Below are 56,785 nucleotides of genomic sequence, written 5' to 3' on the forward strand. Positions count from 1 at the left end.
CAAGCTGCGCGCCAGCCAGATCAACGGCTGCGGCTACTGCGTGGACATGCACAGCCGCGACCTGAAGAAGGCCGGCGAGAGCGACGAACGCCTCTGGTCGGTGGCCGCCTGGCGGGACGCGACCGTCTACACGCCGGCCGAGCGGGCCGCGCTCGCGCTGGCGGAGGAGGCGACCAGGCTGGCCGACCGCGCGGGGGTCCCGGACGAGGTCTGGGAGGAGGCCGCGCGGCACTACAGCGAGAAGCAGCTGGGACTGCTCATCGTGGCGCTGGCCATGATCAACGCGTGGAACCGGATCGGTGTCACGGCCCGGCTCACACCCGGGGCATGACATTCGTAGAAATGCATTGAGAGACCCGGTGGTGGCCCGTTAGGTTGGCGCGCATGGCGGGTGCCCGTCATGCCGCTGCCGAGCGGCGCGGACAGGCGGGGACGCGCTTCCGAAGGGGGAGGCCATGAAACGCGTCAGAGTCCCGAAGTCGACGACCAAGCGGATCCCGAAGCCGGCCGTGGAGCTGGACCTGCGGACCCCGTCGGGCCGCACGCTCCCCTACTGACGTGCTCTCTTTACGCCGGATTTATCGGTCCTTCTGTAGATAACTAGATAACAAAGTCATCACGGGGGGCTTACGATGAAGAGGCTTGTGGTGGTGCCGCCACATATCGCCAGGCACAAGGTCCGCGAGATTCGTTCGGCCGACCGCCGCAAGCAGCCCGCCGACCCCAAGGTGATCGACCTGCGGGCCTACACCGGCCGCAACGTCATCCGTTTCCCGGGCGGTCCGACCCCCGCCGCCTGAGAACGCTCGAGAACGTCTGAGAACCACGCCGCCCGGCCCGGGGCCGAGCGGCGGGCTCAGAGGTCAGCGGTAGAGGCGCTCGGCGTAGGTCTCGCCGTAGTAGCTCTCGAGCTGTTCGAGGCTCTCCTCCACTTTCTGCACGTCCTTGACGAGCCTCGCGTGCGAGGGCAGCACCTCGGGCTCCCAGCTGTCCGGCTTCCACAGCGAGGAGCGCAGGAACGCCTTGGCGCAGTGGAAGAAGATCTGCTCGATCTCCACCACGAGCGCCAGGTGCGGGCGGTGGCCCTTCACGATCATCTCGTCGAAGAACGGGGCGTCGCGGATGAGCCTGGCCCGGCCGTTGATGCGCAGGGTCTCGTTGCGGCCGGGGATCAGGAAGAGGAGCCCGACGTGCGGGTTCGTGAGGACGTTGAGGAATCCGTCGGCTCTGCGGTTGCCCGGGCGGTCCGGGATGGCGATCGTGGTGTCGTCGATGACGTGGACGAACCCGGCCGGGTCGCCCTTGGGCGAGACGTCGCAGGTGCCCGCGTCGTCCGACGTGGCGATCAGGCAGAACGGGGAGGCCGCCAGCCACTCCCGGTCACGCTCGTGCAGCCGGACGCGCTCCTTGGTCGCCGCCCTCGGCATGACCTCTCCGAGCAATTCGCGTAGTTCCGCCTCGGACCCGATCTCCACCCAGCTCATCTGCTCTCCCTTCGATGGTTCACCCCATTTTGACAGGGAGCGCGCGGGTCACCAGCGGCGGGCGTGGGCCATCAGGCCCAGGTGCGCGTCGCGTTCCACGGCGAAGCGGACCGGGTCCATGCCCTGGCGCTCGGCCCGCAGGTGCAGCATGGTCAGCTCGGTCGCCGCCTGCTGGTAGTCGCTCATGGCCCGGCCGAGCCCGGCGCCCCTGGCCCACTTGCGGGCCGCCTTGCGGCCGGACAGTGTGCTGAGCATCCTGACGTCGGCCTCCGTGATCAGCCCGGTCTGCTGGTAACCGGGCAGGTAGGCGCCCATCCTGGCGACGAGCTGGCGGCGTTCGACGACGGTCACGGCGATCAGCAGGATGAGCGCCGCCATGATCACGAGGTACGCGGCGGCCACCCAGGCCAGGGAGCCCGTGGTGGCGGAGCCGTTCCAGAGGCCGTGCAGGAAGACCGCGCCCAGGTAGCCGAGCGGGATCGCGGCGAACCTGGCGGCGGTGCGCCTGGTCAGGGCGTAGGCGACGCCGAGGCCGATCATGGAGGTGTAGACGGGGTGGCCGAGCGGGTCGATGAGGCCCCTGATCACGAACAGTTGCAGCGCCCCGCCGGCCCCGTCCTCGTTGTACGCGAGCAGGTAGTAGCCGACGTTCTCCACGGCCGCGAAGCCCAGGCCGGCCATGGAGGCGTACACGATGCCGTCGGTCAGCCCGTCGATCTCCTGCCGCCTGCGCAGGAGCAGCAGCAGCGCCGAGCCCTTGAGCGCCTCCTCGATCACGGGGGCCAGCAGGACGGTGCCCACGTCGTCGACGACCGCCTCGCCGAACCCGGCCCTGGTGAACAGCGCCTCCCCCGCGTACGACAGCACGAGGCCCAGCACGATCGCCACCCCCGCGCCCCACGCGAAGGCGAACGCCAGGTTCAGCTTCGGCTCGGGCTCGAGCCTGTCGAGCGAGAGCACGGCGGCCAGCAGCACCGGCAGCGGCGCCACGCCCAGCAGCGCGGACAGCCCGAACCCCAAGGGCCCGCCCGACAGCAGCATGAAGGTCAGCACGATCAATGCCAGGGCACTGGACACGACCAGGCCGATCAAGAGTGCCTTGCTGGGACGCTGGACTGGCATGGGGGTGCCTCTCTTTCGCTGGTCCGACCACTATGCGCGGCCCGCATCTACAGACGCTTAACGGTCGCTTGATTCGCGGTAGTACGGATCCGCCACCACGCCTTCGCCGTCGGCGTAGGTGTACACCTCCTGACCTGAGACGAACACCCGCAGCGCCCGGCTCATGACGTCCAGCGGGTCCCCCGACCAGATCACGAGGTCGGCGTCGAGCCCGGGGCGGAGCGCGCCCACCCGGTCGTCGATGCCCATGATCCGGGCCGGGTTCAGCGTGATCGAGCGCAGCGCCTCGGCCGGGTCCAGGCCCTCCTTGACCGCCAGCGTGGCCTGGTGGACGAGGAAGTGGATCGGCACGACGGGATGGTCGGTGGTGATGGCCAGCCGCACCCCCGCCCGCGCCAGGATGCCCGGGTTGCTCAGCGAGCGCCGGCGCAGCTCGACCTTCGACCGGCTGGTGAAGAGCGGGCCGATGATGACGGGGATGTCCCTGGCGGCCAGGGTGTCGGCCAGCAGGTGGCCCTCGGTGCCGTGGTTGATGATCAGCCGGTAGCCGAACTCGTCGGCCAGCCTGAGCGCGGTGGAGATGTCGTCGGCCCGGTGCGTGTGCTGGCACCAGGGCAGCTCGCCGTCCAGCACGCGGACCAGGACCTCCAGCGTGCCGTCCCGGTCGAACGGCTTGCCCTCCTCGGCGGCCGCCGCCCGCTTGGCCTTGTAATCCTGCGCCTTCATGAACGCGTCCCGGATCACGGCGGCCACGCCCTGCCGGGTGGACGGCAGCTTCTTCTGGTCGCCGTACACACGCTTGGGGTTCTCGCCGAGCGCGCTCTTGACGCTGGCCGGCTCCCTGACCAGCATCTCGTCCACCGACCTGCCCCAGCACTTGATCGCGACCGTCTGGCCGCCGATCGGGTTGCCGGAGCCCGGCTTGATCACCGCGGTCGTCACGCCGCCGGACAGCGCGTCGCCGAAGGCCAGGTCGGCGGGGTTGATGGCGTCGAGGGCGCGCAGGCGGGCGCCGTTCGGGTCGGTCATCTCGTTGGTGTCCTGGCCGGCCCACCCCTCGGCCTCCTCGTACACGCCGAGGTGCCCGTGGGCCTCGACGAAGCCGGGCAGCACCCAGCCGCCGGCGGCGTCCACGACGGGGGTCCCCTCGGGCACGGCCACGTCCCGGCCGACGGCGGCGATCTTCCCATCCTGGACGAGTACGGTGCCGCCGTCGATGGGGTCGCCGTCGATCGGCACAACGTATCCGCTGGTAATAGCAAAATTCATGACTCGTAACCTACCGGTGGGCGGGTCGCCGAGCCCGTACGCACCGGGCCTCCAGGGCCAGGGCGGCGCGGCGATAGGCTGACATTTCAGGACTTGCACGAGGGAGAGGATGCATGTCGCAAACGTACGGGCCAGGGGCGGGCCCGGCCCCCCAGTCCCTCGGCGACGAGGAACTCTCGCAGCTGCTGGCCGGGCAGCGCTTCGGCGCGCTGGCGACGAACAAGAGCAGCGGCCACCCCCACCTGTCCACCGTCCTGTACACCTGGGACCCGGACCAGCGCGTGGTGCGGATCTCGACCATCGACGACCGGCTCAAGGTCCGCCAGCTCCACAAGGACCCCCGCTGCGCCCTCTACGCGGCCAGCGACGACTTCTGGTCCTACGCCGTCGCCGAGGGCGAGGCGGAGCTGTCACCCGTGAGCACCGAGCCGGGCGATGAGGTGGGCATGGAGCTCCTCGCCATGCAGCAGAACATGAACGACCCGTACGCCTTCCTGCGGCAGATGGTCGAGGACCGGCGGCTGGTGATCAGGATCCGCGTCTCGCGTTTGTACGGGACCGCGCTGCCCGTGTCGTCATGACGGCGCGGTGCCGGTTGTAGGCCACCGACGCGATCACGACGAGGACGAGCCCCAGGTCGATGCCCGCCGACCAGCGCATGGCAGCGACGTGGTGTCCGCCCTCCGCCGCCGCGAAGAAGACCGCGCCGATCAGAGCCACACCGCCCGCGCCCGCGAACTGCTGCGCCGTGCTGAGGATGCCCGACCCGATGCCGGCCTGGTAGGGGGCGACCTCCACCAGCGCCGCCCCGATGAGCTGCGGCAGGACCAGCCCGTTGCCCGAGCCGACGAGCATGAGCGCGGCCATGATGTACGGCAGGCCCAGCCCCGCCCCGACCACCATCAGGGTCAGTCCGAGCGCGATGATCACGCCGCCGATCATGACGACGATCAGCCCGTACCTTCTGACCAGTCCCGTCCCCAGGATCGACGTGACCGAGAACAGCACCCCCATCGGCGCGAACGCCAGCCCCGCCTGGAAGGCCGTCAGCCCCAGCCCGCCCTGCAGCAGCAGCGTCAGCGTGAACATGAACGAGGCGAAATACGCCATGAACGCGACGATCGAGCCCACGCCCGCCAGGTAGGAGTGGACCTTGAGCAGCGCCAGGTCCAGCACCGGCTGCCCGCCGCGCGCCCCGAGCACCTGCTGCCAGCGCCAGGTCAGCACGAACACGGGCACCGCGGCCCCCATGCTGACCCACGTCCAGGCGGGCCAGCCCAGGCTGTTGCCCAGGCCGAGCGGCACCAGCACCAGAGCCAGCCCGGCGGCCAGGCCCGCCGCGCCCGGCACGTCGAGCCTGGCCCGCCGGGCCGTCTCGACCTCGGGCAGCAGCCAGACGGCCAGCGGCACCACGATCAGGCCGACGGGCAGGTTGATCAGGAAGATGACCCGCCAGCCGAGCCCCAGCGCGTCGACGGTCAGCAGCAGGCCGCCGAGCACCTGGCCCGCGATCGAGCCCAGGCCGCCGGCGACGCCGTACCAGCCGAGAGCGTGCGCCCGCTCCGACGGCGAGTAGACCGCGGAGATCATGGCCAGCACCTGCGGCACCATCGCCGCGCCCGCCAGGCCCTGGAGCAGGCGGGCGGCCACGAGCTGGACCGGGTTCACGGCGGTCCCGCACAGCACGGACGCGATCGTGAACGCGACCACGCCCCAGATGAACAGCCGCCGGTATCCGTAGCGGTCTCCGAGCCGGCCTCCGGTGATCATGCCGGCCGCGTAGGTGAAGGCGTAGCCGCCCACGATCAGCTCCAGGGCGGCCGGGCCCGCGTGCAGGTCGCGTTCGATGGAGGGAGCGGCCACGTTGACCACGAAGAAGTCGAACTGGGCCATGAACCAGGCCGCCAGGATCACGGCCAGCATCCCACCATGCTTCACGATATTCAGGCTAGAACTCCATGATTCGCTCCCCCGGCACGGGGGTCGCGTGTCGAATGCTCATCGGTCGGGCACCGGGCGGCTACTCTGCCATCAACTACCAGTCATGAGATCTGGTCATCGTCGAGTCGACTGCCTCTCCCCACCCGAGGAGACCCATGTTCAGGCGACTCGCCGTCATGATCGCGATCTCGTCCACCCTCCTGACGACCCCTGCCGAGGCGGCCACAGCCGTCGTCAACGTCGCCCACCGGGGCGCCTCCGCGTACGCGCCCGAGAACACCGTCGCCGCCTTCGAACTGGCCGACAAGCAGCACGCCGACGTGTTCGAGCTCGACGTCCAGGAGACCAGGGACCACGAACTCGTCCTGATGCACGACACGACCCTGGCCCGCACCACCGACGTCGAGCGGGTCTTCCCCGATCTGGCGCCGTGGAGGGTCGGCGATCTCACGCTCGACCAGATCCGCCGGCTCGACGCCGGCTCGTGGTTCTCGGACGAGTACGAGGACGAGCGGGTGCCCACGCTCGGCGAGGCGCTGAGCGAGATGAGCGGCTCGGGGCTGGACCTGCTGCTGGAGATCAAGGCTCCGGAGCTCTATCCGGGCATCGAGGCCCGCGTGGCCGCCGAGCTGCGCCGCCATTCCGGCTGGCTCGCGCAGGGGCGGCTGGTGGTGCAGTCGTTCAGCTGGGCGTCGATGCGGGCCTTCCACCGCCTGCTGCCCGGCGTGCCGATCGGGCTGCTCGGGACGCCGTCCAGCGCCGACCTGCCGGGGCTGGCCAAGTTCGCCGACCAGATCAACCCGCCGTACACCTCGTTGTCGGCCTCGTACGTACGGCGCGTGCACGCCCTCGGCATGCAGGTGCTTGCCTGGACCGTGGACAACCCGGACACCATGCGGCGGATGCTGGACTACCAGGTGGACGGCATCATCACCAACAAACCGGACGTCCTGGACGAGCTACTGAGCGGCTGAGGCGGCGAGCACGGCCAGCCGGATCCGGTTCGGGGCGCCCGTCTTGCGCATCAGGCTCGCCACGTACGTCTTGACCTTCGAAACTCCCAGGTGAAGGCGCTCGGCGATCTCCCGGTTCGACAGCCCGGCGCCCACCATGGCCACCACATCCCGCTCGCGCGGGCTCAGCTCGGGGACCTCCGGGGTCGCCCGGGTCTGGGGCCCGCGCGCGTACGGCCTGCTCGACCAGCCGTCCCAGCACCGAGTGGCTGAACGGCGGCTCGCCGGCCACGGTCCCTGTGCAGCGCGGCGAGCAGTTCGCCGGGCGGCGAGTCCTTCACCAGGAACCCGAACGCGCCCGCGGACAGCGCCGGGTAGAGATGATCGTCGTCGTCGAACGTAGTCAGCACCACGACGCGGCTGGACGGGCGGGCCGCCATGATGCGCTCGGTCGCGGTGATGCCGTCCACCCCGGGCATGCGCAGGTCCATCAGGATCACGTCGGGCACCGACTCATCGGCCAGCCTGACCGCCTCGCGCCCGTCCCCGGCCTCGCCGACCACCTCGATCTCGGGGTCGGACTCGCAGAGCATGCGCAGGCCGACGCGGACGAGCTTCTGATCGTCGGCGAGCAGCACCCGGATCACGCCGGCACCGGCACATCATCGGCCCGGTCTCGCCGATCGCGGGCTCCCCGACCTCGTCGGCCCCAGGCTCCCCGATCCCGTCGGCCCCGGGCTCGCCGATCGTGGGCAGCTCGGCGTACAGTCGCCAGCCGGACCCCGACGGCGCCGGCCCGGCCTCGAGCCGGCCTCCGAGCAGCTCCACCCGCTCGACCATGCCGATCAGCCCGTGCCCGCGTCCCGCCTCGACCGGGGGCCGGCGCGGGGAGCCGCCGTCATCCACGATCTCCAGCAGGGCCGTCTCCGCCTCCACCCGTACCCGCATCCGCACCTCGGCTCTCTCCCCCGCGTGCCTGGCCGCGTTCGCCAGCCCCACCTGGGCCAGCCGCAGCACGGTCAGCCCGCACACCGAGTCCAGCCCGGTCACCGCCTGATCGATCTCCGACACCACCGTGAGCCCCGTCTGCCGTGCCCGGGCCGCGGCCTCCTCCAGCGCCCGCGGCAGGTCCACGCGATCGACCAGCGAGAAGAACGGCCCGCGTCCACACCCCAGCGCCCCGCCGAGACGACGGACCGCGTCCACATCCGGCGCCCCGCTGAGACGACGGGGCGGAGGCGAGCCGTATCCGCTCGCCTCCGCCCCGTCAATCGATCTCGTGACTAGCTGCAGCCGCTGGTGGAGCCGCAGCCCTCACAGACGTAGCAGCTCCCGGCCGGCCGCATCTTGGTGCCGCAGGTCATGCAGAGCGGCGCGTCGGCCGTGAAGCGCTGGTGGCTTTCCAGCGTCAGCTCCTTGACCACCGGCGACTGCTCGGTGGCCTCCACCTTCGGCTTCTCCTCGATGGGCGCCGACTGGGCCAGCGCCTCGCGGTCCACCGTCTCCTGCAGCGCCGCCGGGTCCTCACCGCGCTGCTGCGCGGCGCGCTCGGCCGCCGAGAAGATGCCCAGGGCCGCCCGCTCGTCGTAGGGGAGGTGGTCGAGGGCCAGGCGGCGGAAGATGTAGTCCATCACCGACGTCGCCATCCGGATGTCCGGGTCGTCCGTCATCCCGGCCGGCTCGAACCGCATGTTGACGAACTTGCTCATGTACGTCTCGAGCGGCACGCCGTACTGCAGGCCGATGGAGATCGCGACGGAGAAGGCGTCCATGACGCCCGCCAGCGTCGAGCCCTGCTTGGACATCTTGAGGAAGACCTCGCCGAGCCCGTCGTCAGGATAGGACGAGGCGGTCATGTAGCCCTTGGCACCGCCCACCGTGAAGCGGGTGGTCATGCTCGGCCGCTGGTTGGGCATGCGCCGCCGGGTCGGCCGGTTGACCTCGATGACCTTGACCTCGGGCTCCTCCTTGGCGGCCTCTTCCTTCTTGGCGCCGTTGCCGGCGGACAGCGGCTGGCCGACCTTGCAGTTGTCGCGGTAGACGGCCAGGGCCTTGAGCCCCAGCTTCCAGCCCTCCTGGTAGACCTGCTCGATGTCGTCGATCGTGGCCGACTCGGGCAGGTTGACCGTCTTGGAGATGGCCCCCGACAGGAACGGCTGGGTGGCCGCCATCATGCGCACGTGGCCCATCGGCGCGATCGCCCGCTCGCCCATCGCGCAGTCGAACACCTCGTAGTGCTCCTGGCGCAGGCCGGGCGCGTCGACGACGTGGCTGTGCTCGCCGATGTACTCGACGATGGCCTCGATCTGCTCCTGCTGGTAGCCGAGCTGCTTGAGCGCCCGCGGGATCGTCTGGTTGACGATCTGCATGGACCCGCCGCCGACGAGCTTCTTGAACTTGACCAGTGCCAGGTCCGGCTCGATGCCGGTGGTGTCGCAGTCCATCATCAGGCCGATGGTGCCCGTGGGGGCCAGCAGGCTTGCCTGGGCGTTGCGGTAGCCGTTCTTCTCGCCGAGCTTGAGGCACTCCGACCACTGGCGGGACGCCTCGGAGTGGATCTTCGCGTCCATGGAGCCGACGGTGCGCAGGTCGTCGTTGGCCGCCGCGTGCTTGCGCATGACGCGCTTGTGCGGCTCCGCGTTCCTGGCGTATCCGTCGTACGGGCCGACCACCGCGGCCAGCTCGGCGCTGCGGCGGTAGGACACGCCGGTCATCAGCGACGTGATCGCCCCCGCCACGGCGCGGCCGCCGTCGGAGTCGTAGGCGTGGCCCGTCGCCATGAGCAGCGCGCCGAGGTTGGCATAGCCGATGCCGAGCTGGCGGTACGCCCGCGAGGTCTCGCCGATCTTCTCGGTCGGGAAGTCCGCGAACGTGATCGAGATGTCCATCGCGGTGATGATCAGCTCGGTCAGCTTGACGAAGTTGGGGACGTCGAAGGTGTTGTCATCCTTCAGGAACTTCAGCAGGTTGATGCTGGCGAGGTTGCAGGAGGAGTTGTCCAGGTGGACGTACTCGGAGCACGGGTTGCTGGCCGTGATCCGCCCCGTCTCGGGGGTGGTGTGCCAGTCGTTGATCGTGTCGTCGTACTGCACACCCGGGTCGGCGCACTCCCAGGCGGCCTTGGCCATCTTGCGGAACAGCTCCCGGGCGTCGACCGTCTCGATGACCTCGCCGGTCAGGCGGGCGCGCAGGCCGAACTTCTCGCCCTTGTCCACCGCGCGCATGAACTCGTCGGAGACGCGCACGGAGTTGTTGGCGTTCTGGTACTGGACGGAGACGATGTCCTTGCCGCCCAGGTCCATGTCGAAACCGGCGTCACGCAGCGCGCGGACCTTGTCCTCTTCGCGCGCCTTGGTCTCGATGAACTCCTCGATGTCGGGGTGGTCGACGTCGAGCACGACCATCTTGGCCGCCCGGCGGGTGGCGCCGCCGGACTTGATCGTCCCCGCGGACGCGTCGGCGCCGCGCATGAAGCTCACCGGGCCGCTGGCCGTGCCGCCGCTCGACAGCAGCTCCTTCGAGGAGCGGATGCGGGACAGGTTGACACCCGAGCCCGAGCCGCCCTTGAAGATCACGCCCTCTTCCTTGTACCACTCGAGGATCGACTCCATCTGGTCGTCCACCGAGAGGATGAAACAGGCGCTCACCTGCTGGGGCGACTTGGTGCCCACGTTGAACCAGACCGGCGAGTTGAACGCGAACACCTGGTGCGCCAGCGCGTGCTTGAGCTCGTGATCGAAGATCTCGGCGTCCTCGTCACTGGCGAAGTAGCCGTGCTCGATCCCGGTGCGGGTGTAGACGCCGACGACCCGGTCGATCAGCTGCTTCAGGCTCCACTCGCGCTGCGGCGTGCCCACGGCGCCGCGGAAGTACTTGGTCGTCACGATGTTGGCCGCGTTGACCGACCAGAACTCGGGAAACTCGACGCCCCGCTGTTCAAAATTGACCGAGCCGTCGCGCCAGTTCGTCATGACGACGTCACGGCGCTCCCACTGGATCTCGTCATACGGGTGCACGCCCGGCTTGGTGAAGATCCGCTTCATCTTCAGTCCCTTACGCGGACGCTTACCCCCGCGCGCGACTGAACCGCTGGCCGTCTCCGTCATGACTCCCCCTTCTCCGCCTTCAACTGTGAGATCTCGGCCTCGAAGTCCGCCAGGCTCTCGAAACCGCGATATACCGATGCGAACCGCAGGTAGGCCACCTCGTCGAGGTCCCGCAACGGGCCCAGGATGGCCAGCCCCACCTCGTTGGAGGGGATCTCGGCCGCACCCTTGGCCCTGATGGCCTCCTCCACCCGTTGCCCGAGCTGCGCCAGCGAATCCTCGCCCACCGGTCTGCCCTGACACGCCCGCCGCACGCCCGCGACGACCTTGTCCCTCGAGAACGGCTCCGTCACTCCGCTGCGCTTGCTCACCATCAGCAGTACGGTCTCCTGCGTGGTGAACCTGCGCCCGCACTCGGGACAGGTGCGGCGTCGCCTGATGGCCGCGCCGTCATCCGTGGAGCGGCTGTCGATGACCCTCGTGTCAGGGTGGCGACAGAACGGACAGTGCACGCTTTTCGCCTCCTAGACCTGCGGCCACCACACGCCGCGGAACCGCCGTCACGGGACGCTCGCGCACGCCCCACGGCTGGCCGTGGAGCGGTACATAAAACACAAGGTGTGGTGAACTACATCGGTGTAACTACTAGATGTTGTGGTCCAACCGTAGAAGCGCGCGACCATGAACGCAAGTTGAGCAAGCCCATCGAACCGAAGTCGCTGATCAGCCCGCCGACACCACCGGGACTCCGGCGTGTCGCTCGTCGAGGTGATCTTTGTGCTGCTGGAGGCGTCACATGAGCTACTTACACACCCATTCGTGAACAAACCTCACAACGATACCCAACCCCACACCTCCCCCTACGGCCGCCCGAGCGGCCTCGCCAGCGGAGCGACCTCACACCCCGGGCGAACTCGCCGACGGAGCGAACTCACAGCCCCTGGGCGGACTCGCCGGCGGAGCAAACTCACAGCCCCAGGCGAACTCGGCGGCGGAACGAACTCACAGCCCGGGGGACTCGCGGGTCGAGCGGACCCGCGACCCCGGCACGCTCACGAGCCGAGCGGCCTGGCACCCAAATGGACTGGCGCGGTCCGAGCGTCCTGGCGACCCGAACGGACTCACAACCCGGACGCACTCCCGGGCGGACGGCGGACCAGGCTGACTGACAGCCCAAGCGGACCGGCAGCCCAAGCGCACTCACGGGCCGAGCGCAGACGCGGGCCGAGCGCAGACGCGGGCCGAGCGCAGACGCGGGCCGAGCGCAGACGCGGGCCGAGCGCAGACGCGGGCCGAGCAGGCTGGCAGCCCGAATAGGCCGGCGGGCCAAGCGGACTCGCTGGCCATGCGGGGTCGCTGGCCGAGCAAGCTCACAGCCCAGGCGGGCTCGCGGTCCGGGCGGTCAGCGTAAGGCGGCGGTGTTGCTGGGGACGTACAGGCGGGTGCCGGGGCGAATGAGGGAGTCGGACAGGCCGTTCAAGCGCTTGATCTCCTGCACCACAGGGCCGGGATCGTCCCCCTGAGAGAGCGCCTCCCCGATGGCCCAGAGCGTGTCGCCCTCGCGCACCTCCACCCACGGCAACCCCGCATGGCTGGTCACGACGACCTGCACCGCCGCCTGCCCCACCGCACGCGTACCGAGCCAGAACCCGCCGAGCGACAGCAACGCCATGGCGGCCACCAGCACGACCCGCCCGCGCCGGGTCAGCCGCAGCGGCGGAGCAGACCGCCGACGCACCCGCGCCAACGCCCTCCGCTCGCGCCACCTCGCCACCCGGCGCCCCCACCGCCGGGATCCCCAGTGCCCTGCACCACGCCGAGAGCGGCCACCCCGGACGACGCCTCCCCGCGCAGCCCGGTCACCCCCGCGAGCACCTATGGCTGCGCCCCGAACGCCCCTCCCGACACCCTGGACACCACCACCCCGGACACCGCGAACACCTCCCCCAGCGCCCACGGAACCCCGAGTGTCTCCCCGCGCAACCTGCGCGGGACCCCGAGCACCGCGAGCATCTCCCCGGGGACTCCGGACACCATCCTTGGAACCCCGATTGCCTTCCCCAGCACCCGGAGAACCACCCAAGGGACCGCGAACATCTCCCCCAGCGACCCGAGAACCATCCAGGGGACCGCGAACGCCTTCCCCAGCGGCCTGGGCGGCACGCCGAACGCCGCGAGCGCCCTTTCCAGCACTTCGGTCATCACCCCTGGGACCGAAGACCCTTCCCTCAGCGCTCCGGGCACCCTTCCTAGAGCCGAGGAGCCTTCCGACGGCGTTCCGGACACCACCCCCGGAACCACGGACCTTTCCCACAGCCCTCCGGGCGGGACCCCGGGGACCGCGAACGCCTTCCCCAGTGCTCCGGGCCAGGCCCCGGACACCGCGAACGCCTTCCCCGGAGCCCCGGACACCACCCCCGGGACCGAGAACCTCTCCTCCAGCCCCCCGGGCAGGGTCCCGCGCACTGCGCGCGTCTTCCCCCGCGACCTGCGCGGGGCGTCGAGTACCGCGTATGTCTTCCTCCGCGACCTGCGCGGAGCGTCGAGTGCCGCGTGCGTCTTGCTCGGCGGCCTGGATGCCGCCCCGCGGACCAGCGCCCGCGATGCCGCCCCCTGCTCCTTTCGTTCCAGACCCTCCTGGGCCGCGCGCACGCGACCGCGCGGCGCCCGCAGGGGCGCGTGCGCCCCGATCGTTCACCCTCGTCCCCTGCCCAGCGTCGGCGCCCCCGCCCGAGCGCCCCTGGCCTCTGTCCGCGCCGGATCTCCGGCCGGCCACTGTCTCGTCGCCCTCGTCCGCACGGGCTCCTCCCCTGCCCGGCGGTACGGTGGCGTCCGTGTCGGCGCCCGGACGCGGCGGCGGCACCAATCGCAAATGGGGCCTTCCACCATGAGTCGTGCGGGGCCCCAACCTCTTCCCCGAATTCCCGCGGGAACCGGCCTCAGTCCGCGTATTGTCTCCCCGTCGATCGTTAGCCTGCGTTGCGTCGGCGATGAGTGTGAGTCGTTTGGCGTCTTGGCTGGTCGTGTCGGTATTTGTGGGCGTTCGCATGGTTGACCTCCTGCCGTGCGGCCCGAGGAAAAGGCCAAATAAAGATCAGCAAATCGAACACGGTGTCGATCGAACTCCCGTACGATGTTGTACACCACGCTGGCGACAATTTCGAGGAAGACTCGAACAATTGTTTGAAGATGATCTTCAACAGCGATACGGTCGCTGTGTGCGACATTGGGACCACAGACCGGGAGGTGCGCCGGTGAGGCGGGCCGCCAGGCGAGGAGGAAGAGCATGAGCGAGCAGGATGGCGCAAACGGGGTCAGCGACCTCGCGGTGCGCCGGCGCGACTCTCTGGGCCTTACGCCCAGGCAGCGCAAGATCCTTGAAGTCATTCGTGACTCGGTGCAGCAGCGCGGCTATCCGCCCTCCATGCGCGAGATCGGCGAGGCGGTGCAGCTGACCAGCACGTCGAGCGTGTCGCACCAGTTGACGGCGCTTCAGCGCAAGGGTTACCTGCGTCGCGACCCGCACCGGCCGCGCGCGCTCGAAGTGCGCCTCCCGGGCGAGCCCGTGCTGTGGGTGGACCCTGACGCGACTGACGAAGAGCCCACGATCAACCGCCCGACGGCGGCCTATGTCCCGCTCGTCGGCCGCATCGCCGCCGGTGGTCCGATCCTGGCCGAGGAGAGCGTGGAAGACGTCTTCGCGCTGCCCAAGCAGCTCGTCGGCGAGGGCACGCTGTTCCTCCTGCAGGTCACCGGTGACTCGATGATCGAGGCCGCCATCGCCGACGGCGACTGGGTGGTCGTCCGCCAGCAGCCGGTGGCGGAGAGCGGCGACATCGTGGCCGCCATGATCGAGGGCGAGGCCACCGTCAAGACCTTCAAGCGCAAGGACGGCCATGTCTGGCTCGTCCCCCACAACCCCAACTACGAGCCCATCCCCGGCGACGAGGCCAGCGTCCTGGGCAAGGTCGTGGCGGTCCTGCGCCGGCTCTAGCAGCGGTCAGGGCTCGAAAGGGTCTCGGGCGCGCGTCATACCGCTCGCGCCGCGTTCCGGCGCGCGCCGAAACACGCCTCTGCATGGGCTACGTACGTACGGTTCCACCTCGCCCCAGGGCCGAAGGCCCGTCACCGATCGACCCAGCGGGGAACGCCATAGCCGCCGGAACCAAGCCGTCCGGAGGTCGCCAGGTAGGCCTATGCCGTCGATCGTGGCACGTCACGGCCACCCAACCTGGCTATCGGCCTCGGCACCCCACCGTATCGCCACCTGGCCGCCGGACGTTGGTCGCCAATGCTGGCACCACACCTGGTCTCGACGTCGCGCCTTCCGTCACCTGGCCATCGGCCATCGTTACCGACATTGGCGACCGAACTCGGTCTCGGTACCGCGTCGCCCCCCACCTTCGCCGCACCCGCAGGGCTCGGGAGACGCCACCTCCATGACCGCCTGACGAAGAAGCCCGGGCGGTCACAAGCCACCCGCACCCGCTTCCAGCAACACCCGACGAGGACACACCACGCCGAAAGGCCGTTGGAGCAGCCTCTCGTGCGAGTACAGGAAGCCGGCTCACTCCAGCACGAAGCTCGCACTGCCCTTGAAGGCGCTCGACCCGTCGTTCTGCTCGACCCACGCCAACCCGGCCCGATGTCGCACGAAATAGCCGGGGAAGTTCACCGACTCCAGCGAGACCGTCCCGGAACCCGACAGCCCAGTCCGCCGGACGAAGCTGGCGTCCGCGTCGAAAAGGCTCGTCCCGTCCCGCCGTTCCACCCACGCCTCGAAGTTCCGATGCCGCAGGTAGTACCCAGGGAAGTTGGTCGACTCGAGCGAGACCGTCCCTGCCCCCGACAACCCCGTGACCAGCCGGAACTGGGAGTCGGCCAGCGGCGAGACGTTGGCCTCCAGCCTCACCCGGTAGTCCCAGTGCCGCAGCGCCTGCCCCGGCGTGTCGTACGACGTCAGCCGCGCCGGCGTCGCCCCGTCGAGAACCGGGATGCCGAAGTCCGGGGTCCCGTCCGCCCGCCAGTACACCTTCTGCACCCGGGTACGCCGGTTCGGGTCGTTCAGCGGGTCGCCTGAGATGTCGCGGTAGTTCCGGTCGTGGTAGACGAGGAGGTCGCTCTGCCCGTCCTCGGAGGTCGTGAAGGAGTTGTGGCCCGGCCCGTACTGGCCGGTCGCGGCGCTGCTGGCGAAGACCGGGCTCTGGCTCTTGGTCCACGAGGACGCCTGCAGCGGGTCGGCCGAGGCGGAGGCGGTCAGCAGGCCGAGGCAGTAGTTGGCGTCGGTGGCGCTGGCGGAGTACGTGAGGAAGAGCCGCCCGTTGCGCTGCAGCACCGAAGGGCCCTCGGCCACCTTGTAGCCGCGCGTCTCCCAGGCCAGCGTCGGCACGGTCAGCCGGGTCGTGGCGCCGGTGATCGTCCAGGGGTTGGCGCCCATGCGCGCGATGTACAGGTTGGAGTTGGTGGCGATGCCCGGTTCCTGCTGCGCCCACAGCAGGTAGCGCACGCCGTTCGCGACGAACGTGGTGGCGTCCAGGGAGAAGGTGTCCCAGGGCGTGGCGATGTGGCCGCGTTCGGCCCAGGAGCCGGTCAGCGGGTTGGCGGCGGAGCTCTCCAGCACGTACATGCGGATCCGCCAGACGTCGTCGGCGCGCCCGGCCGCGAAGTACACGTACCACTTGCCGTTGATGAAGTGGATCTCCGGCGCCCAGATGTGCGCGCCCATCTCGCCGGTGGCGTGCTTGCGCCAGATGACGGTCTCCGGCGCGCTCGCCAGCCCCTGGATGGTGGTGGCGCGGCGCAGCACGATGCGGTCGTACTCGGGGACGGTGGCGGTGAAGTAGTAGTAGCCGTCGGTGTGGCGGAAGATGTGCGGGTCGGCGCGCTGGGCGGCCAGCGGGTTGGTGTACTGCACGGCGGGCGAAGCGTGCGCGGGGCCAGGGGACAGCAGGTCGGCGATCACGATGAGCAGCGTAACCACGGCGATCGCGGCGGATCTCGCGGGCATGGCTCGTCCTCCCGTTCCAGGCTCAGGCCAGCGGTGACGTGACCGTGAACGAGGCGTCGGAGGCGAACACCGACGTCGACTCCCGCAGGTCCAGCCGCATCTCGTAGTTGTAGTGGCGCAGGTAGCGGCCCGGCAGGTTGTACGACTCGAACGAGGTGGTCCCGCCGCCCGCCAGCCCCGCCCGCCCGCAGAACGTGGCGTCACTCCGGAAGATCGCCGAGCCGTCGTCGCGCTGCAGGGTCAGCCTCAGGTTGTAGTGCCGCAGGTAGTAGCCGGGCTGTCCGGCCGACTGGAACGAGTAGCAGCCGGAGTGGGCGAGCCCGGCGGTGACGGTGAAGGTGGCGGACTGGCGGTCGGCCAGCGAACTGGAGGTGGACAGCGGGTCGACGTAGGCGAGCTGGTCGCGGTGGCGTACGTACCGGTCGGGGAAGTTGGCCGAGCGCAGGGACCGGTTGCCGGTGGGCACGGCGGTCGCGTCGCCGGAGTCCTCGCGCAGCACGGTGAAGTGCCTGGCCGTCCCGGACAGGCCGGGCAGTTCCACCTTGGCCCCGAACGACGCCAGGTTCGAGCTGTCGGCGTAGTAGTAGCGCCCGCCCGTGTAGTTGTCGAAGTAGATCCGCCACCTGCCGTCGGGCAGCCGCGTCAGCGCCGGGCCCTCCAGGCCGGAGCCCCAGCCCGCCCAGTTCCCGGTGCCGGTGAACGTCCACGGCCCGGTGAGCGAGGTCGCGGTGGCGTGCTCGATGTACTTGGTCGTCTCGTTTTTCAGGAAATTGTGGTACGTGGAGCCGGCCTTGACGACGAAGCTGTCGATGTAGTTCGCCGGGATGCCCAGCGGCACCGGGGCGCTCCACGACGACAGCGCGCTGTTGGTGGCGGTGATCCGGTACGGCCTGAACTGCCCCGCCGTGCCCGTCGTGGACGCCGAGAAGATCACGTGCACGCTGCCGTCGGAGTCCTTGAACCACTCCGGCGCCCAGGTGCTGCCGGTGGCGCCGTTCAGCCCGACGGTGACGTTACGCAGGAACGTCCAGGACACGGCGTCGGCGCTGCGGGCGAAGCCGATGGTGTCGCCGGTCCAGTTCGTGGTGTGAACGAGGTAGTAGTAGCCGTCGGTGTGCCGCATCACGCTCGGGTCGCGGATTAGGCCGGACGGCGGCGTGTAGGCGTTCGCCCTGATGAGGTGGTAGTTGGTGGCGTTCGCCGAGTCGTAGACGTACATGTTCGACTGACTGCTGTTGGTGAACGCGGTCATCAGGTAGTGCGGCGCGGGTCCGACGGCGTGGGCGGGCGGCGCGAGCGCGACGGCCGCGACGACGGCGAGCAGGGCCACGAGTGCCCGGCGAACGCTTCGGGATGTGCGCATCCAGCGGCCCTCCGCGGTGTTAGCGTTAACAGCGCACCGCGCATGGGAGCGGTGCGGTGATTGGCGTTCGCGCGTATTCGTATCCCGGGGGCGGAACGGCGTCAATGCCCGGCGACCCGAGTTGCAGCCCGCGTGCAGCACCGTCCCGAGCCGCTGTGCCGAGCCGGTCCGGGGCTTCTATCGGGCGGTGTACAGCTCGTGCGCGGCCTTGATCGCCTGGTCGGCGAAGGCGAGCACGTCGCGACGTCGTTCGAACGGCGAGCCGTACAGAGACTTCCGGGGGGTGCCGAAGTGCTCGCTCAGCCCGCTGACCGCGCCGGAGAGCGTCGGCAGCGCGGCCTCGTCCTCCTCGCGCAGGCGCAGCGCCTCGTTCACCACCCGGTGCCAGCGCTCCGGGAACACCGCCAACGCGTACTGTCCGGCCCCAGACTTGGAGGTGATCTCGCCGGTCGCCAGCGTGTAGTGCAGCCGGGCGACGCCAGTGACGACCCAGACCGTGTTGTAGCCGCCGAGGCAGGCCAGCCCCCAGGGCGAGGCCAGGTGGGAGGCCCTGCTCACCAGGCGGCGCCAGTATCGGTCGAGGTTCCCGTCGGTCCAGGCCGCGAGGGCGGCTGGATCGTGCCAGATATCGAGCTCGTCCGGCTTGGGGCCGCGGCAGGTCAGGCCGTTCTGGGCCAGAGTGTGCCACGTGACCGGGTTGAGGCCGCCCCGGGGGTTGATCTTCCCCGTGTGCGCCCGGGGACGCGTCCCCAGCTCCGCGGGGTCGCGGCTGAGGTCGTCCCACGTGAGGTAGCAGCCCTCGAACGGGTACGCGCCCAACCGGGCATGAATGCGCTCCACCACCTCGAACGGCGCATCCGAGGCCGTCACCGCGACGAAGTCCACGTCACTCGCGCCGGGCCGGTAGTCGCCCAGCGCCGCCGAGCCCTCCAGATAGAGACCCTCCACGAGCCCGGGAGCCTCCGCGTCGGCCACCGACAGGTAGGTCTCGACAATGGCATCGACCTTGGGGTTAGACATCATCGCCGTCCAGCCTCCCATAAGCGGCCTCGCCACCTCATCACAATCGATAATCCTAGAATTACCGCGTGAATGAGGCATATACCCCTGAAGACCTCAAGACATCCCACGACGGCATCAAGTGGTCAGAAGTCGCACCGGGCGTCATCCCTGCCTGGGTGGCCGACATGGACCTGTCCACTGCTCCCGAGGTGGTCGAGGCGCTGCGGCGGCGGGCCGCCGGAGACCTGGGCTACCCGACCTGGCTCGAACAGCCCTCAGCCGGGCCGCTGGCCGAGGCGTTCGCCGAGCGCATGGCGAACCGGTACGGCTGGCAGGCCGATCCCTCGCTCGTGCGCTCGTTCAACGACCTCAACCAGGCCCTCCAGGTCCTCCTCCAAGTCTGGACCCGGCCGGGCGACGGGGTCGCGGTGCACACCCCGGCCTACCATCCGTTCCTGGAGACGCTGAAGGTCATGGAACGGCCTCTTCATCCGATCCAGCTCGAGCCCGACGGGGACTCGTGGCACTTCGAGGTGCCCGACCTGTCGGGCTGCCGGGTGCTCCTGCTCGTCAACCCGCACAACCCGACCGGCCGCTCGTTCACCCGCGAGGAGCTAACGGAGCTGGCCGACCACGTCGAACGCCATGACCTGCTGGTCATCGCGGACGAGATCCACGCGGACCTCACCTTCGAGCCGCACCGGCACATCCCGTTCGCCACGATCCTCCCCGAACGCACCGTCACGCTCACGTCGGCCACGAAGGCCTTCAACCTGGGCGGCATCCGCTGCTCGGTGGCCCACCTGGGACACGCGGGCGTCCGCAAGGCCCTGGAGGCGCAGCCACCCTTCGTGTACGGCTCGGCGAACCTCTTCGGCGTGGAGGCCACGGTGGCGGCGTGGCGGCACGGGGACGCCTGGCTGGACTCGACCCGCGCCCTGCTGGACCGCAACCGCCACACGATCGCTTCCCGGCTGCCGGCATCCGTGGGCTATCGGGTTCCGGAGGCGACCTACCTGGCGTGGCTGAACGTGGGGCGGCCGGGCATGGCGGAGGTGTACGAGCGGGAGGCCAGGGTGCGCCTGGTCGACGGCGCGGTCTTCGGGCCTGGCGGGGAGCACTACGTCCGCCTGAACTTCGCCACCACGGAGGCGATCCTGGCCGAGATCCTCGACCGCCTGAACCAGGTGCCCTGACCCTGGGGGCGTGGCGGGACCCCACGGCACTCCCGCCACGCCGGGCCCTTGCCACAGCACGCGGCCAGGGCCCACACACCGGACAACGGAGGGCGCCCAGGCGCCGGGGGCGCGGCGCACGGAGGTGGCCCGGCACGCGTCGCGCAGGGCAGCGGGACGGCGCGGGCAGGGGGCGCACGGTGGCGCGGCACGTGTCGCGCGGGGTAGGGACACTGGGCGAGGGCGGCGCGGAGCGGCCTGGGCGGCCAGCGGCTCGGGGTGCTGGGCGTCGGAGGTGCGCGACTCGGCGAGGCGTGGCGGCGCTGCAAGGCGGGGCGGCCACCGGCGGCCGAGGTGCGGTGGGGCGGTGCGGTGGAGGTGCGCGGCGCGGTGGAGGTGCGGGCGCAATGAGTCCGGAGGGCGGCACGTGCGGCCCGACGCCGGAAGGTGGGCAGGGCTGTGACCTGAACGCCTCAAGTCGGCATGGACATAGGGCGCAGGGGGTGGCCCCGGCGGCGAGGCGGGCGGCCAAGTGCCGGTCGGGGTGGCGGATGGGTGGGTGGGCAGGGGCCCCGACGGCGAGGCGGGCGGCCAGGTGCCGGTCGGGGCGGTGGGTGAGGAGGGGAGTGGGCCGGTTACTGCAGCGGCGGGAGGTCCGGAGGCGTGGCGGGTGGGTGTTCTTCGAGGGCGGCCAGCGCCAGCTCGATCGCCTTCTCGAGCTGCGGATCCCGCCCCGCCACCCGGTCCTGCGGTGTGATCACCACCTCGATGTCCGGCTCAACCCCGTAGTTCTCCACGCCCCAGCCCTGCCCTTCGAGCCAGAACGAGTACCGGGGCTGCGTGACCCGCGTCCCGTCCACCAGCGTGTACCGGGAGTCGATGCCGATCACCCCGCCCCACGTCCGCGTCCCCACCAGTGGGCCGATGCCGCGGATCTTGATTCCGGCGCTGACGATGTCCCCGTCCGAGCCCGCGAACTCGTCCGTGATCGCCACGATGGGCCCCCGGGGCGAGTCCTCCGGGTAGCGCATCGGCTCGTAGCCGCGTGCCCGCGCCCACCCCGTGACCTTGCGGGACAGCTTCTCCAGCACGAGCTCCGACAGGTGCCCGCCGCCGTTCTCGCGCACGTCCACGACCAGCCCGTCGAAGGCCATCTCGGTACGCAGGTCGCGGTGGAACTGCGCCCACCCCGTCGCCACCATGTCGGGCACGTGGAGGTATCCGAGCCTGCCGCCGGAGGCCTCCCGGACGTGGGCGCGCCGGCTCTCCACCCAGTCGTGGTAGCGCAGCCGGGTGTCGTCCGCGATCGGGCTGACCACGACGCGGCGGGTGTCCCCACCGGCGGCGGGCCGTACGGTCAGCTCGGTGGGCCGGCCGGCGGTGCCCGCCAGGAGGGCCAGCGGACCGCGTACCGGATCCACGGGGCGCCCGCCCACCGCGACGATCGCGTCGCCGGGACGGACGGCCACCCCGGGCGCGAGCAGCGGGGAGCGCGCGTCGTGGTCGGAGGACTCGCCGGGCAGGATGCGTACGACCCGCCACACGCCGTCGTCGTCCCTGGCGAGGTCAGCGCCCAGCAGTCCCTGGCGGCGGCGCGGGTCGACGCCGGCGCCGTTGGCGCTCGCGTACGCGTGGGAGGTGCCCAGCTCGCCCTGCGTCTCCCAGAGCAGGTCGATCAGCTCGGAGTGGGCGCCGATGCGCTCCACCAGAGGCTCGTAGCGATCGAGCACGCCCTGCCAGTCGACGCCGTTCATGTCCTCGCGCCAGAAGTGGTCGCGCATGAGGCGGCCGGCCTCGCGGAAGCCCTGCCGCCACTCGGCGATCGGGTCGATCTCCACGGCGATCCGGTCGAGGTCGATGGAGACCACCTCGTCACCCTCGGTGGCGGCGCGGGTCTGCAGGCCGTTCTTGCCGTTGGTGACGAGCCGGCCGCCGTCGCCGCTGACCTCGAACGACCGCACCTCCTTGCCCAGCTCGGCCTTGGCGCGCTTCTTGAGGTCGTAGCGTTCGAGCACGACCTCGGTGACCGACTCGGTGCCGTCGCCGAGCTGCCCTGCGAGGGGGTGGCGCAGCCAGAGCAGGGCGTCCTTGGCGGTACGCAGGTTGCTGTATCGGCCCGCGGGCACCGGCACCGGCACCACGCGCGAGGAGAGCCCGTCGGGATCGACCTCGGTACGCGGCGCGTCGTCGTCCTTCTTGTCGTCCTTGGCGGGTTTGTCGTCCTCGCCGTTGAACCCGCGACCCTGCAGGGAGGGGTCGAACGGCGACGGCGTGGTGGCCTGCAGGGGCACGATGTACGGCTTGCACCCGCCATGGAATGACATGTCGAAGACGTGCGCGTCGTACACCGGGTCGAAGGTCCGCACCGACAGGAACGCCAGATGCTTCCCGTCCTTGGTGAACACCGGGTCGAAGTCGGAGAACCGCATCGACGTCACGTCGATCACCGACGTCCCGTCGACCCGCCCCATCTTGATCTGCGACAGCGGCTCGTGGTGCGGGTGCACCCAGGCCAGCCATCCCGAGTCGGGCGAGAACGTGAGCCCGCTGACGTCTCCCTGCGTGGTCCGGTCGAGCTGCCGGATATTTCCGGACTCGACGTCGACGACCAGCAGCCGCCCGTCATGCGTGGCGACCGCCACGTGCTTGCCGTCGGGCGAGACCGTCAGTTCGAGCACCCGTCCGAGCTCCCCGGCGGCCAGCGTCCTGATCTCGCCGCCCGGCGTGCCGATCTCCAGCCCGTCCTCGCCGCTGGCGTCCGACACCCAGACGGCCCGGCCGTCCGCGTCGAGCACCCGCGGCAGCCGTACCCGGACGCCTGGCTGCGCCCGCAGCACGCCCGCGGGCCCGTCGCGGTGGGTCACCCAGTGGGCGGTGCCGCGGATCTCCACGGCGCTGGCCCGCCCGCCCGCGTCCGGCGAGAACGCGCCGACCCGCAGCGGCGCGGGGCGCTTGGCCCGCCCCGGCCGCGGCCCGCCCAGGGTGACGTCCAGCCGGTACGGCTCCGCGTCCAGGCTCTCCAGCAGCCACAGATCGCCGGCGTGGCTGTAGATGATCCGCTCCCCGTCACCGGCGGCGTGGCGGGCGTAGAACTCCTGGTGATCGCTGTGCCGCCGCAGGTCAGACCCGTCGGGCAGGGCGGAATAGACGTTGCCGACGCCGTCGATGTCGGCCAGGAAGACGAGCCGGTCCCCCACCCAGTTGACCGCCCAGTACTGCGCGGTGCTGTCGCCAAACAGGCGGACGAACTCCCCGTCGCCCTGGGCGTCGACCCAGATCTTGCCGGCCGTGCCGCCCCGGTACCGCTTCCACTGCGACGGCTCGCGCCACATCGCCGACACGGTGGCCACCCGCGCGCCGCTGACGGCCACATCGCTGACCCACCCGTACGGCAGGCGCGTGGCGGGGCTCCCGTCGAGCGGCACCGCGTACGCCCAGTTCCGGCCCCGCTCGCTCTGCCCGGCCGCGGTGATCGCCAGTACGTCGCCCTCGCCCGTCCAGCCGCGCACGCCGGTCGTGGCGCTACCCCAGTAGGTCAGCCGCTCGCCCTCGGGGCCGTCGATCGCGGCCGCGAACACCTCCGGCGCGCCCTCCTTGCCGCTCGTCCACGCGATGCGCGTGCCGTCGGGCGAGAATCTCGGGTGCGACGCCGACACGCGGTCGGCGGTGAACCGCCACGCCCGGCCCCCGGACAGGGGAGCCAGCCAGACATCGTCGTCAGCGACGAAGGTGACCATGTCACCGTGGATATGCGGGTATCTGAGGTATGCGCCATTTGTCACACGTGCACATTAATGCCAGATGCCAAGGTCAGCCCAAGAATTCTCCCCCGAACGGCCCCACCACGTCCCGCGAACTGTCAAGTAGGGGATGTGCGTGAAATGCCGGGAAGAGGGGGACCTATGAAGTTTTGCGCCCGCCCACACCAGCTCCCACCCCGCCTCTCCGCCGCGGCGGTCATCCTCAACTCCGGGCTCAGCAAGGTCCACGCCGACGAGCAGACCGCCGCAGGCCTGCACGGCATGGCCGCGAACACCTACCCGTTCCTGCGTGACATGGACCCGGTGGCCTTCACCAAGCTGCTCTCCAGGAGCGAGATCGCGCTCGGAACCGCGCTGCTCGTGCCGTTCGTGCCGTCGCTGCTGGCGGGGGCCGCTCTGACCGGGTTCGCGGCGGGGCTGTTCGGCCTGTATCTCCGGACGCCGGGGATGCGGCAGGAGGGCAGCCTGCGCCCGTCCGAGCAGGGCATCGGGCTGGTCAAGGACATCTGGCTGCTCGGCATCGGCATAGGGCTGGTGCTCGATGAACTCCAGGACGCCGACTAAGACCGACAAACCCGGGTACGCGGCACCATATGGTACAAATCGGCTACACCTTGATGTCCGAACAGACCCCCGCGCGGGAGCTGGTCGATTACGCCGCGGTGGCCGAGCGGATCGGCTTCGACTACGCGGTCATCTCCGATCACTACTTCCCGTGGATCGAGGAGATGGGGCACTCGCCGTACTGCTGGTCGGTGCTCGGCGCGGCGGCCCAGGTCACCCGGCGCCTGCCGCTCATGACGTACGTGACCTGCCCCATCATGCGCTACCACCCGGCCGTGGTGGCCCAGAAAGCGGCCACCATGGGCGTGCTGAGCGAGGGCAGGTTCACGCTGGGCCTCGGGTCGGGCGAGAACCTCAACGAGCACGTCATCGGCGAGGGCTGGCCGCCCGTCGACACCCGGCACCGGATGTTCGCCGAGGCGATCCAGATCATCAAGCTGCTGTTCGGCGGTGACTACGTCACGTACCAGGGCGAGTTCTACGACGTCGACTCGGCCAAGCTCTACGACCTGCCGGAGCGGCCGGTCCCGCTCGCCATCGCCGCCTCGGGCGGCCAGTCCGCCGAGATCGCGGCCGAGTACGGCGACGTGCTCGTGGTCAACGAGCCGCTGCCGGACGTGGTCAGGCAGTTCAACGCCGCGGGCGGGCAGGGCAGGCCCGTGTACGGGCAGCTGCCCATCGCGTACGACACCGATCCCGAGGCCGCCCGGCAGCGGGCACACCACCTGTGGCGCTGGGCGGCCGCCGGTGGCTGGAAGGTCATGGCCGAGCTGCCCGGTCCGGTGAACTTCGCCGCCGCGACCGGCACCGTACGGCCCGAGGACGTGGCCCAGAGCGTGCCGTGCGGGAACGACGTGGACGCGGTCGTGCGGGGCGTCAGGCAGTTCGCCGACGCCGGGTACACCCACGTCGCGCTCGTCCAGATCGGGCACGACCAGCAGCAGCCGTTCTTCGACTGGGCGGAGAAGGAGCTGCTGCCGGCCCTGCGCGACCTATGACCCCGGTTACGGGACGATGTTGACCAGCTTGGGGGCCCGGACGATCACCTTGCGGGGCGAGTTGGTCAGGTAGGGGGCGACCTTCTCTGAGGCCAGCGCCAGCCGGCGCAGCTCGTCCTCGGTGATGTCCGGCGAGACCTCCAGCCGGTCGCGCACCTTGCCCGCCACCTGCACCACGCAGGTGACCGACTCCTGCACCAGCAGCTCGGGCTCGGCCACCGGCCACCCGGCGAAGGCCACGGCACCCGTGCGGCCCAGCCGCTCCCAGCCCTCCTCGGAGGTGTACGGGGCCACCAGCGACAGCATGATCGCCAGCGTCTCCGCGGCCTCGCGCACCGCCGGGTCACCGGTGCCGGGGCCGGAATCGATGGCCTTGCGCGTGGCCGAGGTCAGCTCCATCATGCGCGCCACCGCGACGTTGAAGCGGTAGGACTCGATCAGCTTGGTGACCTCGTCGATCGTGCGGTGGGTGACCTTGCGCAGCTCCACGTCGCCGCCCTCGAAGGCCACGCCGGGCGCGCTGTCCACCTCGGACATGACGCGCAGCGCGCGGGCCAGGAACTTCAGCGACGCGGCCGGCGAGACGTCGGCCCAGTCGATGTCGTCCTCGGGCGGCCCGGCGAAGACCATGGTCAGGCGTACGGCGTCGACGCCGAAGTCGTCGATCTGCTTGCCCAGGTCGACGCCGTTGCCCAGCGACTTCGACATGGCCTTGCCGCCGTTGATCACCTGGCCCTGGTTCAGCATGCGCCGGAACGGCTCGGTGAAGTCGACCATGCCCATGTCGTGCAGGACCTTGGTGAAGAACCGCGAGTACAGCAGGTGCAGGACCGCATGCTCGATGCCGCCGACGTACTGGTCGATCGGGCCCCACTTGCGCACCTGCTCGACGTCGAACGGGCCGTCGGTGTAGCCGGGCGAGCAGTAACGCAGGTAGTACCACGACGAGTCGACGAACGTGTCCATCGTGTCGGTGTCGCGCTTGGCCGCGCCGCCGCACTTGGGGCACTCGACGTTGACCCACTCGGTGGCGCTGGCCAGCGGGGAGACCCCCTTGGGGGCCAGCGCCTCGCCGCGCATGTCGGGCAGCGTGACCGGCAGCTGCTCGTCGGGGACGGGCACCTCGCCGCAGTCGCCGCAGTGGATGATCGGGATCGGCGTGCCCCAGAACCGCTGGCGGGACAGCAGCCAGTCGCGCAGCCGGTAGTTGACCGCGCCCGTGCCCCTGCCCTCGCGCTCCAGGACCTCGATGATCTTGGAGATGGCCTCGGCCTTGGTCAGGCCGTCCAGCGGTCCGGAGTTGACCAGCGTGCCCTCGCCCGGCGTGGCCTCGCCGGTCTCGCCCGGGTCGGCCAGGCCGGTGTGCACGACGACCTTCACCGGCAGCTCGAACTTCAGCGCGAAGTCCAGGTCGCGCTGGTCGTGGGCGGGCACGGCCATGATGGCGCCGTGGCCGTAGTCGGACAGCACGTAGTCGGCCGCCCAGACCGGGATGCGCTCGCCGTTGACCGGGTTGATCGCGTAGCGGCCCAGGAAGACGCCGGTCTTCTCCTTGCCGGTGGACAGCCGCTCGATGTCGCTCAGCTTGGCGACCTCGGCGCGGTAGGCCTCGAACTCGGCGCGGTGCTCGTCGGTGACGATCTCGTCGGCCAGCTTGGCGTCCACGGCGACCACGAAGAACGTGGCGCCGAACAGCGTGTCGGGCCGCGTGGTGTAGACGTGGACCGGCTCCTCGCGGCCCTCGATCTCGAACAGCACGTCGGCGCCCTCGGAGCGGCCGATCCAGTTGCGCTGCATGGTCAGCAGCCGCTCGGACCAGCCCTCCTGCAGCTGGTCCATGTCGTCCAGCAGGCGCTGCGCGTAGTCAGTGATCTTGAAGTACCACTGCGTCAGCTCGCGGCGCACGACGTCGGCGCCGCAGCGCTCGCACTTGCCGGCCACGACCTGCTCATTGGCCAGCACGGTCTGGTCGTTGGGGCACCAGTTGACCAGGCCGCCCTTGCGGTAGGCCAGTCCGCGCTCGAAGAACCGGTTGAACAGCCACTGGTTCCACCGGTAGTAGTCGGGGTCGCTGGTGTGCAGGCGGCGCGACCAGTCGAAGGACAGCGCGTAGCGCTTGAACGAGGTGACCTGCGTCTCGATGTTGGCGTAGGTCCACTCGGCCGGGTGGGCGTTCCGCTTGATCGCGGCGTTCTCCGCCGGCAGGCCGAAGGAGTCCCACCCGATCGGGTGCAGGACGTTGTAACCCTTCTGGTACCAGTAACGAGCGACCACGTCGCCCAGCCCGAAGGCTTCGGCGTGGCCCATGTGCAGGTCGCCGGACGGGTAGGGGAACATGTCGAGCATGTAGCGCCGCTCGCGCGGGTCGGCGGGGTCTTCGCTCGCCCGGTAGGGTTCCTGCTCCTCCCATCGCTGCTGCCACTTGGCCTGCAGCGCCTGCGGATCGTACTCACTCACGGCTACTGTCCTTCTGGATTGATTCGGACCCCATAAGAAAACCCCCCGTGCACACAACGAGGGGTAGCCGCGACGGCGAGAATCTTCAGGGCCGTCGCGGCCCGCTAAGAAGCAGGGTCGCGGAACGCATGTGTCAAGCCTAGCGCACGTCTTCGGCTGAATGCAGATACTCGATCGAGGTCCGCAGGCACAATGGACCCTTCAGGTCCAGCGAGACCTGATGGTGATGTATCCGTTGTGACCTCATTCGTCCCCTATGAATACCCTTGTCACCGTGGTGTACCCAGCTGAGCCCGAGCGACCGGAGGTAGGCCTGCCCATGCAGGACCCGCCGACGGATCCGCATGGCTTCGCTCGTTTCGCTGCGGAACCGCCTGTATCTCCTGGAAAATCCCATGAGATCATGCCTGGTACGTCAAATCCGGATATAACGGGCTATCCGGACAGATCTTCTGGAGGGCCGGCAGCAATGGCAACGGAGAATTCCGGACCACACCTGCCACCGTCCTGGCCAGACGCACCGCGCCGCGACGCGCCCGGCTCCCCCGCAACGGAGGTCCCCATGTCCTGGCCCGAGGCCCCGAGGTCCGCTCAGCAGGATCCGGCGTGGCCCGAGCCGCCGCGCAAGGACGACTCCTGGCCGGAGCCGCCGCGCCGTTCGCGCCCCGAGCCCGCCCGTCCCGAGGCTTCGGGCCCGCAGTCGTGGCCGGACCTGCCGCCCCAGGGCGCCACCGGTCCCTCCTGGCCGGCCCCGCCGGCCCGCGACGCCACCGGCCCCTCCTGGCCCGAGCCCTCCCCGCAGGGCGCCGCCGGCGCTTCCTCCTGGCCGGACGTGCCGCCCCCGAGCGCGGCGGGCCCGTCCTCCTGGCCTGACTCGCCCCCGCAGAGCGCCGGACCGACCTCCTGGCCGGAAGCATCCCCGCAGAACGTGCCGACCGCCTGGCCCGACTCCTCGCCGCAGAACGGACCCTCCTCCTGGTCCGACTCCCCGCCGCAGAACGGCCCGTCCTCGTGGCCGGGTGCCGCACCGCAGGGCGGGCCGTCGTCCTGGCCGGATGCCGCGCCGCAGGGCGGGCGGTCCACCTCGCCTGACCTTCCGCTCCCGGGCGGGCGGTCCACCTCGCCCGATCTTCCGCTCCCGGGCGGGCCGCCCCCCTCGTGGCAGGACGGGCCTCAGCAGAACAGCGCCGGGCCGACCTCCTGGCCCGACGCGCCGGCGCGGGGCGGCTCGGAGTTCGGCTTGCGGGGCGAGGACCGCCCGGTGCCGGACCCGATCCCGGCGTGGGAGCAGCCGCCGCCCCCGTCCGCCGACTCCTGGTCGAACCTCTCCTCCCCCGCCCCCTGGCCCCCCGCGGAGCGGGACAAGGCCGGCTCCCCGGAGCAGGCGACGGCGATGTACCAGGTCGACGACCTTCCGCAGGGCGCGCACGCGCCGCCCCGACAGCCGCACCCCTCCGAAGAGCGGACGATGACGTACGCCCAGCACACGGAGAACCTGCTCAACGACCGCGCCGTCCCCTCCCCTCCCGACATGGACTCATCGAACATCAGCGCCACGCCCCCCGCCGAGGACACCGACGCCCCGCGCCCCGGCTCGAACCTGAGCCGCGACCCCTCGGACCCCGACCGCCCGTTCGTGACCGCAGGTCAGATCAGCGGCTCCCGCACACCGCCGCCGGAGCGCCAGCAGGAGCTCTGGAACACCGTCTTCGGCGACAACTACCAGGCCATGGGTGACCAGGACGTCCTGGAGGAGGAGAGCCAGGGCAAGCCCATCTGGATCTACGCGCTCGGCGGCTCCGTGGCGATCGCGCTGGTGGCGGCGCTGCTGTGGGCGTTCCTCGCCGGCCCGCTGGCCAGCGACGACCCGGCGGCCTCCAACGCCGTGGCCGAGAAGCCCACGACCTCGCAGAAGCCGAGCGCCACGAGGTCCTCGACCTCGATCGGCGCGCTGCCGAAGTACCCGGGCAAGGCCGCCCCGGTCCTCGGCAGGGTGCCCGACGCCGCCGCCGGGATCTCGCTCCCGCGCCTGGGCGGCACCTGGCGGCTGGACACGCGCACCACTGTCAAGGCGACGTACAACTACGACACCCGCCAGTTCGTCCCGATCACGCAGGACAAGAGCGCGCAGCTCATGTCGGGCCCGCTGCCGCAGAAGCTGGCCTCGTACTACGAGAAGGACAACCTGGAGCCGGTCATCAAGCAGGTGGTGCTGGACGCGCGCAAGCGCTTCTTCCCCACCGGCAACAAGGTCCGCAAGATCGCCCAGCAGCCGATCAAGGTGGGCGACAACACGGGACGGTTGATCGCGTACTCGCTGACGTCGGACACGGAGAGGGCCACGATCGTGACGATGGCCGTCAACACCGGCGGCAACCTCCCGGCCATCGTCTACATGTCGATCCCGGCGGAGAGCAAGCAGCTCCTGCCCGACGTCCGCACGGTCATGAACCAGCTGAGGATCGGCGCCCAGGGCTGATCAGAAGTCGCACTCCATGTGCTTGATCCCGTTGATGAACATGGAGTGCAGCCGGTCGGGCCGGCCGCCCTCGATGCGCGGTACGCGGCGCAGCAGCTCGCGGAACATCACCGTGATCTCCCGCCTGGCCAGGTGCGCGCCCAGGCAGAAGTGGGGCCCGGGCCCGCCGAAGCCGACGTGCGGGTTGGGCTGCCGGGTGATGTCGAAGCGGTGCGGGTCGGCGAACACGCTCTCGTCCCTGTTCGCCGACCAGTAGAACAGGACCGCCTTCTCGCCCTTGCGGTAGAGGTGCCCGTTCATCTCGTGGTCCCTGGTGACCTTGCGGCGCATGAAGTTCACCGGGGAGGCCAGCCGGACGATCTCCTCCACGGCTCCGGGCGCGTGCCCGTCGATGTCCTCCAGCCAGAGCGCGCGCTGGTCGGGGTTGTTGGTGAGCAGGCGCAGGCCGTACGAGATGGCGTTCCTGGTGGTCTCGTTGCCCGCCACCACCAGCAGGATGAAGAACGACCCCAGCTCCTGCATCGTCAGCCGCTCGCCGTCGATGTTGGCGTTGACCAGGGACGACGTCAGGTCGTCCGTGGGGTTCTCGGCGCGCTGGGCGGCGAGGTCCTGCACGAGCTGCTGGAGCTCCATGCCGGCGGTGAGCAGGCGCTCGGCGAGCTGGTCGAGGTCGGCGCCGCCGTATTCGGGGTCGAAGCCGCCGAGGATGACGTTCGAGTGCTCGAAGACGAACTGGTAGTCCCGCGCGGGGATGCCCATCATGTCGCAGATGATCTTCAGAGGGAGGCGCGCGGCGACCTCGGTGACGAAGTCGCAGCCCGGCCCCTTCGCCAGCAGGTCGTCCACGATGCCGACGGCCGCCGCCTCCACGTCCGACTCGAACTGCTTGATCATCTTGGGCGTGAACGCGCGTGAGACGATCCTGCGCAGCCTGGCGTGGCGCGGGTCGTCCATGTTGATCATCGAGCCGAAGTACTCGGCGAACTCGGCGGGCATGTCGGGGATGTTCGTCGCGCCGCCGTCGCCGGAGCAGAAGACCTCGGGGTTGCGGCTGGCCTCGAGGATGTCGGCGTGCTTGACCAGGGCGTGGTAGCCGGGGCCCTTGGGCGCGAAGTCGATCTCCATCTCCTGGAAGAAGGCGGGGGTCTCCAGCGCGCGCAGCCGCTCGAACGCCTCCTCGCGCTCGCTCATGGGCCTGGCCCAGAAGTCGCGATCCGACAGATCGAAGTCAAGGACGCTCATAAGGCCATCTTTTGTGAAAGCAACCACTTACGTCAATCCGTGCTTGTGGCCACGGCGCTCCTCGCGAAAACCCGTGGCTCCCCGTGGCGGGCGGGCTCTAGGGTGGCGCGCATGACGTTCTTCTTCCACCTCCGGTAGCGATCCGCCGGCGGGTCGCGGACGATCCCACCGCCGGCGATGCGGGACGGCTGAGCGAGCGCCGTCCCGGGTCGCGACGTGGGAGAAGGACACGTGCATACCTTTGCCGTGGCCAGGGCGGTGCATGGCATCGAGCCCCTGGTGGCCACGGAGATCAGACGTTCCCGGCTGGGTGTGGTGCGCGGGGTGCGCCATCGCGAGGTGTGGTTCGAGGCCGCGCCGGGGGCCGACCTGCTGGGCCTGCGGACCGCGGACGACGTGCTGCTCGCCGCCGCCGTGGTGGACGGGATCGGCCACGGCCGCTCCGCGCTGCGCCGGCTGGCCCTCGCGGCCCGTTCCGTGAATGCGGGAGGGCTGGGGTGTCCGGGCAGCGGGGTGGAGGTGTCGGCGTCGTTCGTCGGGCGGCGCAACTACACCCGGTTCGAGATCGAGGACGCGGTCGGGGCCGAGCTGGCGCGGCCGCTGCGGCTGCCGTACCACTCCAGGAGGGACGGGGCGCGGCCGCCGCGGGACGCGATGTCGTGGCGGGTCACGATCGAGGGCGACCGGGCGCTCATCGCGCTGCGGCTGGCGGACCGGCCGCTGCACCGGCGGGCGTACAAGACGGACTCGATCCGGGGCACGCTGCACCCGCCGGTGGCCGCCGCCATGGCGGCGCTGGCCCGCCTCGGGGAGGCGGGGACGGTGCTCGACCCGTGCTGCGGCGCGGGCACGACGCTCATCGAGGCCCACGCGCTGGCCTCGGGGGCGCGTCTGCTGGGCTTCGACCACGACCCGGCCGCCCTCCGCGCGGCGACCGCCAACGCGCGGGCCGGAAGCGGAGGCGGGGCGACCGCCGACGCGCGGGTCGGAGGCGGAGGCGGGGCGGCGTTCGGGTGGGGCGTGGCGGACGGCGGGCGGATCCCGGTCGCCGACGGGAGCGTGGACCGGGTGCTGGTGAACCCGCCCTGGGGGCGTCAGGTGCCGCCCCGCGGGCTGCTCGCTCGGGACCTCGGCCCGTTGTGGCGGGAGGTCCGGCGGGTGCTGGCCGGCGACGGGCTCGCCGTGGCGCTGGTGCACGACGGGGTCCCGCGCGGGTTCGTGCTGGAGGAGGCGGTCCGAGTCAGCCTCTCGGGGCAGCATCCGGTGATCGCGGTCCTCAGGAAGGAGGCGGGCCGCGTCAGGAGGTGAACCCCCGCGGGCGGACCTGGGTCATCTCGGCCGTGGACGGCGAGCCGAGCCAGTCGAGAACGAGCCGGTTGACCTCGGCCGGGCGCTCCAGGTGAAGGAAGTGCCCGGCGCCCGCCACCAGCTCGGCCCGCGACCCCGGGGGCAGGTGGCTCATCGCGTTCTTGGCCAGCTCGGCGCTCAGGCATCCGTCCTGGGCGCCGTGCAGGTACAGGACGGGGGCGGTGATCCCGCCTTCCAGGGCCGGGTAGCGGCCGGAGGGAGGCGTGGTGCCGAGCATGGCCCGGTAGTAGCCGAGGGCCGCGCTCAGGTTGGCGGGCTCGCCGATGCTGCGCCGTACGAACTCCAGGTCCTCGCGCGCGTCGTAGCCGGGCGACCAGTCGCGCCAGAGGTTCTCGAGGAAGCCGGGGCTCGCGGCGGCCACCTCGCCCACGGCCGTCTGGAAGAGGAAGACGTAGAACGACCGCTTGAGCTGCTCGTACTCCAGGAACCCGGCTCCGAGCGAGCCGGGCGGCGGCACCGCGAGCGTGACGGCGCGCCGGAAACGTCCTGCCAGGTGGTACACGGGGAAGGCGCCCCAGTCGTGCCCGATGACGACCGCGTCCTCGTCGCCCCCGAGTTCCTCGTGCAGCGCGCGGATGTCGGCGACCAGCGCGGCGTCCTCGTACGCGCCGTCGGCGGGCACCTCGGTGGGCGCGTACCCCCGCATGAACGGCGCGACCGCGCGGTAGCCGCGCTGGGCCAGCGCGGGCATCAGGTGCCGCCAGGTGTGCGCGGAGTCGGGGAAGCCGTGCAGGCACAGCGCCAGCGGCCCCTCACCCAACGACAGATACGCGAACTCCACTCCGTTGGCGTGGATAGTCCTGATCTCCATGACTGCGAAACCTAGCATTCGGCCCGCCTCAGGAGTACCACTACTCGAAGGGGCCTGTCTCACAGAGGAGAACTCATGCGGCGGGGATGGGTGCTCGCGCTCGCGTCATTGACCATCGTGCTCGTCGTGGTGGACCTGACCGCCGTGACGATCGCGTTGCCCGACATCCGCTCCAGCCTGGGGGCGAGCCTGCCCGAGGTGCAGTGGGTGGTGGACGCGTACGCGCTCACGCTGGCCGCAATCCTGTTACCCGCCGGGGTCCTGGCCGACCGCTACGGCCGGCGCCGGCTGCTGACCGTCGGGGTGTCGGTCTTCACGCTGGCCTCGCTGGCCTGCGCCCTGGCGCCGACGGCGCCCCTGCTCGACCTGGCCAGGGGCGTGCAGGGCCTGGGCGCGTCGGCGCTGTACGGGACCACGACGCCGCTGATCGCCTCCGTCTACCCCGAGGGGCCGGAGCGGGGCAAGGCGCTCGGGATCTTCAGCGCGGTCTCCGGCCTGGCCATGACCCTGGGCCCGGTCGTGGGCGGGGCGCTGACGGGGGCGTTCGGCTGGCGGGCGATCTTCCTGATCAACCTGCCGATCGGCGCGTTCGTGCTGGTGGCGCTGCGGCAGCGGGTGGCGGAGTCGCGCGGCAGGGGCCACCTCGACCCCGCGGGGATCGTGCTGGTCGCGGCGGCGCTGTTCGCGATCATCCCGGCGCTCATCCACGACCTCCCGTGGCTGCTGGTGGTGGGGCTGGCGCTGCTGGCGGCGTTCGTGGTCGTGGAACGGCGCTCGGCCGAGCCGATGATCGACTTCGGGCTCTTCAGGAACGGGGTGTTCGCGGTCGGCTCGGGAACGACGCTGCTCATGCTGGCCGCGCTGCTGGGCGCGTTCACCTACCTCACCCTGTACGTGCAGGGCGAGCTGCACACCAGCCCCGTCGAGGCGGGCACGCGTTTCCTGGCCTTCAGCGCGGCGGCCGTCATCGGGCCCGTCGCGATCGGCCGGGTGCTGCACCGGTGGCCGATGGGCGTGCTCATCGCCGCCGGCCCGGCGCTGATCGCGGTCGCGCTGCTGGTCATGAGCATCCCCGCGGCCGACCCGTGGACGCCGATCATGTTCGGGCTGTTCCTGGGCGGCCTGGGCCTGGGCGCCGGGAACGTCGTCGCCAACCAGGTGGGCCTGACCGCGCCGATGGACCGCGTCGGGATGGCCACCGGCGTCGTGAACACGGTCAAGCAGGTCGGCACGGCGGTGGGCGTGGCGGTGCTGGCGGCGCCGTACCGGGCGGGGGTCGCCTCGATGCTGCTGGTGGCGGCCGGGCTGGCGCTGGCCGGCGCGCTGCTGCCGGTGGCGCTGCTCCGGCGCGCCGGTCAGAAGGTGTAGCTCATGTGCTTGATGCCGTTGATGAAGTTGGACAGCAGGTGGTCGGGCTCGCCCACGGCCTTGATGTGCGGCACGCGGGTGAACAGCTCGCGGAACATCACGGTCATCTCCCTGCGCGCCAGGTGCGCGCCCAGGCAGTAGTGCGGCCCGGGCCCGCCGAAGCCGACGTGCGGGTTGGGGTCGCGGGTGATGTCGAAGGTGTCAGGGTCGGAGAAGACAGCCTCGTCTCGGTTGGCGGAGTTGTAGAAGAGCAGCACCTTGTCGCCCTTCTTGTACCGCATGCCGTTCATCTCGTGGTCCTGCGTCAGCGTGCGGCGGAACTGGATCACCGGCGTGGCGTAGCGGATGATCTCGTCGCAGGCGGTGACGATGTGGCCGTCGAAGTTGTTCAGCAGGATCGCGCGCTGGTGGGGGTGCTCGGTGAAGAGCTTGAGGCCGTGCGCGATGGCGTTGCGGGTGGTCTCGCTGCCCGCCACCACGAGCAGGATGAAGAACGACCCGAGCTGCTGCGGGCTGAGCCGCTCCTCGCCGTTGACCAGCAGGCTGACCAGGTCGCCCGTGGGGCGCTTGCGCCGCTCGTCGCCCAGGCGGGCGGCCAGCCGGTTGAGGGAGTAGCCGGCGCGCAGCAGCTTGGCCAGGCCCTTGGCGACGTTGCGGCGGGTGAGGTCGGTGCCGACACCGGTGTATTCGGGGTCGGCGTTGCCCAGGATGACGTTGGTCTGCTGCAGCACCATGTCATGGAACTCGACCGGGATCCCCATCATGTCGCAGATGACCCGTACGGGGAGCTTGGCGGCCACCTGCGCGACGAAGTCGTCCGGCCCCTGCTCGATCGCCTCGTCCACGATCTCGGCGGCGGCCCTGGCCAGGTCCTCCTCCATCTTGGCCAGGATGCGCGGCGTGAAGGCCCTGGAGACGATCCGTCGTAACTGCGCGTGCTTCGGGTCGTCCATGTTGATCATGGAGCCGAAGTACACGCTCAGCCAGCGCGGCATGTCGGGGATGCTGTTGGAGCAGGGCTCGCTGCTGAACACGGCCGCGTTCCTGCTGGCCTCGGTCACGTCGGCGTGGCGTACGAGGGCGTAGAAGCCGGGGCCGCCGCCGATGAACGGCACGATCTGCTCCCGCATGAAGACCGGGCGGTCCAGCTGTCTCAGCCTGCGGAAGGCCTCATTGCGCTCGGACTGCGGCAGCCCCCAGAACGGGATCTGCGACAGGTCCAGGTCAGCGGACAGTGTCATATCACACAAGCCTTCTGCAAGTGCCCACTTACGTCAAGGGGCTCTTACCGGTGCTTCCCGATCAGATCGGCTGCCTTTTCGCCGATCATGATAGCCGGGGCATGGGTGTGACCGCGGTTCAACGTCGGCATTACTGACGCGTCGACGACCCTGAGCCCGTCGACTCCGCGTACGCGCAGGGAGGGGTCGACCACGGAGGCGTCGTCCGTCCCCATGCGGCAGGTGCCGACCGGGTGGTAGAGCGTCTCGCCGCGCTCGCGCACCCACTGCGCGAGCTCCTCGTCGCTCTCCGGTGCCCAGTACGGCGCCATCGGCCCGCCCGCCCACGGCTTCATCGCGGCCGTGGCGAAGATCTGCTTGGCCGTCTTCAGCCCCGCGACCAGGCGTTTGACGTCGGCCTCCGCGCTCAGGTAGGCGGGGTCGATGACCACGTCCCGGCCGTTGAGCCCGATCCTGCCACGGCTCTCCGGCTGCAGCAGCACGACCCCGACCGTGAGCCCGTGGCCGGTCGGCGGGGCGAGGCCGTGGTCGACGAACGGCACGGGCGCGAAGATCAGCTCGATGTCGGGAGCCGGCTCCTCGGCCGAGGTCCTGATGAACGCGACCGCCTCGCCCACGTTCGTGGTGAGCATGCCGGAGCGCAGCACGATGTAACGCAGCAGGTTGCTGATCGACTCGGCCTTGGTCAGCGTCACCGGCTGCTTGCACTCGACGAACACGCCGCTCGAAAGGTGGTCCTGGAGGTTCTTGCCGACCTCGGGCAGCTCGTGCACGACCGTGACCCCGGCGTCGCGCAGTTCGTCGGGCGCGCCCACGCCGGAGCGCATCAGCAAATAGGGGGACCCGATCGCGCCCGCGGACAGGATGACCTCGGCCTTGGCCCTGACCTGGGCGCCGCCGCTGTGCTCGATGCCGATCGCGCGCCGACCGTCGAACACCACCCGGTCCACGGTGGCCCCGGTGATCACGTGGAGGTTGGGCCGGCCCTTGGCCGGGCGCAGGTAGGCGTCGGCCGAGCTCCACCTGCGGCCCCGGTTCTGGGTGACGGGGGTGGGACAGTAGCCCTCGTTGGAGGGACCGTTCAGCTCCTTGAGCCGGGTGAGCCCGAGCTCGTCGCACGCCTTGAGGAACGCGGCGGTGGTGACGTTGGGGCTGCGCAACTCGGAGATGTAGAGGGGCCCGGAGGTGCCGTAGACGCCGCCGTCGTTGCTGCCGACGCGGTGCTCGGCCCTGGTGAAGTACGGCAGGACCTCGCCGTAGGACCAGCCGGGGATGCCCCACTGGTCGTAGTCGTTCCGGCAGCCGCGCACCCACATCTGGGCGTTGAGCGAGGACGAGCCGCCGATCACGCGACCCCGGGGCCAGTAGAGCTCGCGGCCCGACATCTCGCTCTGCTTGGCCGTGGTGTAGTTCCAGTCGTAGTCGGTCTTGAACAGCTTGGCGAAGCCCGCGGGCATGCGGATCTCCAGCTTGTCGTCCTGGCCGCCCGCCTCGACCAGCGCGACCGTCACGCCGGGGTCGGCCGAGAGCCTGTTGGCCAGCACGCACCCGGCGGATCCCGCCCCGACGATCACGTAGTCGTACTCCATGGCTCCTCCAAGTAACTTGGTACTTGCTTACTCCAGGCCGGGCGACACGTCCATACGCAGTTGTGACCTCCGTTACCTACGATGGGCCGCGTTCAGCGGCCCATCGCAGGGGGCAAACGAAGTTTGCCCCTACCGGTCGGTATGGGGTCCTGCGAGGATGGCGCCCAAGCCCCGGCTTTGAGGAGGAAGGCGTCATGCTCAACCTGTCGACCGTCCTGGAGGACAGCGCCAGGAACACCCCTGACGGCACCGCCATCGTCTTCGGCGACATGCGACTGCCGTACTCCATGATCGACACCATTGCCAACCAGGTCGCGAACCTCCTGGTCGCCCGCGGTGTCGGCAAGGGGGACAAGGTGGCGCTGGCGTGCCCCAACCTGCCGTATTTCCCGTTCGTCTACTTCGGCATCCTGAAGGTCGGCGCCACGGTGGTGCCGCTCAACGTGCTGCTGCAGTCGCGGGAGATCACCTACCATCTCGGCGACAGCGACGCCAAGGCCTTCTTCTGCTTCGAGGGCACCCCCGAGCTGCCGCTGGGCGAGCGCGGCAAGGCCGGTTTCGAGGCCGCGGAGGGCTGCGAGCACTTCTTCGTGCTGCCCGCGACCCCGCTCGCGACCGAGTCCGAGTACGGCGAGTCGATCTGGGCGGCCCTGGGCGGCATGGCGGGCGAGTTCGAGACCGTGCAGACGGCGCCGGACGACACCGCGGTGATCCTCTACACCTCGGGCACCACGGGCCAGCCCAAGGGCGCCGAGCTCAGCCACCAGAACATGCTGCTGAACGCCATGGTCTCCGACAAGATGTTCCCCCGCTCCGACGAGGGCGACACGTACCTGGCGGTCCTGCCGCTGTTCCACTCCTTCGGCCAGACCGTGGTCATGAACACCGGCTTCCTGCGCGGCGCCACCGTCGTGCTGCTGCCGCGCTTCGACCCGGGCGACGCGCTGGCGCTCATGTCCAAGGAGGGCGTCACGTTCTTCGCCGGGGTGCCGACGATGTACTGGGGCATGCTCACCAAGATCCACGCGGACGGCGCGGAGGTGCCCCGCTCCCTGCGCGTCGCCGTCGCGGGCGGCGCATCCTCGCCGGTGGAGGTGCTCAAGGACTTCGAGCGCACCTTCGGGATCGGCATCCTGGAGGGGTACGGCCTGTCGGAGACGTCCCCGGTCTCCAGCTTCAACCAGCTCGGCCGCCCCACCAAGCCCGGCACCATCGGCACCCCGATCTGGGGCGTGGAGATGAAGCTGGTCGACGGCGACTGGAAGACCGTCGAGGGCGAGGGCCCCGGCGAGATCGCCATCCGCGGCCACAACATCATGAAGGGCTACTACGGCCGCCCGGAGGCGACGGCCGAGGTGATGAAGGACGGCTGGTTCCGAACGGGCGACATCGCGACCCGTGACGCGGACGGCTACTATTCCATTATCGACCGGGCCAAGGACATGATCATCCGTGGCGGCTTCAACGTCTATCCGCGGGAGCTCGAAGAGGTCCTGATGACCCACGAGGCCGTGTCGCTGGCCGCCGTGGTGGGGGTCGCGCACGAGTCCCACGGCGAGGAGATCAAGGCGTACGTCATCCCCGCGCCCGGCTCGGCGATCACCGAGGACGAGCTGATCGCCTGGGCCAAGGACAACATGGCGGCCTACAAGTATCCCCGGATCGTCGAGTTCCGCGACTCCCTGCCGATGACGGCCACGGGCAAGATCCTCAAGCGCGAGCTGCGGTAACCGGTCGAGTCCTTTCCCTCAGGCGCGGGCACTCTGCCCGCGCCTTTCTTTTGGAGGTCTCGTGGCGGACGGATACGTCGTCATCACCGGAGGGCCGGGCGCCGGGAAGAGCACCCTGGTCGAGCACCTGGCGTCGCTGGGGTTCCGGGTGCAGCCGGAGGCCGGGCGGGCGATCATCCGGGACCAGGTGGCGATCTCGGGGCCGGCGCTGCCCTGGCTGGACCCGGGGCTGTTCGCCGAGCTGATGCTGTCGTGGGACCTGCGGTCCTACCACGCCGCCGCCCCGGAGACGGGGCCCGTGGTCTTCGATCGGGGGCTGGTCGACACGATCGGATACCTGCGCATGCTGGGGCGTACGGTGCCGCGGCACCTGGACAACGCGGCGCGGACGTACCGCTACCACCGGCGCGTGTTCGCCGCGCCGCCGTGGCCGGAGATCTACGAGCACGACAGCGAGCGGAAGCAGAGCCTCGGGGAGGCCGAGCGGACGTACGACGCGGTCGTTGGGGCCTACGCGGACTACGGCTACTCGGTGATCACGCTGCCCCGGGCGCCGGTCGAGGAGCGGGCCGCGTTCCTCATCCGCGCGGCCGGCTCGAGGGCTGATCATTTCCACTCGCTCTGATATTATTTGCACTAGCTAAGCCTCTGCTCTCATTCAGATATCGACTCAAGGAAGAGGAGTTGGGCTTGTCAACCGACCCGGGCGCCGTCTTCCGGCGCTACCTGAGCGCGATGGTGCTCAACAGCCTGGCCGCCGCCGAGGCCGCCGGGCTCAACGCCACCGACTACTACGCGCTCAACCTGCTCGACCTCACCGGGCCGCTCACCTCCGGCGAACTGGCCGCCCAGACAGGGCTGACCACCGGCGCCACGACGCGGCTCATCGACCGCCTGGAGCAGGGCGGGTACGTGCGCCGCGCGCCGGACCCCGCGGACCGGCGCAAGGTGATGGTCGAGTCGACCGGCCGGCCGGAACGGCTCGACGAGGTGCTGGCGGGGACCAGGACCCGGCTGGCCGAGCTGCTGCGGGGATATCCGGAGGCGGAGCGGGCCACGTTGTTCGGCTACTTCGAGCGGGCCGCGACGGCGTACCGGTCGGCCACCGACGAGCTCATCGCGGCGAGGAACGCATGACCCCACGCCTGGCCATCTTCGACCTGGACAACACGCTGATCGACCGGCTGGACGCCTTCAAGCTGTGGGCCGCCGAGTTCGCCGCCGAGCGAGGGCTCGGCGAGGGGGCGGTGGCGTGGATGGTGGAGGCGGACGCGGACGGGTCCGTACCCATGGACGTCTTCTTCGGGCTGGTACGCGAGCGGTTCGGGCTGGCCGAGCCGGCCGATGAGCTGTGGGCGGCGTACCGGGCCCGGCTGCCGCACCTGGTCCACTGCCCCGGCGAGGTGCTCGACGGGCTCGATCGGCTGCGGGCGGCCGGATGGGTCATGGGCATAGCGACGAACGGGATGGCCGACAACCAGACCGGCAAGATCGAGCGCACGGGGCTCGCGACCCGCGTGGACGGCTGGGCGATCTCCGGGGCGGAGGGCGTGCGGAAGCCCGACGTGCGGCTGTTCGAGATCGCGGCCCGCAGGTGCGGCGCGTCGCTGGAATCGGGCGGCTGGGCCATCGGCGACGACCCCGAGAAGGACATCGCGGGCGGCCGCCGGGCGGGGCTGCGGACGATCTGGATCGACCGGGGAGTCACCGGCGGGGCCTTGGCCGATCACACGGTGACCGACGCGCTCTCCGCCATCGAGCTGCTAATCCAGCTGAATTGAACCGCCCGGATCGGTAGCGTGGCCGGATGCAGGACAGGCCGGATTCGTTCGACGAGGGGCTGCTGCTGCCCGCGCTCGGCGCGTGGGGCATCGGGGCACGCACGCTGGACTACGCGCCGGTCGGCTTCGGCGACTACCACTGGATCGCGGACGGGCGCTGGTTCATCACGGTCGCGGACGTACGGCGGCGCGGCTTCGACGGGCTCCGGCTGGCCATGGACACGGCCGCGGCGCTGCGGGCGGAGGCGGGGCTCGACTTCGTGGTGGCGCCGCTGCGCACCACCGACGGCGCGACGCTCCTGCGGCTCGACCGCCACCGGTGGGCGATGAGCGTCTTCCCCTACACCGACGGCCGCGCCGGCGAGTTCGGCGAGGAGCAGCCGGCTGATGACCGCGCCGCGATCATCGACCTGCTCGCCGCCCTCCATGCCACGCCACCGCCCCTGTCCACTCCGCCGCGCCCCCTGGAGCTCTCGGGCCGGGCCGGGCTGGAGCAGGCGCTCCAGGACACGCGCCTGCCCTGGCTGGGCGGCCCGTACGCGGAGCCCGCCAGAGAGGTGATCGCCGACCACGCCGACGTGCTGCGCCGCAGGCTCGCGGACTTCGACCGGAAGGCGGCCGGCACCGGCGAGCCCGTCGTGACGCACGGCGAGCCGCACCCGGGCAACCTGCTGCGTTCCGGCGGGCGGTGGCTGCTGGTCGACTGGGACACGGTGGGGCTGGCCGCGCCGGAACGCGACCTGTGGCTGGTCGCCAGGGACGCCGACGACCTGACCCGCTACGCCGACGCCACCGGCCGCACGCCGGACCCGGCGGCGCTGGAGCTCTACCGGCTGCGGTGGGCCCTCGACGACGTGGCGGAGTTCGTGGAGTGGTTCCGCTCGCCGCACGGGCGCACGCCGGACGCCGAAGAAAGCTGGGACGCCCTCACGGGCACCCTCAAATCCCTGGCGTCCTAGCGTGACGGCCGGCCGGTCCACCACGCACGACATCGAGATCCGCGACGACATCGTGATCAAGCGATACCGCTCGTGGGACCGTGGCGAACACCGCCGCGAATGGGCCGCGCTCAACGTGCTCGCCGAGCACGCCCCCGGCCTCGCGCCCACTCCCGTGCGCGCCGACCTCGACGGATCCCCGCCCACCGTGGTCATGAGCCGCCTGCCCGGCACCCCGCTCCGCGGCCTCCCCACCGGCCCCGAGCAGGTCCGCGCCCTCGCCACCGCCCTCACGCACCTCCACCACGCCATCCCCGGGGCGAACGCCGCCACCGCCCGCGTCCACATCATCGACTGGGAGGACTCCGGGCTCGCCGACCGCGCCTTCGAACTCGCCGAGGTCGCCGAGCACATTTCCCACGTCGACGGCGACCTGGACAGCGACCTGCTCCTGGCCCACCTCGACCTGACGCCGGCGGAGGCGGCCCGCGTACACGAATTCCGGCGGCTGCTCGCGCTCGGCTGGCTCCTCATGCTCGGCCCCGGCGGCCCCGCCACCCGCCGCAATCCCCCCGGCGCCCTCGACCGCCAGGCCGGACGCGTGCTCGCCCTGCTGGATTCGTGAATCTTACTCTTGCTTCCATGCATACTGTAGTCATAAGGTCACCCTTAGCAACGACGTTCGCCAAAGGAGATCACGTGGGCAGGCACGCCAAGCCCCATAGTCCCAAGGACGAGCTACCAGAGCCCCAAGAGGACTCCCCCGAGGACGAGATCCGCACCAGTCGCGGGAAACACGCCAAAGACCGGCAGCCGTCGCAGTAGACGCGCCGCTCCCCATCAGGGGACGGTGCGTCATTGAACTTGCATAACCTGCAAGCTACCTTGCAGTTCATGAAACAACCGCCACCCGTCCTGCTCCCGTTGCTGCGCTCCCCCTTCCAGGGCGAGCTGCTGGCCTGGTTGTTCCTGCACCCGGGCGAGGAGTATTCACAGGTCGAGCTGGCCACGAGGTTCAAGGTCTCGCCCTCGACCGTGACCCGGGAGATCGATCGGCTGGCCGCGGCGGGTCTGGTGGTCACTCGGAAAGCAGGCAACATGCGGATGGTCAGCGCCGACACGAACGTGGTCGTGGCCCGCCCGCTGACCGAGCTGCTCGCGCTGACCTATGGCCCGGTGGCCGTGCTCGGCGAGCAACTGTCCGGCGTCGCCGGCATCGAGGAGGCCTGCATTTACGGCTCCTGGGCGGCACGCTACTCCGGCGAGCCGGGCAGGGTGCCGAACGACGTGGACGTCCTGGTCATCGGCACCGCGGACGAGGACGAGCTTTACGATGCCGCCAGGGCCGCGGAGCGGCAGCTCGGCCGCGAGGTGAACATCCGCCGGCTGAGTCGCGAGGATTGGGACTCCTCGGAGGGGGATCCTTTTCTGGAGACGGTCAAGGCCCGGCCGCTCGTACGCCTCACGATCGACAAGGGTGAGGACCGATGAGGTGGGAACAAGGGCGGGCCGCGATCGAGGGCATGCTGGCCCGCGGCGAGCTCGAGAAGGTCGCGGCGAGCCGTTCGCAGGCCGAGGAGCTGCTCGACCAGGCCGGGAAGCACGTGGCGACGGCCCGCCTGGCATTGGAGCAGGATTCGATCGGGGCCTACCAGCTGCTGTACGACGCGGCCCGCAAGGCGCTCTGCGCCGTCCTGGAGAATCAGGGCCTCAGGGCCAGTAGCCGGGGCGGTCATATCGCGGTGTACGAAGCGGTCGTGGCGCAACTCGATCCGCCACTGGGCAAGAGCCTGCGGCCGTTCGACCGGATGCGCCGACGACGGAACGAGGCCGAGTACCCGCGGCCGGGTGCTCCGCGTTTCAGCGCGGACGACGTTCGCGTCGACATACCGAAGGTCGAGGCGATCATCGCAATCGCGGCAACGGTGCTCGACGAGATGCAACCTTTCTGACAGGAGCTCGTTGGTCAACCGTCCAGGAGGAAGGCCAGCGTGTCAGGGGCGAAGCGCTTGTCGGTGAATGTGGCGTTGTGGCTTCGACCCGGATAGACGGCGAGCCGGGCCTCGGGGATGCCTTCGACCGTCTCCCGGGCCAGGTCCAGCGGGTAGACGAGATCCTTCTCCCCGTGGATCAGCAGCGTGGCCGCCTTGATGTCGTGTAGCCGGCCGCGCAGGTCGAAGCCGTCCTCGGCGTTGAGCACGGTGACGGCGTCGGTGTGGTCCCCCTGGCCGCTGTCCGCCAGCCACAGCAGGCCTTTGAGCAGTGCGCGGCCGATCGGCGATTCGGTGACGATCGCGGCCAGCGCGGGGCTGGGGCGCCTGCCCTGACGTGCGCGTTCGATGTAGCCGCGCTGGGCTCGCCGGCCGGCGGGGCCGAGGGTGCAGGCCGTACCGGCCAGGACGAGACGGTCGACCAGGTGGGGATGGTCGGCGGCGAGCTGCAGGGCGATGGAGCCGCCGGTGGAGATGGCCAGCATGCGCACCCGGCCTTCGAAGGTGGTGGCGATCGCTCGCGCGTAGACGGCGGCGAGGTCGGCCATCGTCGTGGTCGGCGGCAGCCCGGGTGGGCGATTGACGACGTAGACGGTGAAATCTTTGGTGAACGGTCGCACCAGCCGCATGGTGGACCAGCGCGCCAGGCCCGTCGGGTTGGCCGCCTGCGGGGTGTAGAGCAGGACGACCAGGGGTGGTCCTTCACCGGCCGACAGGTACGGCAGGTCATTCAGCATGGATGAGCCCTTCTTCACGGCCGGGCCGGGTGCCGAGGAACTGGAGCAGCTCCTCCTCGGCGGCGGCCATCTCCTGGGGGTGCACCTCAGGCGCCGATAGAGCGGGTTGGCGTCGAGTTCGACACTCTATCTCCCTATGAACAAATTGGTCATCTGTTCATAGCCTAACACTCTTCGCATCATTGAGCGCTGGAAAGTTGCGTACTGAAATAAGTCGGGATACTCTCCCATTGAATCTTCCAGCACTGAACTACTTCGGAACGGAGCACCGTCATGTACCCCAGCGAGCTCACCGGCACCTACACCATCGACCCCGCGCACAGCCGGTTCGGCTTCATGGCCCGCCACGCGATGGTCACCAAGGTTCGCGGCAGCATCCCCGTCAAGGAGGCCACCGCCTCCCTGGACGCGGGCGACCCGGCCGCCTCCACCGTTCACGTGGTCCTCGACGTGGCCGGCATCCAGACCGGCAACCAGCTTCGTGACGACCACCTGCGTACCGGCGACTTCCTGGACGCCGCCGCGCACCCGTACATCACCTTCGACGCCACCGACGTCAAGCACATCGACGGCGACAGCTTCGAGGTCACCGGCGAACTGGTCATCCGCGGCGTGACCCGGCAGGTCACCATCCCCCTCGACTACACCGGCACCGCGATCGACGCCCAGGGCCTGACCCGGGTCGGCTTCGAGGGCAGCATCGTGATCAACCGCAAGGACTTCGGCATCACCTACAACGCGGTTCTGGAGACGGGCGGCGTGATGATCTCCGAGAAGATCACGCTCGAGTTCGACCTGTCCGCCGTCAAGGCCGCCTGATCACCTTCTTCTGAAAGCACATGTGAAAGCGACAGCGTCATGCGTACCCTCACCATCCCTGCCCTGGCCGCCGCCCTCGCCCTGACCTTGGCCGTCACCCCCGCCGAAGCCGCGGACCGGCGATGGGCGGCCGCCTGGGGAAGCGCCGCTCAACCAGCCACCGCCAGCACGCCCTGGTACGGCACCAACTGGTCGCAGGAGGGCTTCGCCCGCCAGAGCCCCGAGACGCTGCGTCAAGTCGTCCGCGTCAGCACCGGCGGAACCTCCGTACGCGTGAAGCTTTCCAACGTCTACGGCACCACTCCGCTGACCGTCGACGGAGCCGCGATCGCCGGAGCCCTCCAGGGAGCAGCCACGGGCCGTCCGCGTTCCTTGACCTTCGCCGGCCACCCGCGCACCGTCATCCCGCCGGGGCGCGAACTCCTCAGCGATCCCGTGCCCCTCCCGGTCCGCCCGCTGGACAAGCTGGCCGTGTCCCTGCGCTTCACCCAGCCCACCGGGCCGGCCACCTTCCACCACTTCGCCCAGGCCACCTCCTACCGGGCCACCGGCGACCACCTCGCCGACACCGCCGGCAACGCGTTCGCCGACACCAGCAACTCCTGGTACTACCTGACCGGCATCGACGTCGCCGCCCCGCGCCGCGCCGGCACGGTGGTCACCTTCGGCGACTCGCTCACCGACGGCGTCGGCTCCACGGTCGGCGCCGACAACCGCTACCCCGATCACCTCGCCGAACGCCTGGCCGACCGCGGCCGATCCCTCGGCGTGGTCAACGCCGGCATCGGCGGCAACCGCTTGCTGACCGACTCCCCCGAGTACGGCCAGAACGGCCTCGCCCGCTTCCGGCGTGACGTCCTCGACCGGCCCGGGGTCCGCACAACCATCGTCATGCAGGGCATCAACGACCTCGCCGAATGGAACAAACCCCATCAGGCGACCGCCGGCCAGATCATCGACGGCCACAAGCGGCTCATCCAGGCCGCCCGCGCCAGAGGCATCGAGGTCATCGGCGCCACCCTGATGCCCATGAAGGGCGCCGCCCTCGCCTACAGCCCGGCGGCGGAGGCCGTCCGCGACGAGGTCAACCACTGGATCCGCACCGGCGGCGCCTACGACCACGTCGTCGACTTCGACGCCGTGGTCCGGCAGCCCGACGACCCCGACTCCGTCCGGCCGCAGTACGACTCGGGCGACGGCATCCACCTCAACGACGCCGGCTACCGCGCCATCGCGCAAGCCGTGGACCTCGCCACCTTGTGATGTCCTGGTCGTCGGGGAGCCGCCGCGCCAGGATCCGGCGCGGCGGCTCGACCGCGACACCTGCACGCGTCACCGGTTCGTGCAGCGCCTCGCCCGCAGTACCAGCACGAGTCCGGCCGTGTAGGCGAGGGCGTACCAGAGAGGCAGCCGGGCCCCGGTCGCCGCGGCGGTGAGGCTGCCGGCGGCGACCGGAGCCAGCAGCGTCGCGGCCACGAACTGCTCCGCGACGGCCGTGGCCGCCACCGCGAGCCCGCCGAGCACACCTACGGCGGCGAGCAGGTCGGCGAGCAGCCAGACGTCCAGCAGCCCCGCCTCCGTGACCAGACGCAGCAGGGGCATGGGGAGTGACGGCGTCCAGATCCACGTCGGGCCGCCGCCGGCCAGGTTCGCAACGGTCGGGATCGTGACGAGCACCAGCAGGACGCCTGCCGCAGACCTCAACGGAGGTTGGCCAGACGGTAGCCGTCGCCGGACCTCCACAGCAGCCAATCGCCCGCCGCCAGGACGACGTCCGGGCTCTTGAACCGCCGGCCGGTGACCGGATCGAGCACGAACGAGGTGGCCCCGGTGTTGTAGGTGATGAGCCGGTTGCCCGCCGTCATCCAGGGAGAGACGCCCTTCTTCGGCGTCGGAACTCCGGGCAGCGCGGACACCGTCCCCCAGGAGTCGCGCGGCATCCACCGCAGCGTGTTGCCGGCCACCCAGGCGAACCACTTCCCGGACGCCGCCGCGTACCACTTCTGGTCCGGATCGCCCATCCTCTGTACGCGCACGCCCTCCGGCAGCGGATGCTCGGCCGTCACCCTGCCGGTCTCGACGTCGACGATGCGCAGCACCTTGTCGTTCGCCCGCTCGGCGGTGAACAGCTCGGGGTAGGAGAACGCCACCGCCACCCCGCTCGCCGGGTCCCCGGACCTGACGACCGTGCCCACCTGCGCACATCCCTTGGCCATCCAGGGCTGCCGCATGACGTCGTTGCCGACGGTCACGCCGCCGTCCACCCAGACCTGCCCCCGCGGGTCTGTGCCCTGCGGGCTGATCGTGCGGGTGGTCCCGTCCGCCGCGCGACACCGTTGGTCGGCGGCCGAGCCGTTCCGCTCCGTCCAGGTACGGAAGTCGGTGGCGGTCCCCAGCCCCGACCGCGCCGGGAAGCCGAGTTCCTTGGGGGTGCCGCCGCCGGCGCCCACCTCCGCCGCCTGTCCGTCGGGCGTCGTGCCCAGGACCGTCCCGTCGCTGCCCAGTGCCGCGGGCACGAACGGCTCGCCTTTCTCCGTGCGGCTCTCGACGTCCACTACGCTCGTCACGTTCATGAGCCGGCCCAGGGCCTGTTCGAGGTGGACGCCGGCGGGCAGGTTGACGTTCCCCTGGCCCGGGGTGGGCGTCACGGTCTGCTCGGGCCACCTGGACGCGGTCACGGTCGGCGCAGGCGGCCCGGACGCTGTCACGGTCGGCTCGGAAGGTGCGGTCGATGCGGGGGTCGGGCTCAGGTTCGCCGTCGTCGCGGCGTCACCGTTCCCACCGCGTACGGCCAGGGGCGCGCCCACCAGCACCGCCGTCGCCCCCGCCGCGACGGCCAGCACCAAGGCCCGCCTGTTCCTGCGGCGCGCGGCCACGGCCCGGTGGACCCGATCGGCCAGGCCGGGCGGCGGATCGTCCAGGGAAGGCTCGCCGAGCAGCACGGCGAGACGGCGTTCCAGGTCATCCATGCTCGATCTCCTCGGTCTTGACGGCCTCACGCAGCCGGGCGAGCCCCCGCGACGCCTGGCTCTTGACGGTCCCGCGGCTGCAACCGAGCAGCCGGGCGATCTCCTCATCGCCGCGTTGCTCGACGTAACGCAGCACCAGTACGGCCCGCATGCGCGGAGGCAGCTCGGCGATCCTGGCGCGAAGGCCGTCGTCCAGCAGGCGTTCCAGCCCCGCGTCCTCCGTCGCGGGCTCGGGGGGATCCGGCACGCTCACCTCGCGCTTCGGCCGCCGCCAGCGGTTGGCCATGATGCGGACCATGGCCGTGCGGACGTACCCTTCCGGGTCGTCCTTGCGCCTGATCGCATTCCACCGCAGGCCAGTACGGGTGAGCGCTTCCTGCACCAGGTCCTCGGCGTCATGCCTGTTCTGGGTCAGGACCATGGCGTAGCGATAGAGCGCCGGCAGCCGCTGCGCCGCGAATCTTTCAAACGTCGGATCGTCCACTCCTACCTCCGGCATCCAAGGACACTTCAGTCGGCCGCATGGTTGAGTGGCGACGGAAAAAGGCCGCAGGCAGCACGCGGGCCGGGAGAATCACCAGGGGTTGCGGGACTGGGCCTCAGCCATGGTGAACGGCGGCGTCGTATGGAGGGCTGTCACGACTGGTTTCCGGCGGAGTGTTCCATCGTCTGGTGCCGTCGGCCAGGAGCTGTCCGGGCGATCATGAGCGGAGGATTCAGCCTCATCCGACGTCGAAGGGCGGCAGCTCAGCCAGGTTCTGAATGGCTGCCGGCGGGAAGTCCGGCCACGAGCTCGGCGGGTCTTGGTTCAGGTCGCGCAGGTGCTTGTCGATGAAGCGCTGAGCATTACGCAAAACCCTGACCGCGGTGGCGGCATCGATGGCGCCGTCCTGCAGCGCGCCGGCAAGTTCGTCGAGGTCCAGGACTTCGTAGCGCCGGCTGACCGGGGGCACGACGATGTCCACGTAGAGGTCGTGGACCACCAGCCGCTTCGGGCCCGCTTCCTCCAGTTCGACCAGGTCGACGTACCAACCGCCTTCGAGTGCGTCGACGAAGGTGACCGGCCTGGTGATCTGGACCCCTTCGTCGGCGATCACGAAGCAGCGATCGGTCGTGGGCCGACCGGGAACCCGCCACGGGGGAAGGATCTCGACGTCGTAGGCCACGATGTTGTCGCCGGTTCGGACACCGGAGCACCATTGCCCACTGCGGTGGTGGACGCGTACCTCTTCAAGGATCACGCATCGCAGTATGACTGCGTCGAGATGCGGCGCGCCCCGGCCGTTGTCCGGGACCGCCCCAGGAGGCGGGCGCAGTCCCCGGCTTCCTCGCCTCGACCTGCACCTCCTCCGACGGCCGCCTGCGGTTCGCCTGTGCCCGTGATGGTGGCCATGGACGATGCCGAGCGCCGCCGCGCATCAGGGGCTGTTGTGCCCGGCGGCGTAAAGCGTCGCGGTCGAAGGCCGGTGGCCGTCCGCCCGTGGAGCCGAGCCTGGTATTGATGCCGCGCCGACGACAATGGGGTTCTCACTGTACGGCGGTTTCGGTCGTCTCCTTGATGTGCGCGTTGCGCAGCAGGATCAGCTTGGTCATGTAACGCCGCAGGACGAGAGCATCGGCGAGAGTGCCCAATGGACCAGCGGGCGCGGCAAAGTCGACGATGTCTTTCATAAGGGTCGCCTCGACGCTGTTGTCGCCGTCGTGTGTCGGTTCGAAGGTGTGTGCGTGGCGCCAATACCGAAACGGGCCGCTTACCTGTTCGTCGACGAAGTACGAGGGACGGGTGTAGGCGCTGATCGTCGAGGTCAGGTGCCACGTGAAGCCGAGGTGCCGCGCTCGCCACGTCACTTGATCGCCCAGGGTGAGCTGTCCGGAAGTAACCCCCGCGACTGCTTGCTCGCGCGAGCCACGCATGGAGGAGGCGTGCAGCTCGACTGACAAGGACGCATCGAAGACGACCGGCGGTGGCGCGAGGATCAGGGTGGCCACCTCGAAACGGGACATGCGCGGATCTTAGCCATCACGCGAAAGGCGTCACTGTGCGGGTGCGGCGCTCTGGGGATCGGTTCGGGCTCGGGATGGGGTGTCGTCAGCCGGCGGTGTCGGCCAGTTCGTGTGGTGGGGCGGAGTGCCTCTCGGACGGCGTCGTTGCCGGTGCCGCGGTTAGCACTTCTGGGTGTGTGCTTGGCCAATGGACCCGGTAACCGGGCAACCCGCCAGGGCTCCAGCGAGCGCAGCGAGCGGGCTTTGGGGCGGGCTCCAGCAGGCCCACCGCGTAACCACGCAACGGGCGGGGGTCAGCGAGCGGGGATCGAAAGGGGGCGGCAGCCCCCTTGGGAGGCGCTGGCTGAGCGCTCGCATGGCGCGTAGCGCCTCCCAAGGCGAAGGCCGTGCTTCAGGGCCAGCTGAGGGACGGGCGGAGGGGGACGCTGGAGCGGCCGTTCTTGTCGAGCTTGACGCCCAGCACCTGGTGGAGCTGGACCTTGTTGCGCTCGAAGCCCACGATGCAGCCTGCCATGTACAGGGCCCACACGCGGGCCGTGCCCATGCCGACCTCCTCGACCGCGTCCGACCAGTTGGCGTCGAGGTTGTCGCACCAGTGGCGCAGCGTCTTGGCGTAGTGCTCCCGCAGGTTCTCCTCGTGGCGGATCTCGAAGCCGGTGTCCTCCATCTGCCTGACCAGCCAGCCGACCGACTCCAGCTCGCCGTCGGGGAAGACGTACCGGTTGATGAAGCCGCCCTTGTTGAACGTCTTCTCCTTGCCGGTCGGCCGCGTGATGCAGTGGTTGAGGATCCGGCCGCCCGGCTTGAGCTTGCCGTACAGGAACTCGAAGTACGACGGGACGTTGACCTTGCCGATGTGCTCGGTGAGGCCGATCGAGCTGACCGCGTCGAAGTTCGACTCCTTGACGTCGCGGTAGTCCATGAAGCGGACCTCCGCCAGGTCCTGCAGCCCCGCGTCCGCGATGGCCTTCTGGGCCCACTCGGCCTGCTGGCGGCTCAGCGTCACGCCGAGGGCCTTGACGCCATAGTGCTTGGCGGCGTGCATGACCATCCCGCCCCAGCCGCAGCCGACGTCCAGCAGGCGCATGCCCGGCTTGAGGTCGAGCTTGCGGGCCACCAGGTCGAACTTGGCGTACTGGGCCTCCTCGAGCGTCGACTCCTCCGAGGGGAAGACGGCGCACGTGTACGCCATGGACGGCCCCAGGACCCACTCGTAGAAGCGGTTGGAGACGTCGTAGTGGTGGTGGATGGCCTCGGCGTCGCGCTGCTTGGCGTGGCGGGAGCCCAGTTTGGCCAGGGCGCTCTGACGCATCTCCTGCGGGGGCGGCGGCACCCGCATGAGGAGCGGTTTGACGCCCAGGGCGCGCACGGCGGCGAGCTTCTCCTGGGTGGTCAGGTCGTTGGTGGTGATGTTCCACATGCGGTCGAGCAAGGTGTACATGTCGCCGTGCACGTCGATGTGGCCCGAGATGTACGCCCTGGCCAGGCCCAGCTCTCCGGGCGCCTGTGCCATGTACGCGACCGCGATCGGCGACTTGACCTCGATGGCCAGGTCCGCCCCGTCCGGCCCTGCCTTGCTGCCGTCGTAAGCCTGGAACGCGACGTTCGCTTCCGTGCCGACGATTTTCTCAAAGATGGTTGCCAGCGCCACAGCTCACCTTCCCGCTACACATTTTTCGTAGAGGTCAAGCAGGCGACCGTTCGGGTCGTATTCCCGCTTGACAGGCCAGTAGGCGTCGCCGTTGTACAGCTGCCAGAACTGCTCGCGAGCGTAGAACGAGGTCGAGTAGAGCGACTTGTGGCCGTCGAGCTCGTGCACTTCGCGCTCGATCAGCCGGTTGTAGTAGCCGTCGAACTGCCCCCGCGGCAACGGCACCATGCCCCAGAATCCGAAGTTGACGTAGAGCCTGCCCGGCTCCAGAGGGTAGAGCGGCCAGCGCGAGTTCGAACGCAGCGGGCACATCCACACCGGTGTCATGCCCACCTTGTCGTGGAAGAACTCCAGGAACTCCGCCCCCCGCTCGACCGGAGCCTCGACGTCCTGGATCACGGACTCCTGCACCGGCTGGTCGCGCCACCTGTCGATGCGGGCCGTGACGCCGTACTTCCTGTCGAGCGCCACCAGGCGGCGGTAGACGTCGGAGCGCATCCAGCGGCGCGGCATGAGGGAGCGTACGACGGGCTGCTGCACGCCGAACGCCCGCGAGCACCAGAACCAGTCGGTGTCCCAGCGCCACAGGTAGTCGCGCACGGTCAGCCAGTCGCGGTTGCGCTGCCTGATGGACTGGTAGTAGATGCGCATCCCCGTGTAGTCGGAGACATAAGGGGCACGCTCGGCGAACCGGCCGACCGTGATGTACATCTCCCCCGGGTTGAAGTAGACACCGTCGACGAAGTCGACGTTCTCCCCGTCGTGCACCATGCTGTCGCAGATCTCCTGCAGGGCCAGCATGCACTTGGCCGCGTCCGTGAACTTGACGTGCGTGAGATGCACGTACGGCTGGACCTTGCGGAGCTTGATCCGGATGCGCAGCGCGTAGCCCAGCGTGCCGTAGGAGTTGGGGAACGCGCGGAAGAGCTCCCGGTGCTCGTTGTCGTCGCGGGCCACGACGACGCGCCCGTCACCGGTGAGGATCTCGAGCTCCTCGACCGACTCGTGCGGCAGGCCGTCCCGGAAGCTCGTGGACTCGATGCCGAGCCCGGTCACGGCGCCGCCCAGCGTGATCGTCTTGAGCTGCGGCACCACGTACGGCATGAGCCCGTACGGCAACGTGGCGTCCACCAGGTGCTCGTACGTCGTCATGCCCTGGACCTCGGCCGTCATGGTCTCGGGGTCGACGCTGATGACTTCGTCGAGATCCCTCGCCGAGAGCTTGGCCGTCCTACCCCCGTCGCGGAACCTGAAGAGGTTGGACGTGGACTTGGCCAGGCGAGGGGCGGCACCGCCCGGGATCTCGGCGTACGACTGCCGGATCTGCTCTACTGCCCGTTGGTGTGTCGACATCTTCGTCGGCACGGCAAGCACCCCCTTGAGCTGGTAGAGATCGTCCGTAAGAAGGTATCTCCCGTGAGCGACCTCGAATAGACCGGGGTCGTTAAAGACACGAAAACTGTTCATAGTGACAGGTGAAATGCCTAAGTGGTAGGCGATTACGTAAACTTTCTGCGGATCGTAGAGCTTGCACCGTTGAGCACGTTGTGCACCTCACGGCCCTCGACGGCGGCGGCGAGATTGTCCAGGGTGGCCGTGAGCAGACGGCCCGTGGCCTCCGGCGTGACGCCCGCGACATGCGGCGACAGCAGGACGTTCGGGAGGTCCCTCAGCGGGTCGTCCGCCGGCAGCGGCTCCACGTCGAAGACGTCGAGCGCCGCCCCTCCCAGGTGCCCCTCGCGCAGCGCCGTGACGAGCGCCCCTTGGTCCACGACGCCGCCCCGCGCGGCGTTCACGAGCAGGGCGCCCTGCTTCATGCGGCCGGGGTCGACGAGGCCCCGGGTCTCGTCGGACAGCGCGATCACCACGACGAGCACGTCACTGGCGGAGACCAGTTCCGGCAGGTCCGTGAAGCCGGGGTCCTGGCGGGGCGTGCGGGTCCAGTAGGAGACGTGGCAGCCGAGGGCGCGGAACATCTCCGCGCAGGTGGCGCCGATCGGGCCGTACCCGACGATGCCGACGCGGCGCCCGCGCAGCTCGTAGGGCTGCAGGCCCTGCTGCGGCCACTCCCCCGCGCGTACGGCGGCGTCGGCGGCGCCCAGCTTGCGCGACAGAGAAAACGTGGCCGCCAGGCACCACTCCGAGACCGCCACCGCGCTCACACCCGGCGTGTTGGCCAGCGGCACCCCGGCCGCCGCCAGGGCGTCGAGGTCGTGACCGTCCACCCCCACGGACGGCTGCTGCACGAACGCCAGCAGGGGCGCGGCCTTGACCGCCTCGGCGTCCATCGCGAGCGTGCCCGTCCAGTCGCCGAGCACGATCTCCGCTTCCGGCAGCGCCGCCAGGAGCGCATCCCTGTCGCGGGCCGCGGGCACGCGTACGGTCACCTGGTCGCCCAGCGGGGCGAGCAGGTGGCGCATGAGCTCTTCGGGGAGCGGGGGCAGCGCGAGCAGGTTCCAGGGGCTCATGCCCCCACAGTAAAGCTGCTGATCACCTGACGCATCAGTCCCCTGTTACGCATCCACTGGGCCTCGTTGACCGTCCAGGACAGGATGTACGCCGTGTCGCCGACCGCGACGGCCCGCCGCACCTCGTGGTACCGGGTGCCCGGCGTGGCCCACGGGGCGTCGCCCCCGGTGCCCGCGGTCCAGGAGAACTCCCACTCCACGGCCTTCGTGCCCTGGTGCACGACAACCCTGCGGCCGCGGTTGACGACGTTCTGGGCGTTCTGGGCGACGGTCTCCTGCGCGTCGCGCATGATCTGGTGCGGGTCGACGGAGGCGTAGACGGCCTCCACCCCGAGATGAGCGTTCCGGTCCCGGCGCGTCCACTCGGTGTAGGCCTCCTTGAGGGCCCCGCGCCAGCCGGTGGGCCGCATGATGGACCAGCCGTCCCGCGACTTCCACGCGCGCACGATCGGGACGGCCCTGGTCACGCTGGGCGTCGGGGTGGGTGTCGTGCTCGGCTCCGGCGTGTCCGTGGCCGCCGGCGTGAGCGGGCGGGTCGCGGCGGCCGGCTGAGCGGTCTGCCGCGGGGCGCCCTCCGCCGGGGTCGCCAGCTTGAAGTACGCCACCGAGCCGCCCGCGATCACCAGGACCGCCGCCGCGGCCGCCGCGAGCACGGCACGGCCCCGGCCGCCGCCCGGTTTCCGCTCCGGCACGTCCCGGTCGGCGCTCGCGGGCTTGGCCGTGAGGATGGCCTGCAGCAGCCGGTCGGCCTCCGCGGCGTCGACCCGCTGCTCCGGCTCCTTCTGCAGCAGCCCGCGCAGGATCGGATGCATGATCGGCGGGATCCTGCGATAGTCGGGCTCCTCGCTGAGCAGCGCGTTGAGCGTCGACATGGGGTCGCCCCGCTCGAACGGCGAGCGGCCCACCATGCACGCGTACAGGGTGGCGCCGAGCGACCACAGGTCGGAAGGCGGTCCCGCGTGCTCGGCGCGGACCCGCTCGGGCGCGAGGAAGCTCGGCGAGCCCGTGACCATGCCGGTCTTGGTGAGCGACGGGTCGCCCTCGGCGGTGGCGATGCCGAAGTCCATGAGCACGACCCGGCCGTCCTCGGCCATCAGGATGTTGCTCGGCTTGACGTCGCGGTGCAGGATGCCCACCTCGTGGGCGGACCGCAGCGCGGACAGCACCTGCCGGCCCAGCTCGGCCGCCTCCCGCACCGGGAGCGCGCCGGAGGTGAGCACGACCTCCTCGACCGTGGGGTGGCGCAGCAGCTCCATCACGATCCACGGACGGCCGCCCTCCTCGACGACGTCGTAGATCGCGACGACGGACGGATGGCTCAGCTTGGCCGCGGTGCGGGCCTCACGGGCGGTCCTTAAAAGCTGGCGCTCCTGCTCGCCCGGCGACAGCCCGTCGGGCAGGAGCACCTCCTTTATGGCGACCTGCCGGTTGAGCAGGGTGTCCTGCCCCTCCCAGAC

General features: G+C 70.3%; 51 protein-coding genes (2 of these 51 running past the window's edge). 22 read left to right on the top strand and 29 right to left on the bottom strand.

The window, feature by feature from the left end:
- Together ACIBI9_RS10200 and ACIBI9_RS10205 are read left to right on the top strand one after the other, a co-directional pair.
- Positions 1-331, top strand: the 3' portion of a protein-coding gene (locus tag ACIBI9_RS10200) for a carboxymuconolactone decarboxylase family protein (protein ID WP_397221616.1). Its footprint begins 113 nt before the window's first position; only the last 331 of its 444 coding nucleotides appear in the window; the start codon falls outside the window, past its left edge; it ends in the stop codon at positions 329-331.
- A 301-nt stretch (positions 332-632) separates the two neighbouring features.
- Positions 633-800, top strand: coding sequence for a hypothetical protein (locus ACIBI9_RS10205; RefSeq protein ID WP_185078039.1), 168 nt, complete (start codon positions 633-635; stop codon positions 798-800).
- 63 nt (positions 801-863) lie between these two features.
- On the opposite strand, the gene ACIBI9_RS10210 is transcribed toward ACIBI9_RS10205, so the two are convergent.
- The 3 genes from ACIBI9_RS10210 to ACIBI9_RS10220 are packed head-to-tail and all read right to left on the bottom strand — an operon-like array spanning position 864 to position 3,875.
- Positions 864-1,484 carry a pyridoxamine 5'-phosphate oxidase family protein gene (locus ACIBI9_RS10210; protein WP_397221617.1) on the bottom strand — a complete coding sequence of 207 codons (621 nt, stop codon included), beginning with the start codon at positions 1,482-1,484 and terminating at the stop codon, positions 864-866.
- 48 nt (positions 1,485-1,532) lie between these two features.
- Positions 1,533-2,606, bottom strand: coding sequence for a PrsW family intramembrane metalloprotease (locus ACIBI9_RS10215; protein WP_397221618.1), 1,074 nt, complete (start codon positions 2,604-2,606; stop codon positions 1,533-1,535).
- 57 nt (positions 2,607-2,663) lie between these two features.
- Positions 2,664-3,875, bottom strand: a complete 1,212-nt coding sequence (locus ACIBI9_RS10220; RefSeq protein WP_397221619.1) for an amidohydrolase — start codon at positions 3,873-3,875, stop codon at positions 2,664-2,666.
- Positions 3,876-3,988: 113 nt separating this feature from the next.
- On the opposite strand from ACIBI9_RS10220, the gene ACIBI9_RS10225 reads away from it, so the two are divergent.
- The gene (locus ACIBI9_RS10225; protein WP_397221620.1) at positions 3,989-4,456 is read left to right on the top strand and encodes a TIGR03618 family F420-dependent PPOX class oxidoreductase; all 468 of its coding nucleotides are present in this window, start codon (positions 3,989-3,991) and stop codon (positions 4,454-4,456) included.
- On the opposite strand, the gene ACIBI9_RS10230 is transcribed toward ACIBI9_RS10225, so the two are convergent.
- Positions 4,404-5,813, bottom strand: coding sequence for an MFS transporter (locus ACIBI9_RS10230; protein WP_397221622.1), 1,410 nt, complete (start codon positions 5,811-5,813; stop codon positions 4,404-4,406). The genes ACIBI9_RS10225 and ACIBI9_RS10230 overlap by 53 nt on opposite strands.
- Positions 5,814-5,971: 158 nt before the next feature.
- Here ACIBI9_RS10230 and ACIBI9_RS10235 point away from each other — a divergent pair, with 158 nt between their 5' ends.
- Positions 5,972-6,790, top strand: coding sequence for a glycerophosphodiester phosphodiesterase (locus ACIBI9_RS10235; RefSeq protein ID WP_397221623.1), 819 nt, complete (start codon positions 5,972-5,974; stop codon positions 6,788-6,790).
- Here the strand turns inward: ACIBI9_RS10235 and ACIBI9_RS10240 are convergent.
- Entirely contained in the window at positions 6,776-6,928 is a 153-nt protein-coding gene (locus ACIBI9_RS10240) for a response regulator transcription factor (RefSeq protein WP_397221624.1), read from the bottom strand. The two genes, ACIBI9_RS10235 and ACIBI9_RS10240, sit on opposite strands and share 15 nt — an antisense overlap.
- Positions 6,929-6,954: 26 nt before the next feature.
- Positions 6,955-7,416 (bottom strand): response regulator transcription factor, encoded by a 462-nt coding sequence (locus ACIBI9_RS10245; RefSeq protein WP_397221625.1) that lies wholly within the window; start codon positions 7,414-7,416, stop codon positions 6,955-6,957.
- A 191-nt stretch (positions 7,417-7,607) separates the two neighbouring features.
- Here ACIBI9_RS10245 and ACIBI9_RS10250 point away from each other — a divergent pair, with 191 nt between their 5' ends.
- On the top strand, positions 7,608-7,826 hold the full coding sequence (locus ACIBI9_RS10250; RefSeq protein ID WP_397221626.1) for a hypothetical protein: 219 nt from the start codon (positions 7,608-7,610) through the stop codon (positions 7,824-7,826).
- 226 nt (positions 7,827-8,052) lie between these two features.
- Here ACIBI9_RS10250 and ACIBI9_RS10255 read toward each other — a convergent pair whose 3' ends face one another.
- The 4 genes from ACIBI9_RS10255 to ACIBI9_RS10270 form a co-directional block, all read right to left on the bottom strand.
- Entirely contained in the window at positions 8,053-10,875 is a 2,823-nt protein-coding gene (locus tag ACIBI9_RS10255; protein ID WP_397221627.1) for a vitamin B12-dependent ribonucleotide reductase, read from the bottom strand.
- Entirely contained in the window at positions 10,872-11,327 is a 456-nt protein-coding gene (gene nrdR / locus ACIBI9_RS10260) for a transcriptional regulator NrdR (protein ID WP_185078046.1), read from the bottom strand. The genes ACIBI9_RS10255 and nrdR overlap by 4 nt, the downstream gene beginning before the upstream one ends.
- Before the next feature lie 890 nt (positions 11,328-12,217).
- Complete coding sequence (locus ACIBI9_RS10265; RefSeq protein ID WP_397221628.1) at positions 12,218-12,553, bottom strand: LysM peptidoglycan-binding domain-containing protein; 336 nt, start codon at positions 12,551-12,553, stop codon at positions 12,218-12,220.
- 137 nt (positions 12,554-12,690) lie between these two features.
- The gene (locus ACIBI9_RS10270) at positions 12,691-13,017 is read right to left on the bottom strand and encodes a hypothetical protein (RefSeq protein WP_397221629.1); all 327 of its coding nucleotides are present in this window, start codon (positions 13,015-13,017) and stop codon (positions 12,691-12,693) included.
- A gap of 1,084 nt (positions 13,018-14,101) precedes the next feature.
- Here ACIBI9_RS10270 and lexA point away from each other — a divergent pair.
- Positions 14,102-14,809: a transcriptional repressor LexA gene (gene lexA, locus ACIBI9_RS10275; protein WP_397221630.1), complete on the top strand. Its 708-nt coding sequence runs from the start codon at positions 14,102-14,104 to the stop codon at positions 14,807-14,809.
- Between the two features lie 573 nt (positions 14,810-15,382).
- Here lexA and ACIBI9_RS10280 read toward each other — a convergent pair.
- The 3 genes from ACIBI9_RS10280 to ACIBI9_RS10290 form a co-directional block, all read right to left on the bottom strand.
- On the bottom strand, positions 15,383-16,822 hold the full coding sequence (locus tag ACIBI9_RS10280) for a family 43 glycosylhydrolase (protein WP_397221632.1): 1,440 nt from the start codon (positions 16,820-16,822) through the stop codon (positions 15,383-15,385).
- Between the two features lie 22 nt (positions 16,823-16,844).
- The gene (locus tag ACIBI9_RS10285) at positions 16,845-18,185 is read right to left on the bottom strand and encodes a glycoside hydrolase family 43 protein (RefSeq protein WP_397221633.1); all 1,341 of its coding nucleotides are present in this window, start codon (positions 18,183-18,185) and stop codon (positions 16,845-16,847) included.
- Between the two features lie 177 nt (positions 18,186-18,362).
- Positions 18,363-19,208, bottom strand: coding sequence for an aminoglycoside adenylyltransferase domain-containing protein (locus ACIBI9_RS10290; RefSeq protein ID WP_397221634.1), 846 nt, complete (start codon positions 19,206-19,208; stop codon positions 18,363-18,365).
- A gap of 65 nt (positions 19,209-19,273) precedes the next feature.
- Here ACIBI9_RS10290 and ACIBI9_RS10295 point away from each other — a divergent pair, with 65 nt between their 5' ends.
- A complete protein-coding gene (locus tag ACIBI9_RS10295) occupies positions 19,274-20,383 on the top strand; it encodes a MalY/PatB family protein (RefSeq protein ID WP_397221635.1) in 1,110 nt (369 codons plus the stop codon).
- A 614-nt stretch (positions 20,384-20,997) separates the two neighbouring features.
- Here ACIBI9_RS10295 and ACIBI9_RS10300 read toward each other — a convergent pair.
- Complete coding sequence (locus ACIBI9_RS10300; RefSeq protein WP_397221636.1) at positions 20,998-24,099, bottom strand: PDZ domain-containing protein; 3,102 nt, start codon at positions 24,097-24,099, stop codon at positions 20,998-21,000.
- A 165-nt stretch (positions 24,100-24,264) separates the two neighbouring features.
- Between ACIBI9_RS10300 and ACIBI9_RS10305 the strand changes: the two genes are divergently transcribed.
- Both ACIBI9_RS10305 and ACIBI9_RS10310 read left to right on the top strand, forming a co-directional pair.
- A complete protein-coding gene (locus tag ACIBI9_RS10305) occupies positions 24,265-24,687 on the top strand; it encodes a hypothetical protein (protein WP_397221637.1) in 423 nt (140 codons plus the stop codon).
- Between the two features lie 29 nt (positions 24,688-24,716).
- A complete protein-coding gene (locus ACIBI9_RS10310; protein ID WP_397221638.1) occupies positions 24,717-25,685 on the top strand; it encodes a TIGR03557 family F420-dependent LLM class oxidoreductase in 969 nt (322 codons plus the stop codon).
- A 6-nt stretch (positions 25,686-25,691) separates the two neighbouring features.
- Here ACIBI9_RS10310 and leuS read toward each other — a convergent pair whose 3' ends face one another.
- On the bottom strand, positions 25,692-28,142 hold the full coding sequence (gene leuS / locus ACIBI9_RS10315; protein ID WP_397221639.1) for a leucine--tRNA ligase: 2,451 nt from the start codon (positions 28,140-28,142) through the stop codon (positions 25,692-25,694).
- Between the two features lie 562 nt (positions 28,143-28,704).
- On the opposite strand from leuS, the gene ACIBI9_RS10320 reads away from it, so the two are divergent.
- Positions 28,705-30,621: a hypothetical protein gene (locus ACIBI9_RS10320; RefSeq protein WP_397221640.1), complete on the top strand. Its 1,917-nt coding sequence runs from the start codon at positions 28,705-28,707 to the stop codon at positions 30,619-30,621.
- Here ACIBI9_RS10320 and ACIBI9_RS10325 read toward each other — a convergent pair whose 3' ends face one another.
- On the bottom strand, positions 30,622-31,863 hold the full coding sequence (locus ACIBI9_RS10325) for a cytochrome P450 (RefSeq protein ID WP_397221641.1): 1,242 nt from the start codon (positions 31,861-31,863) through the stop codon (positions 30,622-30,624). It lies immediately after the preceding gene.
- 231 nt (positions 31,864-32,094) lie between these two features.
- Between ACIBI9_RS10325 and ACIBI9_RS10330 the strand changes: the two genes are divergently transcribed.
- A complete protein-coding gene (locus ACIBI9_RS10330) occupies positions 32,095-33,171 on the top strand; it encodes an RNA methyltransferase (protein WP_397221642.1) in 1,077 nt (358 codons plus the stop codon).
- Here the strand turns inward: ACIBI9_RS10330 and ACIBI9_RS10335 are convergent.
- On the bottom strand, positions 33,161-34,042 hold the full coding sequence (locus tag ACIBI9_RS10335) for an alpha/beta fold hydrolase (RefSeq protein WP_397221643.1): 882 nt from the start codon (positions 34,040-34,042) through the stop codon (positions 33,161-33,163). The genes ACIBI9_RS10330 and ACIBI9_RS10335 overlap by 11 nt on opposite strands.
- A gap of 75 nt (positions 34,043-34,117) precedes the next feature.
- Here ACIBI9_RS10335 and ACIBI9_RS10340 point away from each other — a divergent pair, with 75 nt between their 5' ends.
- Entirely contained in the window at positions 34,118-35,410 is a 1,293-nt protein-coding gene (locus ACIBI9_RS10340) for an MFS transporter (protein WP_397221644.1), read from the top strand.
- On the opposite strand, the gene ACIBI9_RS10345 is transcribed toward ACIBI9_RS10340, so the two are convergent.
- Together ACIBI9_RS10345 and ACIBI9_RS10350 are read right to left on the bottom strand one after the other, a co-directional pair.
- Entirely contained in the window at positions 35,398-36,651 is a 1,254-nt protein-coding gene (locus ACIBI9_RS10345; protein ID WP_397221645.1) for a cytochrome P450, read from the bottom strand. The genes ACIBI9_RS10340 and ACIBI9_RS10345 overlap by 13 nt on opposite strands.
- Positions 36,652-36,695: 44 nt before the next feature.
- Positions 36,696-38,240 (bottom strand): GMC family oxidoreductase, encoded by a 1,545-nt coding sequence (locus ACIBI9_RS10350; RefSeq protein ID WP_397221646.1) that lies wholly within the window; start codon positions 38,238-38,240, stop codon positions 36,696-36,698.
- 194 nt (positions 38,241-38,434) lie between these two features.
- Between ACIBI9_RS10350 and ACIBI9_RS10355 the strand changes: the two genes are divergently transcribed.
- From ACIBI9_RS10355 to ACIBI9_RS10390, 8 genes are all read left to right on the top strand, one after another.
- Positions 38,435-39,970: a long-chain fatty acid--CoA ligase gene (locus ACIBI9_RS10355; RefSeq protein ID WP_397221647.1), complete on the top strand. Its 1,536-nt coding sequence runs from the start codon at positions 38,435-38,437 to the stop codon at positions 39,968-39,970.
- 61 nt (positions 39,971-40,031) lie between these two features.
- Entirely contained in the window at positions 40,032-40,595 is a 564-nt protein-coding gene (locus ACIBI9_RS10360) for an AAA family ATPase (RefSeq protein WP_397221648.1), read from the top strand.
- A 65-nt stretch (positions 40,596-40,660) separates the two neighbouring features.
- Positions 40,661-41,107 carry a MarR family winged helix-turn-helix transcriptional regulator gene (locus ACIBI9_RS10365; protein ID WP_397221649.1) on the top strand — a complete coding sequence of 149 codons (447 nt, stop codon included), beginning with the start codon at positions 40,661-40,663 and terminating at the stop codon, positions 41,105-41,107.
- On the top strand, positions 41,104-41,751 hold the full coding sequence (locus ACIBI9_RS10370; RefSeq protein ID WP_397221650.1) for an HAD family hydrolase: 648 nt from the start codon (positions 41,104-41,106) through the stop codon (positions 41,749-41,751). Before ACIBI9_RS10365 ends, ACIBI9_RS10370 begins: the two co-directional genes overlap by 4 nt.
- A 26-nt stretch (positions 41,752-41,777) precedes the next feature.
- Complete coding sequence (locus tag ACIBI9_RS10375; protein WP_397221651.1) at positions 41,778-42,710, top strand: phosphotransferase; 933 nt, start codon at positions 41,778-41,780, stop codon at positions 42,708-42,710.
- 1 nt (position 42,711) lies between these two features.
- Positions 42,712-43,314 (top strand): hypothetical protein, encoded by a 603-nt coding sequence (locus ACIBI9_RS10380; RefSeq protein WP_397221652.1) that lies wholly within the window; start codon positions 42,712-42,714, stop codon positions 43,312-43,314.
- A 269-nt stretch (positions 43,315-43,583) separates the two neighbouring features.
- Positions 43,584-44,180 (top strand): winged helix-turn-helix domain-containing protein, encoded by a 597-nt coding sequence (locus tag ACIBI9_RS10385; protein ID WP_397221653.1) that lies wholly within the window; start codon positions 43,584-43,586, stop codon positions 44,178-44,180.
- On the top strand, positions 44,177-44,641 hold the full coding sequence (locus ACIBI9_RS10390) for a hypothetical protein (RefSeq protein WP_397221654.1): 465 nt from the start codon (positions 44,177-44,179) through the stop codon (positions 44,639-44,641). Before ACIBI9_RS10385 ends, ACIBI9_RS10390 begins: the two co-directional genes overlap by 4 nt.
- A gap of 14 nt (positions 44,642-44,655) precedes the next feature.
- Here the strand turns inward: ACIBI9_RS10390 and ACIBI9_RS10395 are convergent, their stop codons facing one another.
- On the bottom strand, positions 44,656-45,417 hold the full coding sequence (locus ACIBI9_RS10395; RefSeq protein ID WP_397221655.1) for an alpha/beta fold hydrolase: 762 nt from the start codon (positions 45,415-45,417) through the stop codon (positions 44,656-44,658).
- A 273-nt stretch (positions 45,418-45,690) separates the two neighbouring features.
- On the opposite strand from ACIBI9_RS10395, the gene ACIBI9_RS10400 reads away from it, so the two are divergent.
- Complete coding sequence (locus ACIBI9_RS10400) at positions 45,691-46,236, top strand: YceI family protein (protein WP_397221656.1); 546 nt, start codon at positions 45,691-45,693, stop codon at positions 46,234-46,236.
- 39 nt (positions 46,237-46,275) lie between these two features.
- Positions 46,276-47,499, top strand: coding sequence for an SGNH/GDSL hydrolase family protein (locus ACIBI9_RS10405; RefSeq protein ID WP_397221658.1), 1,224 nt, complete (start codon positions 46,276-46,278; stop codon positions 47,497-47,499).
- A gap of 69 nt (positions 47,500-47,568) precedes the next feature.
- Here ACIBI9_RS10405 and ACIBI9_RS10410 read toward each other — a convergent pair whose 3' ends face one another.
- From ACIBI9_RS10410 to ACIBI9_RS10450, 9 genes are all read right to left on the bottom strand, one after another.
- Positions 47,569-47,940: a hypothetical protein gene (locus ACIBI9_RS10410; protein ID WP_397221659.1), complete on the bottom strand. Its 372-nt coding sequence runs from the start codon at positions 47,938-47,940 to the stop codon at positions 47,569-47,571.
- Positions 47,937-49,205, bottom strand: a complete 1,269-nt coding sequence (locus ACIBI9_RS10415) for a hypothetical protein (RefSeq protein WP_397221660.1) — start codon at positions 49,203-49,205, stop codon at positions 47,937-47,939. The genes ACIBI9_RS10410 and ACIBI9_RS10415 overlap by 4 nt, the downstream gene beginning before the upstream one ends.
- On the bottom strand, positions 49,198-49,704 hold the full coding sequence (locus ACIBI9_RS10420) for a SigE family RNA polymerase sigma factor (RefSeq protein ID WP_397221661.1): 507 nt from the start codon (positions 49,702-49,704) through the stop codon (positions 49,198-49,200). Before ACIBI9_RS10420 ends, ACIBI9_RS10415 begins: the two co-directional genes overlap by 8 nt.
- 223 nt (positions 49,705-49,927) lie before the next feature.
- A complete protein-coding gene (locus ACIBI9_RS10425) occupies positions 49,928-50,371 on the bottom strand; it encodes a DUF402 domain-containing protein (protein ID WP_397221662.1) in 444 nt (147 codons plus the stop codon).
- Positions 50,372-50,732: 361 nt separating this feature from the next.
- Positions 50,733-51,209 carry a cyclase gene (locus ACIBI9_RS10430; RefSeq protein ID WP_397221663.1) on the bottom strand — a complete coding sequence of 159 codons (477 nt, stop codon included), beginning with the start codon at positions 51,207-51,209 and terminating at the stop codon, positions 50,733-50,735.
- Between the two features lie 391 nt (positions 51,210-51,600).
- Positions 51,601-52,860: a class I SAM-dependent methyltransferase gene (locus ACIBI9_RS10435; protein WP_397221664.1), complete on the bottom strand. Its 1,260-nt coding sequence runs from the start codon at positions 52,858-52,860 to the stop codon at positions 51,601-51,603.
- Positions 52,861-52,863: 3 nt separating this feature from the next.
- Positions 52,864-54,213 carry an FAD-binding oxidoreductase gene (locus ACIBI9_RS10440; RefSeq protein ID WP_397221665.1) on the bottom strand — a complete coding sequence of 450 codons (1,350 nt, stop codon included), beginning with the start codon at positions 54,211-54,213 and terminating at the stop codon, positions 52,864-52,866.
- A 146-nt stretch (positions 54,214-54,359) separates the two neighbouring features.
- Positions 54,360-55,328, bottom strand: a complete 969-nt coding sequence (locus ACIBI9_RS10445) for an NAD(P)-dependent oxidoreductase (protein WP_397221666.1) — start codon at positions 55,326-55,328, stop codon at positions 54,360-54,362.
- Positions 55,325-56,785, bottom strand: partial view of a serine/threonine-protein kinase gene (locus ACIBI9_RS10450; protein WP_397221668.1) — the 3' portion only. The gene runs 78 nt beyond the window's last position; 1,461 of the gene's 1,539 nt are visible here — the last part of the coding sequence; the start codon falls outside the window, past its right edge — the gene reads right to left on this strand; the stop codon is at positions 55,325-55,327. Before ACIBI9_RS10450 ends, ACIBI9_RS10445 begins: the two co-directional genes overlap by 4 nt.

It is taken from the genome of Nonomuraea sp. NPDC050451 (genome assembly GCF_044458585.1).

Excerpts from the sequence above, each read along its gene's own strand:
- ACIBI9_RS10235 (WP_397221623.1), top strand. The coding sequence starts at position 5,972 with ATGTTCAGGCGACTCGCCGTCATGATCGCGATCTCGTCCACCCTCCTG.
- ACIBI9_RS10290 (WP_397221634.1), bottom strand. The coding sequence starts at position 19,208 with ATGATGTCTAACCCCAAGGTCGATGCCATTGTCGAGACCTACCTGTCG.
- ACIBI9_RS10320 (WP_397221640.1), top strand. The coding sequence starts at position 28,705 with ATGTCCTGGCCCGAGGCCCCGAGGTCCGCTCAGCAGGATCCGGCGTGG.
- ACIBI9_RS10335 (WP_397221643.1), bottom strand. The coding sequence starts at position 34,042 with ATGGAGATCAGGACTATCCACGCCAACGGAGTGGAGTTCGCGTATCTG.
- ACIBI9_RS10430 (WP_397221663.1), bottom strand. The coding sequence starts at position 51,209 with ATGTCCCGTTTCGAGGTGGCCACCCTGATCCTCGCGCCACCGCCGGTC.
- ACIBI9_RS10355 (WP_397221647.1), top strand. The coding sequence starts at position 38,435 with ATGCTCAACCTGTCGACCGTCCTGGAGGACAGCGCCAGGAACACCCCT.
- ACIBI9_RS10445 (WP_397221666.1), bottom strand. The coding sequence starts at position 55,328 with ATGAGCCCCTGGAACCTGCTCGCGCTGCCCCCGCTCCCCGAAGAGCTC.
- ACIBI9_RS10345 (WP_397221645.1), bottom strand. The coding sequence starts at position 36,651 with ATGACACTGTCCGCTGACCTGGACCTGTCGCAGATCCCGTTCTGGGGG.
- ACIBI9_RS10325 (WP_397221641.1), bottom strand. The coding sequence starts at position 31,863 with ATGAGCGTCCTTGACTTCGATCTGTCGGATCGCGACTTCTGGGCCAGG.
- ACIBI9_RS10340 (WP_397221644.1), top strand. The coding sequence starts at position 34,118 with ATGCGGCGGGGATGGGTGCTCGCGCTCGCGTCATTGACCATCGTGCTC.
- lexA (WP_397221630.1), top strand. The coding sequence starts at position 14,102 with ATGAGCGAGCAGGATGGCGCAAACGGGGTCAGCGACCTCGCGGTGCGC.
- ACIBI9_RS10255 (WP_397221627.1), bottom strand. The coding sequence starts at position 10,875 with ATGACGGAGACGGCCAGCGGTTCAGTCGCGCGCGGGGGTAAGCGTCCG.
- ACIBI9_RS10210 (WP_397221617.1), bottom strand. The coding sequence starts at position 1,484 with ATGAGCTGGGTGGAGATCGGGTCCGAGGCGGAACTACGCGAATTGCTC.
- ACIBI9_RS10395 (WP_397221655.1), bottom strand. The coding sequence starts at position 45,417 with ATGCTGAATGACCTGCCGTACCTGTCGGCCGGTGAAGGACCACCCCTG.
- ACIBI9_RS10215 (WP_397221618.1), bottom strand. The coding sequence starts at position 2,606 with ATGCCAGTCCAGCGTCCCAGCAAGGCACTCTTGATCGGCCTGGTCGTG.
- ACIBI9_RS10205 (WP_185078039.1), top strand. The coding sequence starts at position 633 with ATGAAGAGGCTTGTGGTGGTGCCGCCACATATCGCCAGGCACAAGGTC.
- ACIBI9_RS10400 (WP_397221656.1), top strand. The coding sequence starts at position 45,691 with ATGTACCCCAGCGAGCTCACCGGCACCTACACCATCGACCCCGCGCAC.
- ACIBI9_RS10285 (WP_397221633.1), bottom strand. The coding sequence starts at position 18,185 with ATGCGCACATCCCGAAGCGTTCGCCGGGCACTCGTGGCCCTGCTCGCC.
- ACIBI9_RS10440 (WP_397221665.1), bottom strand. The coding sequence starts at position 54,213 with ATGTCGACACACCAACGGGCAGTAGAGCAGATCCGGCAGTCGTACGCC.
- ACIBI9_RS10370 (WP_397221650.1), top strand. The coding sequence starts at position 41,104 with ATGACCCCACGCCTGGCCATCTTCGACCTGGACAACACGCTGATCGAC.
- ACIBI9_RS10405 (WP_397221658.1), top strand. The coding sequence starts at position 46,276 with ATGCGTACCCTCACCATCCCTGCCCTGGCCGCCGCCCTCGCCCTGACC.
- ACIBI9_RS10250 (WP_397221626.1), top strand. The coding sequence starts at position 7,608 with ATGCCGATCAGCCCGTGCCCGCGTCCCGCCTCGACCGGGGGCCGGCGC.
- ACIBI9_RS10310 (WP_397221638.1), top strand. The coding sequence starts at position 24,717 with ATGGTACAAATCGGCTACACCTTGATGTCCGAACAGACCCCCGCGCGG.
- ACIBI9_RS10375 (WP_397221651.1), top strand. The coding sequence starts at position 41,778 with ATGCAGGACAGGCCGGATTCGTTCGACGAGGGGCTGCTGCTGCCCGCG.
- ACIBI9_RS10220 (WP_397221619.1), bottom strand. The coding sequence starts at position 3,875 with ATGAATTTTGCTATTACCAGCGGATACGTTGTGCCGATCGACGGCGAC.
- ACIBI9_RS10280 (WP_397221632.1), bottom strand. The coding sequence starts at position 16,822 with ATGCCCGCGAGATCCGCCGCGATCGCCGTGGTTACGCTGCTCATCGTG.
- ACIBI9_RS10305 (WP_397221637.1), top strand. The coding sequence starts at position 24,265 with ATGAAGTTTTGCGCCCGCCCACACCAGCTCCCACCCCGCCTCTCCGCC.
- ACIBI9_RS10300 (WP_397221636.1), bottom strand. The coding sequence starts at position 24,099 with ATGGTCACCTTCGTCGCTGACGACGATGTCTGGCTGGCTCCCCTGTCC.
- ACIBI9_RS10385 (WP_397221653.1), top strand. The coding sequence starts at position 43,584 with ATGAAACAACCGCCACCCGTCCTGCTCCCGTTGCTGCGCTCCCCCTTC.
- ACIBI9_RS10270 (WP_397221629.1), bottom strand. The coding sequence starts at position 13,017 with ATGACCGAAGTGCTGGAAAGGGCGCTCGCGGCGTTCGGCGTGCCGCCC.
- ACIBI9_RS10225 (WP_397221620.1), top strand. The coding sequence starts at position 3,989 with ATGTCGCAAACGTACGGGCCAGGGGCGGGCCCGGCCCCCCAGTCCCTC.
- ACIBI9_RS10415 (WP_397221660.1), bottom strand. The coding sequence starts at position 49,205 with ATGGATGACCTGGAACGCCGTCTCGCCGTGCTGCTCGGCGAGCCTTCC.
- ACIBI9_RS10420 (WP_397221661.1), bottom strand. The coding sequence starts at position 49,704 with ATGCCGGAGGTAGGAGTGGACGATCCGACGTTTGAAAGATTCGCGGCG.
- ACIBI9_RS10240 (WP_397221624.1), bottom strand. The coding sequence starts at position 6,928 with ATGGTGGGCGCCGGGCTGTCGAACCGGGAGATCGCCGAGCGCCTTCAC.
- ACIBI9_RS10350 (WP_397221646.1), bottom strand. The coding sequence starts at position 38,240 with ATGGAGTACGACTACGTGATCGTCGGGGCGGGATCCGCCGGGTGCGTG.
- ACIBI9_RS10390 (WP_397221654.1), top strand. The coding sequence starts at position 44,177 with ATGAGGTGGGAACAAGGGCGGGCCGCGATCGAGGGCATGCTGGCCCGC.